Origin of the sequence: Methylibium sp., from assembly GCF_013817345.1 — a bacterium.
Classification (GTDB): Bacteria; Pseudomonadota; Gammaproteobacteria; order Burkholderiales; family Burkholderiaceae_C; genus Methylibium.
Genome location: NZ_JACDCW010000014.1, coordinates 1 through 55,642, shown reverse-complemented (window position 1 = coordinate 55,642; position 55,642 = coordinate 1). Strand labels below are relative to the sequence as shown.

The window sequence follows — 55,642 nt, the reverse complement described above, 5'->3', positions numbered from 1 at the left end:
CGGCCGAGTGGCAGTTCAGGCAATAGTTGACGAACAGGCGGGCACCGTTCTGCAGCGACGCCAGGTCGGTCATCTTCTCGACCGGGAACCGGTCCCAGGCGACGTCGCTGGCAGCGCGCGCCGGGCCGAGCAGCGCGAAGCCGGCGAGCAGCAGGGCGATCAGTTTCTTCATCTCGTGAGGCTCCTGCAGCTCAGTGGGCGGCGAACGTGACGCGGTCGGGCACCGGCTCGAAAGTGCCGAGCTGGCTCCACCACGGCATCAGCAGGAAGAAGCCGAAGTAAAACAGGGTGCCGATCTGCGAGACCAATGTGCCGAGGTCCGTCGGCGGCTGTATGCCGAGATAGCCGAGCACGAAGAAATTGACCACGAAGACGCCGTACAAGGCCTTGTGCCAGCCGGGCCGGTAGCGGATCGAGCGAACCGGGCTGTGATCGAGCCAGGGCAGGAAGAACAGGATCACGACCGCGCCTCCCATGACGACGACGCCCCAGAACTTGGCGTCGAAGGCCATGAGCAAGGCGATCGCCACCACGGTGCCGACGGCCACCGCAATCTTGGCGACCATGCCGAAGCGGCCCTTGACGATGACCAGCACCGCGCCGATCGCCGCCAGCACGGCCAGCACGTTGACCATCGTGCCGGTCGTCGCCCGCAGCATCGAGTAATACGGCGTGAAGTACCAGACCGGGGCGATGTGCGCCGGCGTCTTCAGGGGGTCGGCCGGAATGAAGTTGTTGTATTCGAGGAAGTAGCCGCCGAACTCCGGCGCGAAGAAGATGATCGCGCTGAAGATCATCAGGAACACCGCCACGCCGAGGATGTCGTGAACCGTGTAGTACGGGTGGAAGGGAATGCCGTCGAGCGGCATGCCGGTCTTGTCGTTCTTGGTCGACTTGATCTCGACGCCATCGGGGTTGTTGGAGCCCACCTCGTGCAGCGCGATGATGTGCGCCATCACCAGGCCCAGCAACACCAGCGGCACTGCAATGACGTGGAAGCTGAAGAACCGGTTGAGCGTCGCGTCGCTGACCACGTAATCGCCGCGGATCAGCAGTGCCAGGTCGGGGCCCACGAAGGGAACCGCGGCGAACAGGTTGACGATCACCTGCGCGCCCCAATAACTCATCTGGCCCCAGGGCAGCAGGTAGCCCATGAAGGCCTCGGCCATCAGGCACAGGAAGATCGCGCAGCCGAAGATCCACACCAGCTCGCGCGGCTTGCGGTAGCTGCCGTAGATCAGCCCGCGGAACATGTGCATGTAGACCACGACGAAGAAGGCCGAGGCCCCCGTGGAGTGCATGTAGCGCACCAGCCAGCCCCACGGAACGTCGCGCATGATGTACTCGACCGAGGCGAACGCCAGATTCGCGTCGGGCTTGTAGTGCATCACCAGGAAGATGCCGGTGACTATCTGGATCACCAGCACCAGCATGGCCAGAGAGCCGAAGAAATACCAGAAGTTGAAATTCTTGGGCGCGTAGTACTCCGACAGGTGCTCCTTGTAGAGCCGGCTCGCCGGAAAACGGGCATCGACCCAGGTCAGGAGCTTTTCGCCCATCGGCGCGCCGGCCGGTGCGGTCTTCATTTCAGCCATGTGTGTTCTCGGTGCTGCTCAGGCCGCGTTGGCTTCGCCAATCAGCAGCGTGCTGTCGGACAGGAAGGTGTAAGGCGGGACTTCCAGGTTGTCCGGCGCAGGCTTGTTCTTGTACACGCGCCCGGCCATGTCGAAGGTCGAGCCGTGGCAAGGGCAGAAGAAGCCGCCGGCCCAGTTGTCGGGCAGCGAGGGCTGAGGACCGGCCGAGAGGCGCGCGGTCGGCGAGCAGCCCAGGTGCGAGCAGATGCCGACCACCACCAGATACTCGGGCTTGATCGAGCGCCAGTCGTTGCGCGTGGATTCCATTGGCGTGATCTCTGCCGGATTGCGCTGGGAGTCCGGATCGGCGAGGAGTGGATCCAGTTGCTCGAGCGAGGCGAGTTGCTCCTTCGTGCGGTGGACGATCCACACCGGCTTGCCGCGCCATTCGACGGTCATCATCTCGCCGGGCTTGAGGCCGCTCACGTCGGCCTCGACCGCCGCACCCGCCGCGCGCGCGCGCTCCGAAGGCTGAAAGCTGCTGACGAACGGCACGGCGACGGCGGCACCGCCCGCCACGCCTGCGCAGGTCGAAGCAATCAGCCATGTGCGCTTGCTTCGGTCGACTTGCTGATCACTCATGGAAATCCTCGGGAGAACTTGGTTTCGTAAGCAACCGCAGATTCTAGACGAGGCCCCGAGCGCGACCAAAGCACGCGGCGGCGGATTGCGTGGCGTGCGCGGCTTGACTTGCCCGAAAGCTCGGGAATACTCGCCGCAGAGTAGCGCGCGGCCCGTATTACCGACCCATCCCCCACCGAAAGCCGAGGAAACATGCATGGGCTTCATGACCGAGTTCAAGGAGTTTGCCGTCAAGGGCAACGTCATCGATCTCGCCGTGGGCGTGATCATCGGTGCGGCCTTCGGCAAGATCGTCAATTCGGTTGTGGAAGATCTCATCATGCCGGTGGTCAGCACCATCTTCGGCGGGCTCGACTTCGCGAACTATTTCGTGCCGCTGGCCGGTCAGACGGCTGAAACGCTGGCCGAAGCCAAAAAGGCGGGCGCCGTGTTCGCCTATGGGAGTTTCATCACGGTCGCCCTGAATTTCGCGATCCTGGCCTTCATCATCTTTTCCATGGTCAAGCAGATCAACCGGCTCAAGCGCACGACACCCCCGACGCCCACACCGCCGCCCGTCGCCGCGCCTGAGGACATCTTGCTGCTGAGAGAGATCCGCGACGCCTTGAGGAGATGAGCTGCCGAGCCGGGCGCGGGCTTTCGCTCGCACCCGACCCGATGCGGTGCCCACCGTGACGCAAACGTTCGCCCAGTCCGCCCTGCAAGCCGCCGCCCTGCGCATCGAAGGGGTGGTGGGCTCGGCTGCCGAGCGGCTGGCGGAAACATTGGCGCTTGCAGCCCCACCTTTCGGCAGTTCGCGGCAAGACATCACGCTCTTGCAAGGCGACCTGCAGCGCCGACTGCCGCTTTTCAACCTCGATTTCGCCACCGCCCTGCGCGAACGCATGTCGGACGATGCCGCCCAGCACAGCGACGCGCGCCGCACCATGCCGGCCACCACCAACTGGGAGGCGCTGAGCCTCGTGGGCGACGCCGAGGTCGATGCGCGAGTCAACACCGACCGTCTCAGCATGGAGCTGGCCCACGAATGCGAATGGGAGTTGCGCGAGCTCGACGGTTACGTCGGCGCCTTGCTGCAGAGCGGCCGACAGGCGCCCGAGCACAACCCGCTGCGCACGGAAGTGGTCGCTCGCGCCCTGCTGACGGCGATCCAGGCCGTCAGCGCCGAAGCCGGATCGCGCAAGATACTCACGCGCGAGTTCAGCCGGGTGCTGGCGCCGGCCATGCGCGCCTGTTATGCGGCCATCGTGGCCGATCTGCGCGAGCAAGGCGTGCGCACCACCGGCTTGGCGATGCGCGCCATGCAGGGCCCGGGCTATGACCTGCCGTCGCGCGATGGCGCCGGCCACTCGAGCCGGGGCACCGAGCCCGGCACGGTGCAGGGTTCGGACAACCGCGAGTTTCGAGGCGACGGGCTGTCGGTGCGCTCGCAGCCATCCGGCTCGGGCGCCGCGCCGGGCTCTTATCGGGGGCGTCAAGAAGAGGGGCCCGTGAACGGAGCCCTGGCGCCTCGGCACGGCAGCGACGCGCAGATGCTGGAGATGCTGCGCCGGCTCGCCTTTGCAAGTGGTGGTGCCCCGGACTACGCCTTTCCCGTGTCCGACGCCCCGACGGATGCAAGCGACCACAGCGCTTCCGGTATGCCAGCTGCGACCGGCGTGCACAGCATGTCCGGCGGTGCCAGCGGCGCCGGAAGCCACGCCGGTGCGATCAGCGGGTTGATGCACGTCAACCTGATCCGCCAGCACCGCGAAGAGCTGGTGCGTGCTTCGGGCGGGGCGCTCGACCACATGGTGATCGACGTGGTCAGCGCCATGTTCGATCACCTGTTGTCCGACAGCAAGGTGCCGCCGCAGCTGGCGCGCCAGATCGCACGGCTGCAGATGCCAGTGCTGCGCGCTGCACTGAAGGACATGGGATTCTTCAGCTCGCGCCGCCATCCGGTGCGCCGTTTCGTCAATCGCATCGCTTCGCTGGCCGCTGCGTACGAAGATCTGGACCAGGGTCCGGGCCGCGACTTCATCGAGCGGGTGCGCTCGCTGGTGCAGGAGATCGTCGAAGGCGACTTCGACCAGATGGACCTGTACGAATCCAAGCTGCAAGCCCTCGAGTCCTTGATCCAGGAGCAAAGCCGCCGCGACGTCGGCTCGCATGCGCAGGCCGCTGCCCTGCTCGACGGCCGCGAGACTCAGCTGCGCATCCAGCAGCGCTACATGCTTGCGCTGCGCAGCCATCTCGAGCCGCTGGAACTGCCCGATTACCTGCGCGATTTCCTGTCGCAGGTTTGGAGTCAGGTGCAGGTTCAGGTGTCGGGCGCCACCGGCACGAAGGAGCTGGTGCAGCGCATGAACGGCGCCGCCCAGGAGCTGGTGCTCAGCATTCAGCCCAAGGGCGAGCCGCAGTTGCGCAAGGGCTTCCTGCTCAAGCTGCCGCAGTTGATGAAGGATCTGAACGACGGCCTGACGCTGATCCGCTGGCCCGAGCCGGCGCGCAAGGAGTTCTTCGCCCGGCTGCTTCCGGCCCACGCCAATTCGCTGAAGGCACCGCCGCTGACAGACTTCGAGCAACGCCAACTCAAGTTCAAGCTCGAGCAGATGGCCAAGGTGGTGATTCCGACCGAGCAGGATCTGGGGCCGAGCGCGCTCACGCCGCTGCACGCCTCCGAGCAGCACGCTGCACCGCTGCAGTTTTCCGCCGAGGAGGTCGAGCAGACCGGCCTGATCGAGGAAAGCGCCGTCGATTGGAACGGCGAAGTCGACATCGACCTCGGCGAGACCGATGCCCCCCCGACCACCGGCAGCAGCGCGGTCGACATCGATCTCGAGGCCCAGGCCGAGGCCGAGCAACGCGCTGAAGGGGCTCCGCCGACACACGGGCCGCAACTCATTCATCACGTGCAGACAGGGATCGCCTACCGCATGCTGCTCGAAGGCCGCTGGCAGCGGGTGCGGCTGAGCTGGGTCAGCCCCGGGCGGGCGTTCTTCGTGTTCACCCACGGCAAGGCGCACGAGAAGACGCTGTCGATGACCGCGCGCATGCTGACGCGGATGTGCGACACCGAGCGCTTCCGCAGTTTCGAGCAGGCCGAGCTGATCGAGCGCGCCACCGCCCGTGCGCGCAAGCAGCTCGCCCAGCTCACGGCCGCGAGCCGGCTCGGCTCGCTTGGCAGTCGGCACGGCGGGCTAGGCAGCCGCCAGTAAGAGCTGCAACGGCAACGGCAACGGCAACGGCAACGGCTGCGGCTGCGAGGTCGCGTTCCGGCTCGCAGATGCATTGGCTATCGCCACGACGGCCGCGTCCCTCGCCGCAAGGCGGGCCTCAGCCACTTAAACGGCGCGCCATCTCCCCGGCGGCGATCAGGCTGGCCGGGTCGGCGCGGCCGGTACCGGCCAGATCGAAAGCGGTGCCATGGTCCGGGCTGGTGCGCACGAAAGGCAGTCCCAAGGTCAGGTTCACGCCGCGCTCGACACCCAGGTACTTGACGGGAATCAGGCCCTGATCGTGGTACATCGCGACGACGAGGTCGAACTCGCCCGGATGCTCAGGCGTGTGGCGGGCCCGCATGAAGACCGTGTCGGGCGCGAACGGGCCGCGCGCGTCGATGCCTTCCCGGCACGCCGCCTCGATGGCCGGCGCGATGAAGCGCTGTTCCTCGTCGCCGAACAACCCGCCCTCGCCGGCATGCGGATTGAGCCCGGCCACGGCGATGCGCGGCCGGGGTTGGCCCCAGCGCGCCGCGCTCGCGTGGGCAATGCGCAGTGTTTCGAGCACCCCCTCGACGGTGACTGCCTCGATCGCACGGCGCAGCGAAACGTGGATGCTGACCAGCACCGTTTTCAACTCGTCGTTGGCCAGCATCATGCGCACCGGGCAAGCCGGCCCGCCTTCCGCAGCTTCGGCCTGCAGAAGTTCGGTGTGGCCTGGGTAAGGCTCGCCCGCCGCAGCCAGCGCTTCCTTGTGGATCGGCGCGGTGACGATCGCCGCGACCTCGCCACGGCGCGCGAGCGCAACGGCGGCGCGGATGCAGGCGGCTGCGGCCGCACCGGCGCGGGCGTCGACGCGGCCGTAGGGCAGTTGCGCCAGGCCTCGCGGCAGGCCTGCGAGCGGTAACACCGGCACGCAGCGTGGCGGCAAGCGCAGCGCATCGGCGGGGCACTCGATCTCGATGACGGGAAGGCTCACCCCGTCCGCAACGGCGACCACCGCGGCGGCCCGCCGCAGCACCGCGATGTCGCCGATGACGAAGCCGCCGGGCAGCGCCCCGCGAGCCAGCGCCATCGCGGCGATCTCCGGCCCGATGCCGCAAGCATCGCCCATCGTGAGCGCCAACGGAGTAGCTGTCATGGCGCCCGCGCGCATGCTTCGTGACGGTCGCTGCAGGGGACAAGGCCAGCGCGTCGAAGGTTCGGGCGTGCGTTCATGCCGGGTTGTCGATGTCGATGAACTCGTGCTCGAGATCGAACAGCTGGGCCAGATGAGCGCCGAGCGCCTTGGCGCCGTAGCGCTCGGTCGCGTGGTGGCCGCAGGCGTAGAAAGCCACGCCCGTCTCGCGCGCAATGTGCGCCTGCGGCTCGGAGATCTCGCCGGTCAGGAAGGCATCGGCCCCAGCCGCAATGGCCGCCTCGAAATAGCCTTGCGCTCCGCCGGTGCACCAGGCCACGCGGCGGATCGGGCGCGCGTCGCCCTCCACGACCACGGGCGCGCGCCCGAGGCGGAACTGGATCAATGCCGAGAGCGCCGCGCTGGTGAGCGGCTGCGGCGGGCGGCCGACGAAGCCGAGCTGCTGCTCGCCGAAGCGGCCTTCGGTCGCAAACTTGAGCTTGGCGCCGAGCTGGGCGTTGTTGCCGTGTTCAGGATGCGCGTCGAGCGGCAGGTGGTACGCAAAGAGACTGAGGTCGTGCTGAAGCAGCGTGGCAATGCGCCGCTTCAGCCAGCCGGTCACCCGCCCGTCCTGATTGCGCCAGAAAAGGCCATGGTGAACCAGCACGGCATCGGCCCCGGCGGCCGCCGCCGCCTCGATGAAGGCCAGGCTGGCTGTCACCCCGCTGACCAGTTTCTCGACCTGCGGTTTACCCTCGACCTGCAGACCGTTCGGCCCATAATCCTTGAACCGATCCACTTCGAGCAGCGTGGCAAGGTAGCTGTCGAGCTCATCGCGGGTTGTCACGTCGTCTCCTATGCACAGATCCTGGCTGATTTTCTCTCAAGCGGTCACGGTCGCGCTGGCGGTGCTGTTTGTCGTGACGACACTCAAACCGCAGTGGCTGCAAAGCTCCGCGCCACCGACCTCTCTGACGATGAACATGGCGCCTGCTCTGGAGCCGACGGCGCTGGGCCCGGGCGGCGCCTTCGGCAGCTATGCGGGGGCGGCTAGACGTGCCGCTCCGGCCGTGGTCAGCGTGATCACCAGCAAAGCGCCGGCGATCGGCGGGCCGCAGGCCGCCGATCCCTGGTTTCGCTATTTCTTCGGCGATCCGCAGTCGCCTGCGCAAAGCGGCGTCGGCTCGGGCGTGATCGTCTCGGCCGACGGCTACGTGCTGACCAACAACCATGTAGTCGAGAGCATGGACGACATCGAGGTCGTGCTCTCAGACGGCCGGCGAAGCCGCGCTGAAGTGATCGGCACCGATCCCGAAAGCGATATCGCCGTGCTTCGCATCGAGCTCGACAAGCTGCCGGCGGTCGCATTCGGCGACTCCGACGCGCTGCAGGTCGGCGACGTGGTGCTGGCCATTGGCAACCCGTTCGGCGTGGGCCAGACGGTCACGTCGGGCATCGTCAGTGCCTTGGGCCGCAACCAGCTCGGCATCAACACCTTCGAGAACTTCATCCAGACCGACGCCGCCATCAACCCGGGCAATTCGGGAGGTGCGCTGGTCGACGCCACCGGCAATCTCATGGGCATCAACACCGCCATCTATTCGAGGAGCGGCGGCAATCTGGGCATCGGTTTCGCCATTCCGGTGTCGACGGCCAGGCAGGTGCTCGACAGCTTGGTCCGCGACGGTCAAGTCACGCGGGGCTGGATCGGCGTGGAGCCGCGGGACCTGACGCCCGAGATGGCCGAAACCTTCAACCTCGCGGTGTCGCAGGGCGTGCTGATCACCGGCGTGCTGCAGGGCGGACCGGCGAGCGAGGGCGGCCTGCGCCCCGGCGACGTGGTCACGCAGGTCGCCCGCAAGCCGGTCGCGAACACGGCGCAACTACTCAATGCCGTCGCTTCGCTCGAGCCGCGGTCCCGGGCGCTGCTCGGCGTGCAGCGCGGCAACAGGGCGATCGAAGTGACGGTGACCGTCGCGCAACGGCCCCGCGTAGGACTACCCCGCCAATGATGCGAGGGTAAAACCGCGGCCGATCAGGCTGTGCGGTCTTCGGCTGCCGCCTCGGGCGGCGGTTGCGTGTGTTTGACGAACAAGCCCGCCGTGTGAATGCCGATCTCGTAGAGGATGATCATCGGGATGGCCAGCGCGAGCTGCGAAATCACATCGGGCGGCGTGACGATCGCCGCGATGATGAAGGCGATCACGATGAAGTAACCGCGAAACGCCTTGAGCTTGTCGATCGAAACCATGCCCATGCGCACCAGCAGCACCACCACGACCGGCACCTCGAAGGCCGCGCCGAAGGCGATGAACATGGACAGCACGAAACTCAAGTACGCCTCGATGTCAGGTGCCGCCGTGATGCTTTTCGGCGCAAAGCTCTGAATGAACTTGAAAACCTGGCCAAACACGAAAAAATAACAGAAGGCCACGCCGATCAGGAACAGCAAGGTGCTCGAGACGACCAAAGGCATCACCAGCCTTTTCTCGTGGGTGTACAGGCCCGGCGCGACAAAGGCCCACACCTGGTAGAGCACGACCGGCAGCGCGAGCATGAAGCCGGCCATGAGCGTGATCTTCAGCGGCACCATGAAAGGCGAGATCACGTTGGTGGCGATCAGCGTGGCGCCGGCCGGCAACTGCGCCACCAGCGGGGCGGCGAGCAGATCGTAGAGCGCCGACGGGCCGGGCCACAAGGCGAAGATGCCGAAGCCCACGGCAATGGCGATCGTCGCGCGAATCAGCCGGTCGCGCAGCTCGATGAGGTGGGCGACGAAAGGCTGCTCGCTGCCTTCGAGCTCGTCGCGATTCTCGGGGTCGCTCACGGGACTACAGCACGCGCGGCGGCCGGAAGCGCGCCACTCGCGCCGCACCGGATTGCGCCTTGGCGCGCACACCGTGGCGCTGGCGGTACCACTGCGGCACCGCGGCGCGCTTGACGCGCCAGTTTTTCTTGTTGGGGCGGTAGGCGAGGGGCGGCTCGCTCAGAGCGTCGCCGCCGGTGTACGTGGACGAATCGGTCCCGCCGCTGCCGGAGGACGATTGCAACTCTCCCCACGCCTCGTTCATCTCGCTGCTGGCCTGCTTGACCTCGCTCGAGACACCCTGCTCGACATCGCGAGCGGCATCCTCGAACTGCGTCTTCATCTTCTTCAGTTCTTCGAGCTCGATCGAGCGATTGACCTCGGCCTTCACGTCGGAAACGTAACGCTGCGCCTTGCCCATCAGGTGGCCGACCGTGCGTGCCACGCGCGGCAGCTTCTCCGGACCGATCACGATAAGCGCCACCGCGCCGATGAGCGCGATCTTGTCGAAGCCGAAGTCGATCATGCGAAGGGTGCCAGGATCGCTCAGCGCTTGTGCTTGGCCTCGACGTCCACCGTGTTGGCGTCCGCGTTCTTGTTGGCTGTGACCTGCTGGGTCGGCGCCGATCCATCGTCGTTCGTGGTCGACCCGTCACGCACGCCGTCCTTGAAACCCTTGACCGCCCCACCGAGATCGCTGCCCATGTTCTTGAGCTTCTTGGTGCCGAAGATCAGCACGACGATGACGAGGACGATCAGCCAATGCCAGATGCTGAATGCTCCCATGATGTTTCTCCTGATGACGCGGTGGATGCAGCCAGAGATTCTAGGCCAGTGAGGGTGTCAGACCCGTGTCCGGGGCTTGCGGTTCACTGCGCCGAAAGCGGCAGGAATCACGGGCTCACCCCTTCAGCCAGGGCCGCGGCCCCCCGATGACGTGCATGTGCAGGTGATAGACCTCCTGCAAGCCGTCCTCGCCGGTGTTGATCAGCGTGCGAAAGCCGTTGCTCACGCCCAGTTCACGCATTAATTTCGGTGCGAGCACCAGCATGCGGCCCATCAGCTCCTGATGCTCGGGGCCCACGTCGGAAAGCATTGCGATGTGCCGCTTGGGGATGATCAGCACATGCACCGGGGCCCAGGGGTTGATGTCGTGGAAGGCGAGCAGGTGCTCGTCTTCATAGGCCTTCCTGGACGGAATCTGCCCTTCGATGATCTTGCAGAAGATGCAGTTCGGATCTTGCTGATTCATGGTCAGTCAGGCATCGGCCGGTTGGCATTGAGGTTCATGCCGCCGCGCACGATGCGGTAGAGGAACCATATCGAGATCACACACCAGGCGATCCAGCCCGGCAGCACAAACAGGAGCCACAGCGGAATGGTGATCACGTACAGCGCGCCGGCCCACAGCACTGAGCGGATACGCCACTTGAAGTGCGAGGCCTGCCAGGTGCCGGCAGCGTCGTCTCTTTTCACCACATCGAGGATGAAGGCGATGACGAGCAGGGCGATGCCAGGTTGGAAGCTCGGAATGACCGCCCCAACGGCTACCACCAGGTGCAGCAGATAGCTGATGATGCCGATGTTCTTGAGCGAGCGTTCGCGCTCGGGGTCGATCACGGTGTTCATGCTTCCTTGGCCTCGCGGTGTTGCGCCTTGCGCAGTGCAAACTCTTCCAGCCCCGAAAGGCCTTCGCGTCGTTCCAGTTCCGCCAGCACCTGCGCGGGCGTCAGGCCGAAATGGGCGAGCGCCACCATGGAGTGGAACCACAGGTCGGCAGCTTCGGCCACGATCTTCTTCGGGTCGCCGTCCTTGCCGGCCATCACCAGCTCGGTGGCCTCTTCGCCCACCTTCTTCAGGATCGCGTCGGTACCTTTGTGAAAGAGGCGCGCCACGTAGCTCGCCTCGGGGTCGCCGGTACGGCGCGACTCGATCACCGCGGCGAGGCGGGCGAGCACGTCCTGTGAAGGGGCAGTCGCCGGCCTGGCGGCATCGGAAGGGGCCTTCATTTGTAGATGCGCTCCGGGTCCTCGAGCACCGGCAGCACGGCATGCCAGGCTCCCGCTTCGTAGCGCTGGAAGAAACAACTGTGGCGGCCCGTATGGCAGGCAATGGACGGAGCGCCCGCCGGCCGGCCGAGCTGTTCGACCTCGAGCAGCAGCACGTCGTTGTCGCAGTCCAGGCGTATGTCGATCACTTTCTGCCGATGGCCGGATTCCTCGCCCTTGTGCCACAGGCGCCCGCGCGAGCGGCTCCAGTAGACCGCCTGGCCGAGCTCGGCAGTGCGCTGCAGCGCCTCGCGGTTCATCCAGGCGAACATGAGCACGTCGCCGGTCCGTCTCTCCTGCGCGATGACCGGCAAAAGGCCGTCCTTGTCCCACCTGATTTCGTCGAGCCAGCTCATGCAAACCAGTGTAGCAACGGGGGCGAGGACGGCGGCAGGTGGCCGCAGCGGCACCGTGCCGCGTGCGGCTACTGGCGCACCGGAATGCCGCGCGAGGCGAGCAACGCCTTGGCTTGGCCGACGGTGAACGTACCGTAGTGGAAGATGCTCGCGGCCAGCACCGCGTCGGCGCCGCCGATCGTGATGCCCTCGGCCAGGTGCTCGAGCGCGCCCACGCCGCCCGAGGCGATCACCGGCACCGGCACGGCATCGCTGACCGCGCGGGTGAGGGCCAGGTTGAAGCCGATCTGCGTGCCGTCGCGGTCCATGCTGGTGAGCAGGATCTCGCCACAGCCGTAGTCGGCCATCTGCCGCGCCCAGGCAACCGCATCCAAGCCGGTGTTCCTGCGCCCGCCATGCGTGTACACGTCCCAGCCTTCGCCCCGCTCGGCGGCGTCCGCGGCCGAGCGCTGCCTGGCATCGATGGCGACCACGATGCACTGCGCACCGTACTTGTCCGAAGCGTCGCGGATCACCTGCGGATTGGCGACTGCCGCCGAATTGAAGCTGACCTTGTCGGCGCCGGCGTTGAGCAGCCGGCGAACGTCCTCGACGGTGCGCACGCCTCCGCCCACGGTGAGCGGGATGAAAACCTGCGAAGCCACCGCCTCGATGATGGGCAGGATCAGGTCACGGCCTTCCGAGGTGGCGGTGATGTCGAGAAAGGTCAGCTCATCGGCGCCCTGCTCGTTGTAACGAGCGGCAATCTCCACCGGATCGCCGGCGTCGCGCAGTTCGACGAAGTTGACGCCCTTGACGACCCTGCCGCCGGTCACGTCCAGGCAGGGAATGATTCTCTTGGCCAGCATTTCAGCTTTCGATGGGCCGACCCGAGAAAACCGACTGGCCCCGGGGGGAGGAGCACCGACGGTGCGTGGGGGCCGACATCAGCCGCCGTTCAGTGCATCGGCGCGCGCCTGAGCCGCAGCGAAATCGAGGTCGCCGGTATAGATGGCCCGCCCGCAGATCACGCCTTCGACGCCCTCGCCTTCCACCGCGCACAGCGCCTCGATGTCGCTCAGCCGCGACAGGCCGCCTGAAGCGATCACCGGAATGCTCAGCGCCTGCGCCAGCTTGACGGTGGCGTCGATGTTGATGCCGCTGAGCATGCCGTCGCGGCCGATGTCGGTGTAGATCACGCCCTCGACGCCATAGCCCTCGAACTTCTGCGCCAGATCGATCACCTCGTGGCCGGTGAGCTTGCTCCAGCCGTCGGTCGCCACCTTGCCGTTGCGGGCGTCGAGCCCGACGATGATGTGGCCGCCGAAGGCCGTGCAGGCGTCGCGCAGGAAGCCGGGGCTCTTGACGGCGGCCGTGCCGATGATCACGAAGGACAGGCCGTCGTCAAGGTAGCGCTCGATGGTGTCGAGATCGCGGATGCCGCCGCCGAGCTGCACCGGAATCTCGTCGTCCACCTCGGCCAGGATCGCCTTGATGGCCGCCTCGTTGACCGGCTTGCCGGCGAAGGCGCCGTTCAGATCCACCAGGTGCAGCCGCCGGGCGCCGGCATCGAGCCAGCGGCGGGCCATGGCCGCCGGATCCTCGCTGAAGATGGTGGAGTCGTTCATGTCGCCTTGCTTGAGGCGCACACAGCGACCGTCTTTCAGGTCGATCGCAGGGATCAGCAGCATGGCCGTCGGCGGTGAGATGAAACGGGGGTGGGGGAGGTCAGGGACGCCAGCCGAGGAAGTTGCGGTACAGGGCCAGGCCGTGCGCCGCGCTCTTCTCGGGGTGGAACTGGGTCGCAAAAATGTTATCGCGCGCCACCGCGCTGGTAAAGCGCTCGCCGTACTCGGTTTCACCCACGCTGTGCCCGGCGTGCGCCGGTGCGGCGTAAAAACTGTGAACGAAATAGAACCAGCTAGCGTCTGGCACGCCGACCCACATCGGGTGCCTGCCGCTTTGCAGCACGCGGTTCCAGCCCATCTGTGGGACCTTGTAGCGGCTGCCGTCGGGCTGCAGACGGCCTTCGAGCTTGAAGCGCCTGACGCGGCCGGGGATCAACCCCAGGCCCGGTGTGTCCTGCTCTTCGCTGTGCTCGAGCAGCATCTGCATGCCCACGCACACGCCCATCAGCGGCTTGCTCGCCGCGGCCTCGAGCACGGCACTCAGCAATTCGCCGCCATGCGCTTCGCGCAATTCGCGCATGCAGTCGCGCATGGCGCCCTGGCCGGGCAGCACCACCCGCTCGGCGCGGCGCACTTCGTGCGGCTCGGCGGTGACGATGACTTCGACCTCGGGGCCGGACTTCGACACTTCCCGCGCCGCATGCAGCACGGCCTGCGAAACGGAGCGCAGGTTGCCCATGCCGTAGTCGACGACGGCGACGCTGCGGCTCATCGGGGGAGCTCCCGTCCGTGTGCTGCGCCATTCGCCTCGGGAACGGCCCGGCGGCCCATGGCGTCTGCGGCGCCAGCACGGTTCATTTCAAAGCGTTCCCTTGGTCGAAGGCACCACGCCGGCCATGCGCGGATCACGCTCCAGCGCCATGCGCAGCGCGCGGGCAAAGGCCTTGAACACGGTCTCGCACTGGTGGTGTGCGTTGTCACCGTGCAGGTTGTCGATGTGCAGGGTGACGCCGGCATGGTTGACGAAGCCCTGGAAGAACTCGTAGACCAGTTGCGTGTCGAGCGCCCCCACCATGCCGGCCTTGAACGGCACGCGCATGTGCAGGCCCGGTCGGCCGGAGAAATCGACCACCACGCGGCTGAGCGCTTCGTCGAGCGGTACGTAGGCGTGGCCGTAGCGGCGAATGCCCTTCTTGTCGCCGACCGCCTTGGCAAAGGCCTGGCCCACGGTGATGCCCACGTCTTCGACCGTGTGGTGGCCGTCGATGTGCAGGTCGCCCTGGGCCTCGATGCGCAGGTCGATCAGTCCGTGGCGGGCGATCTGGTCGAGCATGTGGTCGAAGAAGCCGATGCCGGTGGCGAGCTGGGCGGCGCCGCTGCCATCGAGGTCGATGCGCACCAGGATCTTGGTTTCGGTGGTGTCGCGGCGCACTTCGGCGATGCGGTGTTCGTGGGGTGCAGTGTTCATGACAGACAGTCTTTCAGCGCAGCAATCATCCGGTCGTTCTCTTCAGTCAAGCCAACGGTCAGGCGCAGGCAGTTCGCCAGCAGCGGGTGCAGGTTGGATACGTTCTTCACCAGCACGCCGCGGCTTTTCAAGCCTTCGAAAGCCGCTGCTGCATCGGGCACGCGCACCAGCACCATGTTGGCCTCGCTCGGAAAAGGCGTAGCGCCCGGCATCTTGCGCAGCGCGGCCATCAGGCGCTCGCGCTCGGCGCGAAGCAGCGCAGCCTGGCGCGCAAACTGGTCCGCGTGTTCCAGGGCGAACAAGGCCGCCTCGCAGTTGAGCACGCTCACGTTGTAGGGCGGGCGAACCTTTTCGATCTCGGCCACGATCGCTGCCGGCCCGATCAGGTAACCCAAGCGCACGCCGGCGAGACCGAACTTGCTCAGGGTGCGCATGAGCAGCACATGATCGTGGCGCATCAGCCGGTCGAGGTAGCTGCGGCTGGCGAAGGGCTGGTAGGCCTCGTCCATCACCACGAAACCGCCGTGCTCGGCGACCGCCTCCACGATGCGCTCGATCACCGCGTCGTCCCACAGGTTGGCGGTCGGGTTGTTCGGATAGGCCAGGTAGGTGAGCGCCGGTCGGTGCTCGCGCACCGCAGCAAGCATCGCCTCGCCGTCGAGTTCGAAGTCGGCGGTCAGCGGCACGCCGACGAAGTGCAAGCCCTGCAGCTTGGCCGACAACTCGTACATCACAAAGCCGGGCACCGGCGCCAACACGGTGGCCGGGCCGCCGCAGCTCGCTTCGCTGGACGGCACATCGCAGGCCAGGGCGAGCAGGCTGATCAACTCGTCGGAGCCGTTGCCAAGCATCAGCGCGCAGCCCGGCGGCATGCCCGCGTGAAGGGCGAGTGCGGCGCGCAGTTCTTCGATGCGCGTTCCCGGATAGCGGTTTAACGCCACGGCGCCGAGTCGACGGCCGAGTTCGGCCTGAAGCGCATCGCTCAGGCGGTGCGGGTTCTCCATCGCGTCGAGCTTGACGAAGCCCGCCGAAGACTGCACTGCATAGGCGTGCATGCTGCGCACGTCCATGCGGATGCGGGCAGCCAGTCGCGGCGGCAAGTCCATGCGCAGTTTGCTCATCGCGCCGCTCGGCGGGTCATGACCGAAGCCGCATCTCGGCGGCCCGCGCATGCGCCTGCAGGCCCTCGCCGAGGGCCAGCTCGATGGCGATTGCACCGAGCGTCTGAGCGCCCCGCTCGCTCACCTCGATGAGGCTCGAACGCTTCTGGAAGTCGTACACGCCCAGCGGCGATGAAAAACGCGCGGTGCCCGAGGTCGGCAGCACGTGGTTGGGCCCTGCGCAGTAATCCCCGAGCGATTCGCTGGTGTAGGCGCCCAGGAAGATGGCGCCGGCGTGGCGCAGGAGCGGCTCCCAGCGGTGGGGGTCGCTCGAGCTGATTTCCAGATGCTCGGGCGCAATGCGGTTGCTGATCTCGCAGGCCTCTTCCATCGAGCGGGTGTGGATGAGCGCCCCGCGGCCCTCCAGGGAGGCGCGGATGATCGCGGCGCGCGGCATCTCGGGGAGCAGCCGCTCGATCTCGCGCTGTACCTCGGCGATGTAGTCGGCGTCCGGGCACAGCAGGATGCTTTGCGCCAGTTCGTCGTGCTCGGCCTGACTGAACAGGTCCATCGCCACCCAGTCGGCGGGCGTCGAGCCGTCGGCCAGCACCAGGATCTCGCTGGGGCCCGCGATCATGTCGATGCCCACCATGCCGAACACGCGCTTCTTGGCGCTCGCGACGTAGGCGTTGCCGGGGCCGGTGATCTTGTCCACCTTGGGCACAGTCGCGGTGCCGTAGGCCAGCGCGGCCACTGCCTGCGCGCCGCCGATCGTGAAGGCGCGCGAGACGCCGGCAACGTGGGCCGCGGCGAGCACCAAGGCGTTGCGCTCGCCGCCGGGCGTCGGCACCACCATCACGATCTCCGGCACGCCGGCTACGTGCGCCGGCACGGCGTTCATCAGCAGGCTGGACGGATACGCCGCCTTGCCGCCCGGCACGTAAATGCCGACACGATCGAGCGGCGTGACCTTCTGGCCGAGCAGGCTGCCGTCTTCATCGCAATAACTCCAGCTTCGGCCGCAGGCCTCGAGCTGGCGCTCGTGATAGCTGCGGATGCGTGCCGCGGCTTGCTGCAGCGCATGCCGCTGGGCCGGCGTGATGGCCTCGAAGGCGGCGGCGAAATCGGCCTGGCGCAACTCGAGCGCATCCATCGAGGCGGCTTCGAGCGCATCGAAGCGCGCGGTGTATTCGAGCACCGCCGCATCGCCGCGCTCGCGCACGTCGGTCAGGATCGCTGCCACGCGGCTCTCGATCGCATCGTCGGTCTCTGCCGACCAATGCAGCACGCGCTGGAATGCCGGCTCGAAATCGGGCTGAGTGGTGGCGAGGCGGCGTACGGCGACGGTCATGCTTTCTCCCGGCCGCGTTATGCCGGCAAACCCGGCAGCGCAGATTCGAAGGCTTCGATGATGCGGCGGATCGGTTGCTGCTTGAGCTTCAGGGCAGCCTGGTTGACCACCAGCCGCGAAGAGATGTCCATGATCCGCTCCACCTCCACCAGCCGGTTGGCCGCCAGCGTGCTGCCGGTGGAGACCAGATCGACGATCGCGTCGGCCAGGCCGGTCAGCGGAGCCAGCTCCATCGAGCCGTAGAGCTTGATCAGATCGACGTGCACGCCCTTGTCGGCGAAGTGATCGCGTGCCACGCTGACGTACTTGGTGGCGACGCGGATGCGCGAACCCTGCTTCACGGCGGCCGCATAGTCGAAGTCGGCACGCACCGCCACGCTCATGCGGCATTGCGCGATGCGCAGGTCGAGCGGCTGGTACAGGCCCTGGCCGCCGTGTTCGAGCAGCACGTCGAGGCCGGCCACGCCGAGGTCGGCGCCGCCGTGCTGCACATAGGTCGGCACGTCGGTGGCGCGCACGAGCACCACGCGCACGTCGGGCCGCGTGGTCGCGAGGATCAACCGGCGCGAGCTTTCCGAGTCTTCAGCGATCTCGATCCCGGCCGCCTTCAGCAGCGGCAGGCTCTCGTCGAAGATGCGGCCCTTCGACAGCGCGAGGGTGATCAAGGTTTCACCTCCGAAACTGCTCGTACGCTCATCCTTTGGTCCTTTCGATGTCGGCGCCAAGCGCGCGCAGCTTGACTTCCATGCGGTCGTAGCCGCGGTCGAGGTGATAGATGCGGTCCACCTGCGTTTCGCCGCTGGCGACCAGCCCCGCGATCACCAGGCTGGCCGAGGCCCGCAGGTCCGTCGCCATGACCGTGGCGCCGGAGAGCTGCGGCACGCCGGTGACCACCGCCGTGTGGCCATCGACCTCGATCTTCGCGCCCAGGCGCACGAGTTCGTTGACGTGCATGAAGCGGTTCTCGAAGATGGTCTCGGTCACCAGCGCCGTGCCCTCCGCAATGCAGTCGAGCACCATGAATTGCGCCTGCATGTCGGTCGGAAAGGCCGGGTACTCGCTGGTGCGAAACCCGACCGCCTTGAGCCGGCCGGACGAGCGCACGCGAATGCCCTCGGCGCCGCTCTCGACCTCCACGCCGGCCTCGCGCAGCTTCTCGATCACCGCATCGAGGTGATCGGCGCGCGCATCGCGCAGCAGCACTTCACCACCCGCCGCCGCGGCTGCGCACAGGAAGGTACCCGCCTCGATGCGGTCGGGGACGATGCGGTGACCCTCGCCGCCGGCGCTGCGCGGCGCATGCAGCTTCGGCACGCCCTGCACGCGGATGCGGCTACCGCCGTGGCCTTCGATCTGCGCGCCCATCGCGATCAGCATCTCCGCCAGGTCGTGAATCTCGGGTTCCCGCGCCGCGTTTTCCAGCACCGTTTCGCCCTCGGCCAGCGTGGCGGCCATCAGCAGGTTCTCGGTGCCGGTCACGGTCACCATGTCCGTAGTGATACGCGCGCCCTTCAGGCCGTTCGGCGCCTTGGCGATGATGTAGCCGTGTTCCACCCCAATCGAAGCGCCCATGGCCTGCAGGCCCTTGATGTGCTGATCGACCGGCCGCGAGCCGATCGCGCAGCCGCCGGGCAGCGACACGGTCGCCTCGCCGAAACGCGCCAGCAGCGGCCCGAGCACGAGGATGGAGGCACGCATCGTCTTGACCAGATCGTAGGGCGCCTCGGGGCGATTCACGCCTCCGGCGTCGAGCGTCACCACGCCGCCCTCCGTCTCGCTGCGCTCGGCCGTCACGACGCCCATGTTGCGCAGCAGCTTGAGCGTGGTCGCCACGTCTTGAAGCCGCGGCACGTTGGACAGGCGCACAGTCTCATCCGTCAGCAGGGCGGCGCACAACTCCGGCAGTGCGGCGTTCTTGGCGCCCGAGATCGTGACCTCGCCCTTCAAGGGACGGCCGCCGCGAATGATGAGTTTGTCCATGGTGGGTTGCCGCCTCGCCCTGCGCCGGCCCGGACGGTCTCTCGCGTGAAAGCGGAGAACGCCACAAGCCGCGCCGGCGAGGCAGCGGCCTGTGATCAGTGATGGGTTTGGGCGGAGGCGGCCGGGGTGGAGGCACCTGCGGCCGCAAATTCGGCGGGCGTCAGCGTCTTCATCGACAGCGCGTGGATTTGCTGACGCATTCTATCGCCGAGGGCTGCGTAGACCCGCTGGTGACGCTTGACACGGCTGAGGCCATCGAACTCGGCGGCGACGATGGTCGCGGAGAAGTGACGGCCATCGCCCTCCACCTGCAAATGCTCGCAGGCGAGGCCTTGCGCGATGTAGCGCTGCACGTCCTCGGGAGTCGGGTCGGTCATAGTGCTCACATTGTAGGCAGGCGCTGCGGCGCGCGAGCCGCAAACCACTACATTCCAGCCCAAACAAGAGGGAGAGGCTGACATGGATGCGACCGGAGTGGTTCTGCTGGCGATCGTGGCGATCATCGCGCTGTGGGCAATCGCCGTCTACAACCGCCTGGTGCGTCAACGCAACGAGATCGGCAACGCGTTTGCGCAGATCGACGTACAGCTCAAGCGCCGCTACGACCTGATTCCGAATCTGGTCGAGATTGCCCGCAAATACCTGCAGCACGAGCGCGAGACGCTGGAGGCGGTGATCGCGGCGCGCAACACGGCGCGGGCGGCGGCCGGTGAAGTGCGGGCCCAGCCGCTGGACGCTGCCCGGGTCGGCGCGCTGACCGCCGCGGAAGGCGTGCTCGGCGGCGCGCTCTCGCGGCTGATGGCGGTGGTCGAGGCCTATCCCCAACTGAAGGCCGACCAGTCGCTGCGCGATCTGAGCGAGGAACTGGCGCACACCGAGAACCGCGTGGGCTTCGCTCGCCAGGCCTTCAACGACGCGGTGCTCGACTTCAACAACGCCGCCGAGCAGTTCCCGGCCAATGTCGTCGCTCGCCTGTTCCGTTTCCGTTCGGCCGCCATGCTCGAGGCCACCGAAAGCGCGGCCGAGCGAGCCGCGCCCCGTGTGAGCTTCTGACCCCGGCGCGCGTCGCACCATGGCGATGCGCTTTCGGCGCCATCAAGAGGCCGCGCGCGGGCAGACGCGCTGGCTGCTGGTGCTGTTCGCGCTGATCGTGCTGGCGCTGGTGGCGGCCGTGAACGCAGCGCTGGCGATCGCCTATCACCTCAGCTTTCCGCTCGTCCACGCGTATCCGGCGTTCTTCTTCGAAACCAACACCGGCCTGGTGCTGCTTGCCGTGCTGGGCGGCTGCTGGTTCGAGCAGTGGCGGCTGCAGGAAGGCGGCGCCCACGTGGCCCGGCTGGCCGGCGGCGTGCCGGCGCTCGGCCCGCACGGCCGGCCCAACGGTCCGCTGGAAAAGCGCTTGCTCAACGTGGTGCAGGAAATGGCGCTGGCCAGCCGGATGCGCCCACCCGCCGCCTGGGTGCTGCCGCGCGACGACACCATCAACGCCTTCGCCGCCGGGTGGAGCGAGGACGATGCGGTGATCGGCGTCACCCGCGGCGCGCTGGAGCGGCTCACGCGAGAGGAGCTGCAGGGCGTGATCGCCCATGAATGCAGTCACCTCGCGCACGGCGACACACGGCTGAACATGCGGCTGATCGGCATGGTGTGGGGGCTGGAAATGGTGTTCGGCTTCGGCCGCAGTCTGTCCAGCCGCAACGACGACGGGCGGGTTCCGCCTGGGGCGCTGTTCGGCTGGGCGCTGGTTGCCGTGGGCTCGCTCGGCTGGATGGGCGGGCGGCTGCTGCAGGCCGCGGTGTCGCGACAGCGCGAATTCCTGGCCGATGCCTCGGCCGTGCAGTACACGCGCAACCCGGCCGGGCTCGGCGGCGCACTGCGCAAGATCGCCGGGGTCGCGGCCGGCGAGCGCCGCGCCCGCGGTGCCGTGCCGCTGCAGGCTCCGCATGTCGCCGCTCTCGCCCACCTGCTGCTGAGCACCCCCGGCGCCTCGCGGTGGACCTCGCATCCGCCGCTGGCCGAGCGCATCCGGCGGCTCTGTGGGCGAAGCCTGTCACCGCTGCCCGCTCCCGCCCTGCCGGCCTTGAACGAGGCTGACGAGCCGGACTGGCTGCCGGCGTTGAGCACCGGGACGGTCGGGCTCGCGACGAAGACGACGATCACGCCCGAGATGGCGGTGGCCTCGATGGCGACCGCGCGACCGCAAGGGAGAGTCCGGCACGCCGACGTCACCCTCGACCCCGATCTACAGGGCGCCGCCGAGCGCGAGCGCGATGCGATCGATCGCATCGGCCGGTGGGCCGGGCCGGGCGAAAGACGCGCCGCCCTGCTGGCACTGCTCATCGACCGCTCGCCTGCCGAACGCGGCGTTGCGCGCCGCATCGCCTGGCAAGCCGCGACGGCGGAGCTGCCGTGTGCGGCGGCCGTGTGGAGCGACGTGCAAGCGCTGCGCCCCACGGCGCGGAAGAACGCGCTGACCTTGCTGGCGCGAAGCGGCGCCACCGCACCGCGCGTGGAGCGACTCACACTGCGCGCCGCACTCCATGCCTTGGCCGACGGCCCGGCCGAACAACTGCGCGCGCTCGCGATGCGGGAACTGCTCGATGGCCACAAACCGCGCTGGCCGCGTCCCGACCCGCGCAACCGACTCCAGGCATTGGCGCCTGTGATCGCCGAAACGGGAACAGCCCTGGCGCAGGCGCTGGGGCTGAACCTTCGCGACGCAGCCGATTGGCAGGCGACCGTGCTGGGACTGCTGGGCTTGCGCGCCCAGCGGCCTGCGCTTCACAGCGACCCGGCATCGCTGCGCCGCGCCATCGTCCGGCTGCGCCGCCTCGCCCCACTGGAGCGGCCCCGGCTGGCTCGCGCGTGGCTGGATGCAAGCGCGTCCCGGCTTACCCAGGCGGCCACCGCCGTCGGCACCGCCGAAGTGCTGCAACTGGCCTGCCTGCTGCTCGACACACCGCCGCCCCAGTCACTGGCCGACGGCGAGCCCGGTACGCACCCCGACGCGATGGCCTCGCTTCAGGTGCGCAGCTTGTAGCCGCTTGCGAGAAGCCGCAGCGCAACGGCGGCAATCACCGCGAAGCTCGAACCCACCACCGCCAGGCTCACCCACGGCGAAACATCGCTGACGCCGAAGAAGCCGCGCCGGAAGCCATCGATCATGTAGAAGAAGGGATTCAGGTGGCTCACCGCCTGCCAGAAGGGCGGCAGCGAGCCGACGGAGTAGAAAACGCCGGAGAGAAAGGTCATCGGCATCACGACGAAGTTCTGGAAGGCAGCGATCTGATCGAATTTCTCGGCCCACAGGCCGGCGACCAATCCGAGCGATCCCATCAACGCGGCGCCGAGCAGCGCGAATGCCAGCGTCCACCAGGGCGCGACCATGCCGGGGGGTGCGAACCACACCGTTACCAACAGCACGCCGCAACCGACCACGAACCCCCGCACCACCGAAGCGCCCACATAGGCGGCGAACCAGGCCCAGTGGCTGAGCGGTGTGACCAGCACGAACACCAGATTGCCCGTCACCTTGCTTTGGATCAGCGAGGAGCTGCTGTTGGCGAAGGCGTTCTGCAGCACGCTCATCATCACCAAACCGGGGATCAGGAAGCTGCTGTAGCCGACCTCGTCGAAGACTTTCACGTGGTCCTCGAGCACATGGCCGAAGATCAGCAGATAGAGCACCGCGGTGAGCACCGGCGCGGCCACCGTCTGAATGCTGACTTTCCAGAAGCGCAGGATCTCCTTGCGAAAGAGCGTGCCGGCGCCATCCATAACACCGCTCATGCGAGCGTCTCCACGACCGCCCGGGGCGCCGGGCCGAGCATGATCTCGAGGAACACGTCCTCCAGGTCGGCGCGCCCGATCTCCAGGTCTTCGACAGTCACCTGCGCCTTGCGCAGCGCCGCCAACAACGCCTCGACCTCCCCGGCATCGTGCGCGGTCATCTGAACGACGCGGCCCGTGATTCGCGCTTGAGCCGCCAGCGCAGCCGGCAGCACCTGGTCCGTCTTGAAGCGCAGCATCGTGCTCGCGGTACCGGCCAGCAGGTTGGCGGTTCGGTCGAGTGCGACCACGCGGCCCGCCTTGAGCATGGCGATGCGGCCGCACAGTGCTTCGGCTTCTTCGAGGTAATGCGTGGTCAGCAGCACCGTGTGGCCGGCGCGGTTGAGCCGCGCGATGAAGTGCCACAGGGTCTGGCGCAGCTCCACATCGACGCCGGCGGTCGGCTCGTCGAGCACGATCACCGGCGGGCGGTGCACCAGCGCCTGCGCCACCAGCACCCGGCGCTTCATGCCGCCCGAGAGCTGGCGCATGTTGGCGTCGCCCTTGTCGGCCAGACCCAGGTTGGCGAGCAACTCGTCGATCCAGTCGTCATTCTTCTTCACGCCGAAGTAGCCGCTCTGGATGCGAAGGGTCTCGCGCACACTGAAGAAGGGGTCGAACACCAGCTCCTGCGGCACCACGCCAAGCGCCTTGCGTGCGGCGGCGTAGTCGTCGATCACGTCGTGGCCATGCACCCGCACGCGCCCCGAGGTGGCACGGCCGAGCCCGGCCAGAATGCTGATCAGCGTGGTCTTGCCCGCGCCGTTGGGGCCGAGCAGGCCGAAGAACTCGCCCGCTTCGATGTCGAAGCTCACGTCCTGCAGTGCCTGCAGATCGCCGCGCGCGCCGGGGTAGGTCTTGGAGACGGAGTCGAAGCGAACGGCGGGCATGGAGGTCTCGGGCTCGGGCGTCGGATTGTAGGGAGCGCTTGTTGCGGGACGCGCTCGGCCGACGCCCGACAAGGCCCAACGGACTGCAGAACCAGGCCACCGCTTCCCCGGGCAACTGCAACTCCTCATCGTCGTTGGCGCGCAGGAGCTCGGTAACATGGCCGGCGCCGACCTGGTTTTCACGGTCTGCCTGAATGAACCGGAGCCCCTATGCCTGAGCTGAAAGCCGCCTTCGAGCAAGCCGTCGCCGACTCCAAGGCCTTGCCGGAAAAGCCGGACAACATGACGCTGCTCAAGATCTACGCGCTCTACAAGCAGGCCACCGCAGGCGATGTGGACGGCGCACGCCCGGGCTTCGCCGACATGGTTGGGCGCGCCAAGTGGGACGCCTGGAACGAGCAGAAAGGCAAGGACAAGGACGGCGCGATGCAGGACTACATCGATCTGGTCGAGTCCCTGAAAGGCTGAGCCCTCAGGCTTTCTTGGAGGCCTTCTTGTGCGCCTTGTCTGCCGCTTTGGCCGGCGCCTTGTTCGGCGCGACCGCCCTGCCGCGCGGCCCTTCGGCGGCCAGCAGCATGTCGAGGTTTTTTTCGATCTCGGCCTCGATCTTCTGCTGAAAGGCACCGAGCAGCAAACCGAGCTTCGCGTCGATGTCGAAGCTGTCCGCGCTCACCCGCAGCGTGCCGGCCACGCCGCTGCGCGTGAAGTAGACCGTGTCTTCGCGGTCGCCCTCTCCAACTGTGCATTCCATGCCGAACTTCTGTTCGGCCTGCTCGGCCCATTGCCAGGCCACTTCGCGGGCCCGCTTCAGGCCGAGTCGGTGCTTGCGCTGCAGGGAGATGTCGGGCATCGCGGGAGTGTTTTCTGTCAGGACGGCGGCGCCGGATCGAGTGCGGCGAGTGTCGCGCGACGCTCCTCCTTGGGCAAGGCGGCCAGGCGCTCGACCTCGGCGTAGAAGCGCGGGAAGTCGCGGCCCTCGGCCTCGAACAGCGCCTCGAACGCGGGCACCAGCGCGTTGTAGGCGGCCTGCACGCCGAGGCTCGCGTTGTTGGCGTTGGCGAACCAGGCGTCGTAACCGCGGTAGCCCTCCCACGGACCGTCCTTGAGTCGCTGGTGTTCGGCACGCATTCGCGCCATCACGTCGGCCTTGGCGCGCCGCTTCTCCGCATCGCTTGCGGCACTCTCGTAGACCGCCTCCAGCTGCTTGCGCGTGGCGAGCGCCAGCGCCTTGAAGTCGTGGCGGCGGGCGTCGTAGCGCCGGTATTCATCGCGCGCCGCCTCGTCGGCCTGCTCTTGCAGCCAGCGCGCGCCGCCAAGACGCTCGACTGCCGTCGCGAAGCTTTCGTTGAACTCGGTGTCGTTCTTGGCATAGGAGACCTGATGCGCCAGTTCGTGAAAGATCAGCCGCGCCAGTTCGCCTTCGGGGTAGCGGATGAAGGTGCTGAGCAGCGGGTCGGCGAAGTAGTCGAAGGGCAGCTTGCCGAGTGTGGAATACGCCGGCACGCCGTACACGCCGGCCTCCAGGCCCGCGGCGCGCAGCTCGTCCGCAAGCGCCGTGGCGCCCGCGCGCTCGAAGTAACCGCGGTAGCCGACGCAGCCGACGACCGGAAAGCACCAAGTCTTCAGCGTCAGCGACAGCTCCGGCGCCGCCACCACGTTCCACACCACCGCCGGGCGGTCGAGCGCGGCGTAGCGCCGGTAGCTGGCGTTGTCGGGCAGCGCCAGTTCGCGCACGGCGAAATCGCGGATGCGCTGACTGAGGAGCAGGCGCTCGCGCAACTCGGCTGGCGTGCCGGCATCGGACAGCCAGTCGGCAACCGGCCGCGCCGCGTTCATCACGCCCAGGTGACCCTGGACCGATTGCGACAGGTAACCCACGGAACTGCAGCCACCGAGCACGACGAGCGCGGCACCGGCGATCGACACTGCGCCCAGGAACGCCCATGTGCGGCACGAGAGGGGCGGCCGCTTCACGCGCAAGCCATCTCGACCGGCCCTTCGGGGCCGCTTGTCGCCCGGGCGTCAACAGTGCAACTCATCACGAAATCATGTCACACGCATGGCCTGCCGATGCGCCGCAGCGTCAAACCGCAATGTCTGCCTTGGACTGCCGCATCACCGCAGCTATTCTCGAAAGACATGAACACGCCGGCCGGTCGCGTTGCGCGCGGGCCCCGGCTTCACCCGCCAAGGACACCCGCATGAACCGTCGCGACCTGATCAAGCAGATCGGTGCCTGCTCCGCCGTTGTGGCGCTGCCTGCGCTGGCGCAGGAAAAGAAGCTCGTCCTCGGCCAGTCGGCCGCCTTCACCGGGCCCGCCGCGCAGCTCGGCCTGCAGATGAACAAGGGGGCGAAGATCTTCTTCGACCAGGTCAACGCCAACGGCGGCGTCAACGGCCAGGACATCGAACTCAGGACGCTGGACGACGGCTACGAGCCCGACCGCTGCAAGGCCAACACCGAGCGCTTCATCAAGGACGAGGTGTTCGCGCTGTTCGGCTATGTCGGCACGCCCACTTCCCTGGCCGCGCTGCCGCTGGTCAACGAGGCGAAGATTCCCTTCTTCGGGCCGTTCACCGGCGCCGAGGCGCTGCGCGATCCGTTCTCGCGTTACGTGTTCCACCTGCGCGGCTCCTACTACGACGAGACCGCCCTGATCGTCAAGCAGCTCACCACGCTGGGCCTGAACAAGATCGCGGTTTTTTATCAGAACGACGCCTACGGCAAGGCCGGCCTGGAAGGCGTCAACCGGGCGCTCAAGGCACTCAAGCTCGAGCCGGTGGCCACCGGCACGGTTGAGCGCAACACGGTCGAAGTGAGCAAGGCGGTGAGCGACATCGTCGCCAAGCAGCCCAACGCCGTGGTGCAGATCGGCGCCTACAAGAGCTGCGCGGCCTTCATCCGCGAGGCGCGCAAGGCAGGCTACGGCGGCACCTTCTTCAACGTGAGCTTTGTGGGCACGCAGGCGCTGGCCGACGAGCTGGGCCGCGAGGGCAACGGCATCATGGTCAGCCAGGTGATGCCCTTCCCGTTCAGCACCACCACGCCCATCTCGCGCGAGTATCTGGAAGCCGTCAAGAAGGCCGGCGGCGACGCCACCGCCAACTACTCCAGCATCGAGGGTTACCTGGCGGCCAAGGTGATGACCGAAGGCCTCAAGCGCGCCGGCAAGGCGCCGGCGCGCGATCAGCTGATCGCCGGGCTCGAGTCGATCAGCAATGCCAACTTTGGCGGCTTCAGCGTCAACTTCGGCCCGCGCAGCCATGTGGCATCCCGCTTCGTGGATCTGTCGATGATCACTGCGGACGGCAAGGTCCGCCGCTGAGCTGCGAGACCGGGCAGGCGCCAGCCTGAACGCGGCGCCCCAGCCGGCCACCGAGCCAAAACCCCGGTTCAGAGCGCGCAAAAACCCGGCGTTACCATGCCTTCGATCGGGCCTTCGGCCCGCGCCGGAGACGCCGATGCAGTTGATCGAATCCATCCTGGCCGCAAGCAGCGAGGTCGCGGCGATCCGCCGTGATCTGCACGCGCACCCGGAGCTCTGCTTCGAGGAGCAGCGCACCTCCGACGTGATCGCCCGGGCGCTGGCCGACTGGGGCATTCCGGTGCACCGGGGCCTGGGCAAGACGGGCGTGGTGGGCATCGTGAAGAACGGAACGTCGCAGCGCACGGTCGGCATGCGCGCCGACATGGACGCCCTGCCGGTGACCGAGCACAACCGCTTCGCGCACGCCAGCAAGCACCCCGGCAAGATGCATGCGTGCGGCCATGACGGCCACACCGCGATGCTGCTCGCGGCGGCCAAGCACTTCGCACAGCACCGCAACTTCGATGGCACCGTCTACCTGATCTTCCAGCCGGCCGAGGAAGGCGGCGGCGGCGCGCGCGAGATGATCAAGGACGGCCTGTTCGACAGATTCCCGATGGAGGCGATCTTCGGCGCGCACAACTGGCCCGGGCTGGCAGTCGGCCAGTTCGCCGTCAAGGCAGGCCCGGTGTTCGCGAGCAGCAATGAGTTCAAGATCACCATCCGTGGCAAGGGCTCGCATGCCGCCATGCCGCACCTCGGCCTCGACCCGGTGCCGGTCGCCTGCCAGATGGTGCAGGCCTTCCAGACCATCATCACGCGCAACAAGCGGCCGATCGACACCGGCGTGATCTCGGTGACGATGATCCACACGGGCGAGGCTACCAACGTGGTGCCCGACGCCTGTGTCCTTGAAGGCACGGTGCGCAGCTTCACCACCGAAGTGCTGGATCTGATCGAGCGGCGCATGAAAACCGTGGCCGAGGCGACCTGCGCCGCTTTCGAGGCGACCTGCGAGTTCCACTTCGAGCGCAACTATCCGCCGACGATCAACCACGAGGCCGAAACCCGTTTCGCGCAGGACGTGATGGCCGACGTGGTCGGGCCCGAGAACGTGCTCGAGTTCGAGCCGACCATGGGCGCCGAGGACTTCAGCTATTTCCTGCAGGCCAGGCCGGGGTCCTATTTCGTCATCGGCAACGGCGACGGCGCGCACCGCGAGGGCGGCCACGGCATGGGGCCGTGCATGCTGCACAACCCGAGCTACGACTTCAACGACGACCTGATCCCCCTGGGCGCCACCTTGTGGGTCCGACTGGCCGAGCGCTGGCTCGCGACCGAACGCCCCTGAGCCTCGGTACCCCGACAAGCCGCTGACCTCTAATTTGAGGTTCAGCATGGTGATTGACTCGCAAGCCTAGCGATGCAAGATCGCATCGAGTCGGCTGGGAGCCGGCCGCAGCGAGCGGAGGCCGATGATGCGAACCAATCACGACAAGCGCGTGGCGCAAACCGGTGCCGCTTCCCGGATGCGTATCGCGCTCGCCGGCGCTGCGGCCTGACATTGAGCGCCTGCGTGGCGACGATGCCGACCCTCGGCGGCGGCGAAAAAAGCGCCGTGAGCGGCTGCGAACACCGGCGGCATGGGCGCGGCGATCAGGGCCTTACCCGCAGTCTGGGCGTGCTCGGCAGCCTCGCGGGCAACGTGAAGCAGAACGAGGCCGCGACCACGCTGGTGATGATCGACAACCGCTCGGGCGTTCAACTCGCAGCGGCCGAAGGCAGCGCCGGCGGCTTCGATTTCGGCGCCTGGAGCAGCATGTACGGCTGGGCCGGGTCCGGGGCGGGTAGCGCGTACACGAAGACGCCCGAGGGCAAGCTCATCGTTGCCGCGTTCGTCGACAGCTACAACCAGCTCGTCAAGGCTGTGCGCAATTACAAGGCGCAGACCGTCAAGGGCGGTCTGGGCACCGGTGGCACGCTTGGCGTGCAAGGCGGCTCCACAGGCGCTTCGCGCGAAGTCGATTCGGCGGCATCGCCGCGGAAGAAGTAGTCTGGCGCCGCGAGCCGCGGTCGGCTGGGCTTCTCCGGCCGACGCCTCCCGCTAGCGAAGCCGTCAACGGCGCAGTCTTGCGAGCAGCCCCGCGGTCGAAGCATCGAGCCCTGCGTCGTCGCCGCTCTCGAAGCGCGGCAGCAGTGCATTGCACAAGGCCTTGCCGAGTTCGACGCCCCACTGGTCGAAGCTGTTGATGCCCCACACGGCGCCGCTCGTGAACACGCGGTGCTCGTAGAGCGCGATCAGCGCACCCAGGCCCGCGGGATCGAGCCGCTCGAGCAGCAGCGTCGTGCTCGGCCGATTGCCGGGAAAGCTGCGGTGACGGGCGATCACTTCGGGCGCGAGCGTCTGCGAGGCGGTCGGCGCCTTCGAGCCGAGTGCCTGCTCGAAGCTCTGGCCCTGCATGAGCGCCTGCGACTGTGCCAAGCAGTTGGCGAGCAGCTTGACGTGCTGAGCGTCGAGCACGGCTCGCACGGTCGGCGGCACATCGAGCAGGGCATGGCTGGTCTCGCGCACGGCGATGAACTCGACCGGGATCACGTCGGTGCCCTGGTGCAGCATCTGGAAATAGGCGTGCTGCCCGTTGGTGCCGGGCTCGCCCCAGACCACCGGGCTGCTCGCATGGACCAGCGGCTCGCCGTCGATGTCCACGCACTTGCCGTTGCTCTCCATCTCCAGCTGCTGCAGATAGGCCGGCAGGCGCGCCAGCCCCTGGTGATAGGGCGCCACGCTGCGGCTGGAAAAGCCGTGGAAGTTGCGGTTCCACACATCCAGCAGGCCCAGCAGCACCGGCAGGTTGCGGTGCAGGGGCGCCTCGGCGAAATGGCGATCCATCGCGTGCGCGCCGGCCAGCAGCGCGCGAAAGTGCACGGAGCCCAGCGCGATGGCGATCGGCAAGCCGATCGCGCTCCACAGCGAGTAGCGCCCTCCCACCCAGTCCCAGAAACCGAAGGTGGTCTCGATGCCGAAGGCCGCCGCCGCGCTGACGTTGGTGGTGGTCGCGACGAAATGCCGCCGCAACGCCGCCACTCCGCTCTCGCCCATTCGCTCGAGGAACCAGGTCTTGGCCGTCTGCGCGTTGGCCAGCGTTTCCTGGGTGGTGAAGGTCTTGGAGGCGACGACGAAGAGCGTGCGCTCCGGCTCCAACGTGGTCAGCAGCCGCGCCAGATCGTGGCCATCGACGTTGGCGACGAAATGCAGGCGCAAGCCCGGTTGGCAGTAAGCGGCGAGCGCCGGCACCGCCATCTGCGGACCGAGGTCGGAGCCCCCAATGCCGATGTTGACCACGTCGCGGATCGCGCTGCGGGCCGGGTCGCGCACCTCGTCGGCGTAAGCCAGCATGGCGTCCAGCGTCTCGTGCACCTCGTCGCTGAACGGCGCCTTGCCCCGCGGAGCGCGCAGCGCCGTGTGCAGGACGGCACGGCCTTCGGTGGCGTTGATCGGCGCGCCGGCGAACATCGCGTCGCGGTGCGCCTCCACACCGGTTTCTCGCGCGAGTTGCAGCAGCAGTGCCAGCGCGGTGTCGTCGAGCCGGTTCTTCGACAGATCGGCAAAGACGTGCGGCGCCTCCAGACTGAAACGCTCGAAGCGCTGCGCGTCAGCGGCAAAGGCGTCGCGCAGATCGAAACGGCGGCCGTGCGCCTCGAAGTGCGATTGCAACGCAGCCCACGCCGCGGTGCGGTCACCGCGCGGAGGCGCGGCCGGTCCTGAAGAGCCGGCGGCGTGAATCACAGCGCTTTCACCATTGCGTCGAGCCGGGCCGAATCGGCACCGAAGGCGCGGATGCCCTCGCTGAGCTTCTCGGTCGCCATGGCGTCCTCGTTGAGCGCATGGCGAAAGCTCGGCTCGTTGTAGCTCAGCGCCTTGGCGTCGCAGCCGCGCGCCTGGTCCGGGTCGAGCGCACGCTCGACCGGGGCATGGCTGGCCTGCAGCGCCGCCAGCAGTTCGGGGCTGATGGTCAGCAAATCGCAGCCGGCCAGCGCGAGGATCTGCCCGACATTTCGAAAGCTCGCACCCATGACCTCCGTCTCGATGCCGAACTTCTTGAAGTAACGCCAGATCTGCGCCACCGAACGAACGCCCGGGTCGTTGACCCCGGCGTTGGCCGCCTCGTTCCACGCGTCGCCGGCTGCCTTCTTGTGCCAGTCGTAGATGCGGCCGACGAAGGGCGAAACCAGTTGCACGCCCGCCTCGCCGCAGGCCACGGCCTGGCAGAAGGAAAAAACCAGCGTGAGGTTGCAGCGAATGCCATGGTGTTCGAGCGCCTTGGCGGCCTGAATGCCTTCCCAGGTGGCGGCCACCTTGATCAGCACGCGTTCGCTGGCCACGCCTTCGGAGGCGTACAGCGCCATGATGCGCTGCGCACGCGCGATGGTCGCGGCGGCGTCGAAGCTGAGCCGGGCATCCACCTCGGTGGAAACGCGGCCGGGAACGATGCCGAGAATTTCGCAACCGAATCGCACCAGCACTCGGTCCACCACGGCGTCGAGCGGCTGGCCGCGATGCGCCGCAACCGTCTGGGCCAGCAGCGGTGCGTAAGCAGGCTGGTCGATGGCCCGCACGATCAGCGAGGGGTTGGTCGTGGCGTCGCGCGGCGCGAAGGCGGCCAGCTGCCGGAAATCACCGGTGTCGCAGGCGACTGCGGTGTAGGCCTTGAGCTGGTCGAGTTGGCTGGGCATGAAGCACGTGGACAGTTGCGCCGCGGGGCATGCTGGCATGGTAAACCGCAGGCCGAAGTGCGCACGGTGCGGCGCGTGACCCTGCTAACCACGCCCGGCTTTTCGCCCTGAGCCTTTGCACACCCGGATGGCGGCTGCCGCGGAAAAGCGCCGCCGATAATCTGCGCCGATGCACTTGGTCATCCCCTTCGCCTGCGCGCTGTCCGACCCCGGGCGCCAGGCACTCGGCGCGCTGACGCTGCCTCATCTCGCCTCGCTCCTCGCGCTCCTCACTCCGGGCGAGCGCGACACCGGCGACGAATACCAGCTCTCTCCACCGCATGAACGCGTGCTCGCCCGCGCGCTCGGCTGGGCCGGGGCCGACGGCGCCCTCCCGTGGGCCGCGCAGGCCGCGGCAGCCGACGGGCTCGACACGGGCGAACTGGCGTGGGGCCTTCTCAGCCCCGTGCACTGGCAGGTCGGCCGCGATCACCTCACCATGGGCGACCCGGAGGCCCTCGAGCTGGACGCCGCCGAGTCGCGCGCCTTCTTCGAAGCCGTGCGCGGCCAGTTCGAAAGCCTCGGCTGGCTGGCCGCCTGGGGCGCGCCGACGCGCTGGTACGTGGCGCACGAATCGCTCACCGCCCTGCCCACCGCCTCGCTCGACCGCGTGATCGGCCGCAACCCCGACCTGTGGATGCCGGAGCATCCGGCCGCGCGGCTCGTCAAGCGGCTGCAGAACGAGGTGCAGATGCTGCTCTACACCCACCCGCTCAACGACGAGCGCGAGGCGCGCGGCCTGGCCACGCTCAACACCGTGTGGCTGAGCGGCTGCGGCCTGCGCCAGCCCGCGCACCATGCCGCACCCACGGTGCTCGATTCGCTGCGTGCGCCGGCCCTCGCGGAGGACTGGGCGGCCTGGACCGCAGCGTGGCGCGCGCTCGACGGCGGCCCGCTGCGCGAGGCGCTGGCGGCAGCGCAGCGCGGCGAGCCGCTCACGCTCACCGTGTGCGGGGAGCGCCATGCGCAGAGCTTCGCGCGCGAGCCGCGCAGCCTGCTCGCCGCATTGCGCGGTCGCTGGCAGCGCAAGGAGCCGGCGGCGATGCTGGCCGAACTCTGATACCCGGCCCACACGCTCATGCAACTCATCGTCCGCGACGTCCCCCCCCGCACCGCCTGGTCGCTCGAACAGGCCGGCGTGCACCCGCTGCTGGCACGTCTGTATGCCGCGCGCGGCATCCGCAGCTTCGACGAACTCGATGCCTCGCTCGCGCGGCTGATCCCGCCCGGCGAACTGCGCGGCGCCGCCGAGGCCGCGTATCTGCTCGCCGACGCGCTGGCCGCACGCAGCCGCATCGTGGTGGTGGCCGACTACGACTGCGACGGCGCAACGGCCTGCGCCGTCGCGCTGCGCGGCCTGGCCCTGCTCGGCGCCGCGCCCGGCACGCTGGCCTATGTGGTGCCCGACCGCAAGGTGCACGGCTACGGGCTCACGCCGGCCATCGTCGATCTCGCGTTCGAGGCGTTCGCCAACGGGGCCGCCCCGAACCTGCTGGTCACCGTGGACAACGGCATCGCCAGCTTCGAAGGCGTGGCGCATGCCAAGGCGCGCGGCTTGACGGTGCTGGTCACCGACCATCACCTGCCCGCGCTCGTGTCGGGCCCGCAAGGCGATGCGATCGCGTTGCCGGCGGCCGACGTGATCGTCAACCCGAACCAGCCGGGCTGCGGTTTCGCGAGCAAGTCGCTGGCGGGCGTGGGCGTGATGTTCTACGTGCTGCTCGCCACGCGCGCCGAGTTGCGTGCTCGTGGCGCCTACGGCGACGGTGCAAGCGAGGGATCGACTCCGATGCCCGGCGAGGCGACATCGGCCCGGTCGGCAGACCCCGGCGACGCGAGCGGCAAACCGCCTTGCGCGTCCGCCGGCGCGGCGCAACCGAACGGCGCCCCCGCTCAGCCCCGGCTCGACACGCTGCTCGACCTCGTTGCGCTCGGCACCGTGGCCGACGTGGTCAAGCTCGACGCCAACAACCGCCGTCTCGTCGCGCAGGGCCTCAAGCGCATCCGCGCCGGCCGCATGCAGCCGGGCGTGGCAGCGCTTTTTGCCGCGGCCGGCCGCGAGCCGGCGCGCGCCAGCGGCTTCGACTTCGGCTTCGCGCTCGGCCCGCGCCTGAACGCCGCCGGCCGCATGGAGAACATGACGCTGGGCATCGAATGCCTGCTCACCGACGACGTGGCCCGCGCGGGCGAACTGGCGCAACAGCTCGACGCCATCAACCGCGAGCGTCGCGAGGTCGAGACCGGCATGCGTGAGCAGGCCGAGGCGATGGTGGAAGCGCTGCTGCCCGAAGACGGCATGGCGCCGCCGGCACTGGCGATCTACGACGCCGAGTTCCACGAAGGCGTGGTCGGCATCGTCGCCTCACGGCTGAAGGACCGGCTGCACCGGCCCGCCTTCGTGTTCGCGCGCGGGCAGGACGGGCTGCTCAAGGGGTCGGGCCGCTCGATCGCCGGATTTCATCTGCGCGACGCGCTCGATCTGGTAAGCAAGCGGCACCCCGGCGTGCTGCGCAAGTTTGGCGGCCATGCCATGGCGGCGGGCGCGACGGTGGCTGCGGAAGACTTCGCCATCTTCGAGCAGGCGCTGGCCAAGGTCGCGCAGGATTGGCTCTCGCCCGCCACGCTGGCCCGGCGCCTGGCCACCGACGGCCCGCTCGACGCGCAGTGGTTTGCGGCGGAGACGGTGCACGCAATGGACCGCGAGGTCTGGGGCCAAGCCTTTGAGGCGCCGGTGTTCTGCGACGAGGTGGAGGTGGTGTCGCAGCGGCTCGTCGGCGAAAAACACCTCAAGCTCACGCTTCGCCATCAGGGTCAGCTCCGCGAGGCCATCTGGTTCGGCCATGCCGAGCCGGTCGGGGAGCGGGTGCGGCTGGCGTACCGGCTGTGCGTTGACAGTTACCAGGGGCGCGAGCGGGTGCAGATGGTGGTGGAGGCGATGGGCGACTGACGGTTGCCTGCCCGAACATTACGCAGCCCGACGCCGCACAGGCGTTTGGCATCGCCCCTACAGTGGCCTGATGCACTCCACCCGCCTGCTCCCTCGCCTCGCCGCCACGCTCGCGCTCGCCACCGCCTTCGCCGCCTTCGCGCAGCCCGCCGCGCCGCCGCTGCGCACGACCGTCCTCGCCGAGGGCCTCGACAACCCATGGTCCTTGGCCTTCCTGCCGGACTTCGAAAAGACGGGCCGCATGCTCGTCACGGAAAAGCCGGGAACGATGCGCATCGTCGGCACCGACGGCAAGCTGTCCGCGCCGCTAAAGGGCGTGCCGCCCGTCGTGGCGCGCGGTCAGGGCGGCCTGCTCGATGTCACCCTGCACCCCGACTTCAAAGACAACCAGCTCGTCTACTGGAGCTTCAGCGAAGCCGCGCCCAGCGGCTCAGGCAACAGCACGGCGGTCGCGCGCGGCCGGCTCGACGCGGCGGCCGGCGCCTTGCGCGACGTGAAGGTGGTGTTCCGCCAGGTACCCAAGGTGGCGAGCAACATGCACTTCGGCTCGCGCCTGGTGTTCGATCGCGACGGGCGGCTCTTCATCACGCTCGGCGACCGCGGCAGCCGCCGCAACGACGCGCAAACGCTTGACAACCACCACGGCAAGATCGTGCGCATCACCGACGACGGCGGCGTGCCCCCCGACAACCCCTTCGTCGGGACGGCCGGGGCGCTACCAGAGATATGGAGCTACGGGCACCGCAACGTGCAGGGCGCAGCGCTGCATCCGGCGACCAGCGCGCTGTGGGCCGACGAGCACGGCCCGCAAGGCGGCGACGAGCTCAACATCCCGCAGAAAGGCCAAAACCACGGCTGGCCGGTCATCACCTACGGCCGCGAATACGGCACCGGCACGAAGATCGGCGAAGGCACGGCGCGAGAGGGCATCGTCGCACCGATCACTCGCTGGGTGCCTTCGATCGCACCGAGCGGCCTGGCCTTCGTGACCAGCGATCGGCATGCGGCATGGAAAGGCCAGGCGCTGGTCGGCTCGCTCAAGTTCGGCCAGCTCGTGCGGCTCGAACTCGACGGCGACAAGGTCGCGCGCGAGCACCGCCACGACGCCGGTGCGCGCGTGCGCGATGTGCGCCAAGGCCCCGACGGGCACTTGTATCTGCTGACCGACGACGGCGAATTGCTGCGCATCGAGCCCGGAAGCTGAGGCACACCTGCGCCCGTCTGCCGCCCCTGTGCCCTGTAGCTGTGTGCCTGTGTGCCCCTGTGCCTGTGCGAACGCAATACGCACGGCCCTGCTGCCCGAGCGCCCTTGGGGTCCTCTCTAGAATCGGCGAGTGACTGCCACAACCGTTCTCAACGCCGATCTTCATTGCCATTCGCTGGTGTCCGACGGCACGCTTGCTCCCGAGGCCTTGGCCGCGCGCGCCAAGGTCAATGGCGTGGAGTTGTGGGCGCTGACCGACCACGACGAGATCGCCGGCCAGCAGCGCGCCCGCGACGCCGCGCTCGCTCTCGGGCTGCCATGGCTGAGCGGCGTGGAGGTGTCCGTGAGCTTCGCCGGCACCACGGTGCACATCGTCGGCCTCGGCTTCGACGTCGATGACCCGGAGTTCGTGGCTGGCCTCGCCGCCACGCGTGGCGGGCGCGAGCAGCGCGCACGCGACATTGCCGCGGGGTTGGCGCGAGTGGGCATCGAGGGTGCCTACGAAGGCGCCCTGTGCTACGTAAGCAACCCCGAGCTGATCTCTCGCACGCACTTCGCTCGCTTCCTGGTCGAAACGGGCCACTGCCACGACACGCACGAAGTGTTCCGCAAGTTCCTCACCGAGGGCAAGCCGGGCTTCGTGGCTCATCGCTGGGCCAGCCTGGGCGACGCGGTGCGCTGGATCACGGCAGCCGGCGGCGCCGCGGTCATTGCCCACCCCGGCCGCTACAAGTTCACTCCCACCGAGGAGTACGCGCTGTTCACCGAGTTCATCGCGCATGGCGGCCGCGCGGTGGAAGTCGTGACGGGCAGCCACACGCCGGCCGAGTACGCCAAGTACGCCGACATGGCGATCGAGTTCGACCTGCTTGCCTCGCGCGGCAGCGACTTCCACGACCCCGACGAAAGCCGCACCGATCTCGGCGCCCTGCCCTGGCTGCCGGGCAAGCTCGCGCCGGTGTGGGAAGCGATCGAGGCGCGGGTACAGCGCGCCTGAGGCAGTTCCGGGCGAGGTATCGCTGCGGACGGGCACTCGTTTCCAGCGACTGCGTTGACGCGCGACCCGGCCGACAATCGGCCATGGCCCAGTACTTCGAGGTCCACCCCGAGAACCCGCAGCCGCGCCTGCTCAAGCAGGCTGCGCAGATCCTGCACGGCGGCGGCATCGCGGCGATTCCCACCGACTCCAGCTATGCGCTGGTCTGCCATCTGGACGACAAGACGGCAGCCGAGAAGATGCGGCGCATCCGTGGGGTCGACGACAAGCACCACCTCACCCTGCTGTGCCGCGACCTGAGCGAGCTGGCCGGCTACGCACGGGTGGACAACCGGCAGTACCGGCTGCTCAAGCTGGCCACGCCGGGGCCCTTCACCTTCATCTTGGGAGCGACCAAGGAAGTGCCGCGGCGCGTGTCGCACCCGTCGCGCCGCACCATCGGCCTGCGCGTGCCGGACCATGCGGTGACACAGGCGCTGCTCGAGGCTTTCGGCGAGCCGCTGCTCGCCACCACCTTCATCCCGCCCGGCGAAACCGAGCCGCTGAACGATCCCCAGCAGATCCGCGAGCGCTTCGAGAAGCAGTTGCACGCCATCGTCGATGCGGGCGCATGCACCATGCAGCCGACGACGGTGGTCGACCTGAGCGGCGAAGCAGCGGTGCTGGTGCGGCTGGGCCGCGGGGCGCCGGCCGCGCTGGGGTTGTGAAGGCGACTGACGTATCAAAACGCGGCCCGGCGCGGCGCAGGCCAAGGAGACGGCAATGAGCGAATCCCACCCGCCTCGTCCGGCCAGCGGCCCGGTATTGCACCGGCACCTGCATCACACACCTTCGGTGGCGGTATCCGCGCAGGGCGTGTTCATCACCGATGCAGCCGGCCGGCGCTACCTCGACGCTTCCGGCGGCGCTGCCGTGTCGTGCCTCGGCCATGCCCATCCCGACGTACTGGCCGCAATGCACGCGCAGATCGACCGCATCGCCTATGCCCACACCAGCTTCTTCACGACCGAGGCGGCCGAGCAGCTTGCCGGGCAGCTGGTCGGCACCGCGCCGGCCGGGATCAGCCACGCGTACTTCGTGAGCGGCGGCTCGGAGGCGGTGGAGGCGGCGCTGAAGATGGCGCGCCAGTATTTCGTCGAGATCGGCCAGCCCGAGCGCACGCAGTTCATCGCCCGCCGCCAGAGCTACCACGGCAACACGCTCGGCGCGCTGGCCGTCGGCGGCAACGCCTGGCGGCGCGCGCCCTTCGCGCCCCTCCTCGTGCCGGCCACGCACGTGTCGCCCTGCTATCCCTACCGCGAGCAGCGCGAGGACGAAAGCCCCGAGGCCTACGGGCTGCGGCTCGCGCGCGAACTCGACGACACGATCCGGTCCCTGAGCCCGCAGCGCGTGATCGCGTTCGTGGCGGAGACGGTCGGCGGCGCCACCGCCGGCGTGCTGACGCCCGTGCCGGGCTACTTCAAGGCGGTGCGCGAAGTGTGCGACCGCCACGGCGTGCTGCTGATCCTGGACGAGGTGATGTGCGGCATGGGCCGCACCGGCACCCTGCACGCTTGCGAAGCCGAAGGCGTGGCGCCCGACCTGATGACCATCGCCAAGGGCCTGGGCGGCGGCTACCAGCCCATCGGCGCCGTGCTGGTGCAGCGGCGCATCGTCGAGGCGATGTCGGCCGGCAGCGGCTTCTTCCAGCATGGCCATACCTACCTCGGCCATCCGGTGGCCTGCGCCGCCGCCCTGGCGGTGCAGCAGGTGATCGAACGCGACGGCCTGCTCGAGCGGGTGCGGCAACAGGGCGCGGCGCTGGAGCAGCGCCTGCGCGAGCGGCTCGGCGATCACCCGCACGTGGGCGACATCCGTGGCCGGGGCCTGTTCTGGGGCGTGGAGCTGGTGCGCGACCGGGCGAGCAAGCGGGCTTTCGAGCCGGCCCGGCGCTTGCATGCACGCATCAAGACCGCCGCCATGGCGCGCGGGCTGCTGGTTTATCCGATGGGCGGCACGGTCGATGGTCAACAGGGTGAACATGTATTGCTGGCACCGCCTTTCATCGTGGACGATGCGCACCTCGACTTCATTGCCGAGCAGTTGCACGGCGCGATCGACGATGCGATTGCCTCACTGCCTGCTCTTGACTGAAACTTCTCGAGGCGGCGCCACTCGCGCCGCCTCGTCCTGCCGACTCTTTACCCCTGGAGCCATTCCATGATCAAAGCCAGACTCGCCTTCGTCTTCGCCGCCGGCCTCGCCGCCACCCTGGGCAGCCTGCCCGCCGCCGCGCAGCAGAAGTTCGTCACCGTCGGTACCGGCGGTGTGACCGGCGTCTACTACGCGGCCGGCGGCGCCATCTGCCGGCTGGTCAACAAGGACCGCGCCAAGCACAACATCCGCTGCTCGGTCGAATCGACCGGCGGCTCGGTGTTCAACATCAACACCATCAAGGGCGGCGAGCTCGACATCGGCTTCGCGCAGTCCGACGTGCAATACAACGCCACCAAGGGCGAAGGCCAGTTCAAGGACGCGGGCGCCTGGGCCGGCCAGCGCGCCATGTTCTCGGTCCACCCGGAGCCCTTCACGGTGGTGGCGGGCAAGGGATCCGGCATCAAGAACTTCGCCGATTTCAAGGGCAAGCGCTTCAACGTCGGCAACCCCGGCTCGGGCACGCGCGCCTCGCTGGAGGAGATGATCGCCGCAATGGGCATGAAGCTCAGCGACTTCTCGCTCGCCTCGGAACTCAAGGCCGACGAACACGGCCCCGCCCTGTGCGACAGCAAGATCGACGGTTTCTTCTACGCCGTGGGCCACCCGTCGGCCAACATCCAGGACCCGACCACCACCTGCGGCGCGCAACTGGTCTCGCTGACCGGATCGGCGGTCGACAAGCTCGTGGCCGACAAGCCCTTCTACGCCAAGGCCACCATCCCCGGCGGCCTGTACCCCAACAACCCCCAGGCAACCGACACCTACGGTGTCCTCGCCACCGTGGTGACCTCGGACAAGGCGCCGGCCGAGACGGTCTATCAGGTGGTGCGCGCGGTGTTCGAGAACTTCGACGAGTTCAAGAAACTGCACCCGGCGCTGGCCAACCTGAAGCCCGAGAACATGATCAAAGACGGCCTGTCGGCACCGCTGCATGAGGGTGCGGTGAAGTACTACAAGGAAAAGGGCTGGATGAAGTAAGACAAAGCCGTTACTTCCTCTCCCGTCGAGAACGGCGGGAGAAGGACTGAACGCATTGCTCCCTCTCCCTCTGGGAGAGGGTTGGGGTGAGGGCCAGCGCGGCCTCTCGAACATCGCGACGCTGCGAAAGACGGGCCGGCCCTCACCCTAACCCTCTCCCAGAAGGAGAGGGAACAAAGACCTGGCCCTGCCTCAAGGAAGAGGCAATAACGATCAACGCGGACGGAGCGCCATGGCCACCGACATCGAGAAGGCGCCCGAGGCGCTGCAGGATCTCGTTGCTTCCACCGACACCGGCGCGCGCAAGTGCGATGGCCCGGCCCGCCATGTGATCTTCGCGCTGGCGCTGTCATGGGCGCTGTTCCAGTTGTGGTACGCGTCGCCCCTGCCTTTCACCTTCGGCATCGGCATCCTCAACGACACCGAGGCGCGCTCGCTGCACCTGGCCTTCGCGCTCGGCCTGGCCTTCCTGGCCTGGCCCGCCTTCAAGCGCTCGCCGCGCGACCGGGTGCCGGTCACCGACGTGGTGCTGGCCCTGGCCGGCGCCTTCGCCGGCGGCTACTTCCTGCTGTTCTACGGCGAACTCGCCACACGGCCCGGCCTGCCCACCACCATGGACATCGTGGTGGCCAGCGTCGGCCTGGTGCTGCTGCTAGAAGCCACGCGCCGCGCGGTCGGCTGGCCGATGTCGGTGCTGGCGGCGCTGTTCATCTTCTACAGCATGGCCGGGCCGCTCATGCCCGACCTGCTATCGCACCGCGGCGCCTCGCTCAGCCGGCTGCTCTCGCACATGTGGCTGACCACCGAGGGCGTCTACGGCATCGCGCTGGGCGTGTCGGCCGGCACCATCTTCGTGTACGTGCTGTTCGGCACCCTGCTCGACCGCGCCGGCGGCGGCAACTACATGATGCAGGTGAGCTTCGCGATGCTCGGCCATTTGCGCGGCGGGCCGGCCAAGGTGGCCGTGATCTCCTCGGCGCTCAACGGCATGATCTCGGGCTCCTCGGTCTCCAACGTGGTTTCGGGCGGCATCTTCACCATCCCGCTCATGAAGAAGGCCGGCTACGGCGGCGTGAAGGCCGGCGCGATCGAGACCATGTCGTCGGTCAACGGCCAGATCATGCCGCCGGTCATGGGCGCGGCCGCCTTCCTGATGGTCGAGTACGTCGGCATTTCCTACAGCGAGGTCGTCAAGCACGCGCTGCTGCCGGCCGTGCTGGCCTACATCGGCTTGCTCTACATCGTGCACCTCGAGGCGCTCAAGCTCGGCATGCAGCCGATCATCGAGCGCGCGCCGCGCTCCTGGCGCGATTCGATGCTGCGCTTCGGGCTCGGCCTGTCGGGCAGCGCAATCGTGATCGCGCTGCTGTACTACCTGTTCACCGGCCTGGACGCCTGGCTCGGCGCCGCGGCGCCGTGGGCCACCGGTGCGGCGGTGCTGGCGCTGTACTTCGTGTCCGTGCAGCAGGCCGCGCGCAGCCCCGACCTGCCGGACGACATCGACATCGACAACCCGCGCGCCCTCGACACCTGGCCCACGGTGCGCGCCGGCCTGCACTACCTCATGCCGATCGGCACCCTCATCTGGTGTCTGATGGTCGAGCAGATGTCGCCCTCGCTGGCCGCCTTCTGGGCCATCACGGTGCTGATCGCCCTCATGCTCACGCAACGCCCGCTGATCGAGCTCCTGCGCGGGCGATCTGCGGCCGGCCATTGGCTGTCCGGCGTGCGTGCCGTGATCGACGGCCTGGAAGGCGGTTCGCGCAACATGATCGGCATCGGCGTGGCCACGGCCACCGCCGGCATCATCGTCGGCGGCATCACGCTTACCGGCCTGGGCCTGCGCATGACGGAGTTCGTCGAGTTCGTGTCGCAAGGCGACGTGATCGTCATGCTGCTGTTCGTCGCCTTCGTCTGCCTGGTGCTCGGCCTGGGCGTGCCGACCACCGCAAACTACGTGCTGGTGGCCACGCTGATGGCGCCGGTCGTGGTCGAGCTGGGCGCGCGCTCAGGCCTGGTCATTCCGCTCATTGCCGTGCACCTGTTCGTCTTCTATTACGGAATCATGGGCGACATCACGCCCCCGGTGGGGTTGGCGACCTTCGCGGCCTCCGCCATCTCGGGGGAGGACGCCATTGCCACCGGCGTGCAGGGCGCGGTCTATGCGCTGCGCACCGTCATCCTGCCCTTCATCTGGATCTTCAATCCGCAGCTTCTGCTGATCGACGTGCACGGCGGCTTCGAGCTGATGCGCGTGGTGCTCGCCTGCACCGTGGCCATGCTGCTGTTCACGGCCGTCACGATGAACTGGTTCCGCGTGAAGAGCCACTGGTGGGAAACGGCCTTGCTCGTCGTCGCAGTGGTGCTGCTGTTCAGGCCCGACTACTTCATGGACCGGCTTACGCCGGCGCACCGTCTGCTGCCGGCCGCGCAGGTGTACGCGGTCGTCGACACCCTGCCGCCGGGTGCGCGCCTGGCGCTGATCATCGAAGGCACGACGATCGAGGGCGACGACATCACCAAGACGGTGGCCGTCAACCTGGGCGCCGGGGCGTCCGCTCGGCAGCGTCTCACCGATGCCGGGCTGCAGCTCTTGCCGCTGGGCGACCAGCTTCAGGTTGGCGCCGTGAAGTTCGGCTCGCGCGCAAGCAAGTCCGGCTTCCAGCAGGGCTGGGACGTTTCGGCCGTACAGCAGCCGACCGACCGACCCAGCCCGCACTGGTTCTATCTGCCGGCACTGGCGCTTGCAGCGCTGGTGTGGTGGGCACAAGGCCGGCGACTGCCAGCACCACGGCTGGCACCGGCGTGAGCCCTTTGCGGGTCGGCCTGGGCGAAATCACGACCCACCGAAACGGCAGTAGCGCCAGGAAGAATCCATGACACCGACCGCACCCCGTGTAGCCCTGATCCACGCACTGGGGCATTCGCTGGCGCCTGTGAATGCCGCCTTCGAGCGTGATTGGCCGCAATGCGTGCGCATGAACCTGCTCGACGACAGCCTCTCGGCCGACCTGGCCCGCGGCGGCAACGGGCTCGATGCGCGCATGCACGAGCGCTTCGAGCAGCTGGCCGCCTATGCGATCGGCTGCGGCGCACAGGGCCTCCTGTTCACCTGCTCGGCTTTCGGGCCGTGCATCGAGGCGGTGGCGCGGCGCTGGCCGCACGTGCCGGTGCTCAAGCCCAACGAGGCGATGGTGGCCGAGGCGCTGCGCCGCCTCGTGCCCGGCCAGCGACTCGGTCTGATCGCCAGCTTCGCGCCGACCCTGGAGTCGATGCCGGCGGAATTCGGCGCCGGGGTCGAGCTGCGCACCCGCCTCGTCGAAGACGCGATGGCGGCTCTGAACGCCGGCGACTTTGCGGCGCATGACGCGGCGGTGCGCGCGGCAGCGCTTTCGCTTCAGGCCGAGGGCTGCGCCGTGATCGCCTTCGCGCAGTTCAGCATGGCGCGGGCCGCTCCGGCTGCGCGTCAGGCACTCGGCGCGGGCGGCCCTGCGGTGCTCACCACGGTGGACAGCGCCGTCGCGGCACTGCGCGAGCGACTCGCGACGTCGCCAATGTGACTCGCGAGGGCGCCATGCCCTCCGGTCCGCATTGAGCCGCGAGGCAAGGCCTGTTCATGCCGTGCGGCCGGCCGTACCCCATGGGCCGCAGAAGCCCTGTCTCTATCGCAGCGCCTCGGCCACCCGCGCCGGGTTGAAGCCGACCTGCCGCTCGCCCCGCACCATCAACAGCGGCGTGCCGAAGCCCTGCAGTGCGGCGAAGCGGGCGGCGCAGTCCGCGTCGCGCTCGATGAAGCATTCGCGGAACGGTACGCGGTGCTCGCTGAACCAGGCGCGCGCCCAGTTGCAGTAGGCACAGGACACCGAGGAGAGCATCTCGATGTCGCCGGCCCGCGCCGACTCGGCCACCTCGGCGCCCAGCCGCCGCGCCTGCCACTCCCCCCAGCCGGCGTTGACCAGCGCCGTGCCAGCGACGAGCGCCACGAGGCCGATCAACGAGCGTGCGGAAGTGCGCATTCGATTCACTTTCTGCCCCGCAAGACGGGTGGGGCCATCGTGCGAGCCGATCGGGACGATATGGTTCCTCGGGGCCCCCTTTTCACACCGCCGCAGTCACCACCAGCTCGACCTTCCACTCCGGCTTGGCGAGCGCCGCCTGCACCGTGGCTCGCGGCGGCGCCGCGCCGGCCGGCAGCCACTTCTCGTACACCTCGTTGAGGGCTGGGAAGTCGCTCAGGTCGGCGATGAAGATCTGCACACGGAGCAGCTTGCCCTTGTCGCTGCCGGCACGCTCGAGCAGTGCGTCGATCGAGTCGAGCACCTGCGCGGTCTGCCCGCGAATGTCCTGGCTGCCGTCGGCGGCGACCTGTCCGGCCAGATAGACGGTGCCGTTGTGCACCGCCATCTCGGACAAGCGGGTGCCGACATCGAAGCGTTCAATCGTCATGAGCGTCCTTTGGCAGAAGTGTGGCCGGCGGCTTTGGTTTTCTCGCCGAACTTGCGTTCGGTGCCGGCCAGCAGTTTTTGAATGTTGGCGCTGTGCCGCCAGATCAGCAACACGCTCATCACCACGATGACCGCGGCCAGCGGGCCCGGCCGCCAGATGAGCAACTGATAGAAAGGCGCGAACGCTGCGGCGACGATCGACGCCAGCGACACGTAGCGAAAGAAGAACAGGATGATCGCGAAACTGGCCAGCGTGGCCAGCGCGAGAAACGGGTTGAAGGCCAGCAGCACCCCTGCCGCCGTGGCCACCCCCTTGCCGCCCTTGAAGCCGAAGAACACCGGCCACAAGTGGCCAACGAAGGCCGCGAGGCCAACCAGCGCCACCGTGCCCTGCCCCAGGCCATAGCCTGCGCCGAACTGCTGCACGGCCCACACCGGCACCGCGCCCTTGGCGGCGTCCAGCACGAGCGTCAGGATGGCGGCGGCCTTCTTGCCCGAACGCAGCACGTTGGTGGCCCCGGGGTTGCCCGAGCCGTAGCTGCGCGGGTCCGGCAGACCGAAGCTGCGGCTCACGATCACGCCGAACGACAGCGAGCCGATCAGGTAGGCGGCCAGAACGGCGAGCGCGGAATACAGGGAAGGCATTCGGCTATTTTGCCCGGCGGCAGGCTTGCTCCCTTTCCCTCTGGGAGAGGGTTGGGGTGAGGGCCGGCCCGGGCTGGCCGAGCGACATCACTGCGCGCAATGCACTGATCGTGCATTCACGAGCGCCAGTGCGGCACGCGGCTCGACGCCGACCAGAAAGCCGCGGCGCCCACCGTTGATGTAGATCAGCTGCAGCTCCATCACGCTCGCTTCCACGAACACCGGTATGGCCTTCTTCGTGCCGAACGGCGAAGTGCCGCCGACGAGATAGCCGCTGTGGCGCTGCGCCGCCTCGGGCTCGCAAGGCGCCACGCGCTTGCAGTCGATCTCGCGCGCCAGCGCCTTCAGGCCGACCTGCCGGTCGCCGTGCATCAGCACGATCAGCGGGCGGGCGTTCTCGTCCTGCATCACGAGCGTCTTGACGACGGCATGCTCGTCGACGCCAAGCTGGCGCGCCGACTCGGCCGTCCCGCCACGCTCCACGTAGTCGTAGGAATGCTCGGTGAAGGAGAGCTTCGCATGCTTGAGAAAGACGGTCGCGGGCGTCCCCGCACGGCCGTCGACCTCAGTTCTCATACCGGCGCGGAAACAGCACCCGGAACGTCGTCCCCGCCGTCGGCGTCGTCTCGAGCTCGATGGTCGCGTCGAGCAGTTCGCACAGCCGCTTGACGATGGACAGACCGACGCCCTCGCCGGCTTGCTGGTGAACGGGGCGGTCGTCTCGCGCAAGCTCGCGGCCAGCGTCTTGCGCGCTGCCGTGCCGGTCGCCGTCTGCGTCGTCGTCCAGCAGCTTCGCTTCCGCCGTTGCCTGCTCCATCGCACCCGCCAGCGGCGCGCCCGGCCCGGCGTGGAAACCGGGGCCTGTGTCTTCTATGGTCAGCACCCAGCGGCGCCCGTCGTCCGCGGCGCTCTCGCCCCAGCGCACGGAGACGCCCCCCGTCACGGTGTACTTCAGCGCGTTCAACATGAGGTTCTGGGCCACGCGCCTGACTTTCACCGCGTCGCCCTCCACCACCCAGGGCTGCGGCCCATCACCGTTCAGGGCCAGGCCGCGCTCGGTGGCGAGCGGCTGGTGGTCTTCGCACAGTTCGCGCAGCAGCGCCGCGGCGTCGAAGGGCTGGACCTGCCGATGTTCCTGTCCGGCCTGCAGCCGCGCGAAGTCGAGCACGTCGTCGAGCAAGGCATGCAGCGAGGAGACGTTTCGTGTCAACAGGCGCAGGAACTTGTCGCGAAGCGGGCTCTCGAGATCCCCGCGGCGGAGCACCGTGGTTGCGTTCGACACCACGCCGAGGTTGCCGCGCAGGTCGTGCGCGGCCTGGCGCCACAGCTCGCCGCGCTGCAGCTCGAGATCACGCACCTGTTCCAGCGCGCGCTCCAGATCCTTCACGTGCCCCGTGGCCTCGACCTGCTGCAGCGCGAAGTACTCGGCCGTGCTTTCGCTCACGCCGTCGTTGAACAGCTCGGCCAGTCGGCGGCGGGCTGCGAACACGACTTCCCGCGGCAACTCGGGACGAGCCCGCTCGAACCCCGCCAGCTCATCGACCAGGCACAAGTGCAGACGCCCCAGCTCGCACGTCACCTCCCGCAGGTCGTAGCCCTGGTGCCAGCGGTGCAGACCGTGCGCTGCGGCGTCCTCCACCTGGTCCGCCCTGGACGCGGCGCGCTCCTCGCCCGGTCGGGCGCGCAGAGCCTGCTCGAAAGAATCGAGAAGGCCGGGGATGTGGTCGTGCAGTTGAGACAGGGGCAGTGCCGCACCCGTCTTCAGCGCGGGATCGCCACGCACTGCTGTGCGCCACGCGCGCAGGATCGTTTCACGCCGATCGGCCAGGTGCTGCGCCAGCGCAGCGAGCCCTTCGTGCAGGGGATCGAGGCGGTCCATCGTGTCTCCAGGAGTCGGCAAGCCCGTCCAAGGGAAGGCGGGGCTTCGTGGGGGGTGTGCATTCTCCCGTGCCGGGGCTGCCGGCGGCAAAGCCCACAGTCGTTGTCGGGCAAGTTGCCGCCACGCGGTGGCTCTACCCCTGCCCCGCCGCCGCGCGCGCCCGGACTTCCTCCTGCAGCCGCAGCACGCGCCGCTGCAGCTTGCCGGTGGTGGTCATCGGCAGGGCGTCGATGAACTCGATTTCCTTGGGGTATTCATAGGGGGCGAGCCGGCCGCGCACGTGTTGCTGCAGCGCTTCGACGAGCGCGGCGTCGCCCTGCACGCCGCTCGCGAGCACCACGTAGGCCTTGACCAGTGCGCCGCGCTCGGCATCGGGCTTGGGCACAACGGCGGCGTTGGCCACGGCCGGGTGCTTGACCAGGCAGTTCTCGATCTCGCTCGGGCCGATGCGGTAGCCGGCCACCTTGAACACGTCGTCGCTGCGGCCCAGGTACCAGAGGTAGCCGTCGGCGTCCATGCTGGCGGTGTCGCCCGTGCGGCACCAGGAATCGTCGGCGTCGCCAGTGAACTTGGCGCGGGTGGCGGCATCGTTGTTCCAGTAGCCGAGAAAGAAGATCGGGTCGCGCTCGCCGTGCACGTCGCGCCGGTGCAGGGCCACGTCGCCCGGCGTGCCGCGCGGCACTTCCTCGCCGGCGTCGTCGATCACCGCGATGCGGTGGCCGGGATAGGCGCGACCCATGCTGCCGGCGCGCGCCGGCCAGCCGGGCTGGCCCTCGCCGCTCGCGCCGTTCTCGACGGTGAGGCCGCCGGCGCAGTTGCCGACGATGTAGTTGATCTCGGTCTGGCCGAACATCTCGTTGACGGTGAGGCCGAGCGCCTGCCGGACCCAGGCGAACACCGCGTCGCCCACCGCCTCGCCGGCGCTCATGAGGGCGCGCAACTGCAGGGCATATCGCTCGCGCGGGGCCGGCGCGGCTTTCATCATGGCCTTGAGCGCGGTCGGGAACAGGAAGCTGTGGGTGACCCCGTGGCGCTGCATCAGCTCGAAGGCGCGCAGCGGGTCGAAGCGGCCTTGCGTGCCGACGACGGTGCGGCCGAAGTAGAGCGTGGGCAGCAGCGCGTCCATCAGCCCGCCCGTCCATGCCCAGTCGGCCGGCGACCAGAACACGCTTTGCGTGTCCTGGCCTTGGCCGCCGGGCCCTTGGCCCTGCAATGGGCCCGCCCCCTTCCCGCTCCCCCTCGCGGGGGAGAGCCAATTCAAGCCCGGCCACAGCTCGCGCCACGCACCGTCGAAACCGTTCTGGCTGCAGACGAAGCCGGGCAGATTGCCGAGCAGCGCTCTTTGCGGAAGGAGCGCGCCCTTCGGCGGGCCGGTGGTGCCGCTGGTGTAGATGAGGATGGCGCCATCGCCGGCCTGCGTGGTCACGGCGGCATGGACCGGGGACTCGCGCTGCAGCGCGGCCTGCCAGCCGACTTCACCCGGCTCCGCCGCGGCTCCTGGATCGCCGCCGACCACCAGCACCGCCACCAGTTGCGGGCAGGCCGGCCGCGCCGCTCGAAGATTCGCGAGCGCGCCCGCATCGACGATCGCGAGCCGTGCGGCGCTGTCGTGCAGCCGGTACTCCAGCGCCTCGGGTCCGAACAACATCGACAGCGGCATGGCCACCGCGCCGACCTGCTGGATCGCAATGTGCGCTATCGCCGTCTCGGGCCGCTGCGGCAGCACCAGCGCGACGCGATCGCCGCGCTGCAGGCCCGCGCGTTCGAGGGCGTGCGCAAGACGGTTGGCCTCGGCCTGCAGTTCGGCATAGCTGACACGTGCGATACGGCCGTCCTCGGCCTCGTGGACGATGGCAGTGCGCTCGCGCGTGGCGGCGTCGCGCGCCCAGCGGCCGCAGCAGGCCTCGGCCAGATTGAACAACGGCGGCACCTGCCAGCGAAACCTGCGGTGCAGGTCTTCATGGTGATCGGCGGCGGTTGCGGCGGCGGTGGTTTCGGTCATGGCTGTACTCGATCGAATCGAACGAATGTGCATGCTAGGCTCGCCGCCGGTCCGAAGACAGCCCGCCATGCACGTCGATCTACAACTGCCGCTCGACCCCGCCACGGCGCAGGAACGACTGCGAACGCAAGGCTTTTGCGTGATGAACCCGGCAGCGATGACGCGGCTCACCCGGCAACCGCTCGAAGCCTTCGACGCGCTCGAACGCTACTGGCAGCACCTGCCGCCCGACCAGTACCTCAAGGACGGCGGGCGCTACCGCTTCCGCCGCCACGGCTGCTTCGTCCAGACCCTGGAGACGGCGGCGCTGCAGCCGACGGAGCACCGCGCCCACTGGCAACCGACCACCTACAACGCCCTGCACGGCGGCATGGAGCGCTGGTTCGAGCCGCTCGACGCGCAACTGCCCAGCGAGCCGGCCTGGGGCGCCCTGCTGCTCGGCCTGGGCGCCGTGTTCGCGAAGGTGCGCGCGCCGTCCGGCGGGCGCTGGTACATCGAGGCACACACCTTCCGCATCGACACCTCCGATGGCCTGGGCCGGCCCACCCCCGAAGGTGCCCACCGCGACGGCGTCGATTTCGTCGCCGTGGTGTTCGCCGGCCGGCGCGGCGTGCTCGGTGGCGAGACGCGCGTCTTCGAGGCGCAAGGCCCGCAGGGCGTGCGCTTCACGCTCGAAGAACCCTGGACCGCACTGCTGCTCGACGACCCCCGCGTGGTCCACGAGAGCACACCCATCCAGCCGCTCGATCCCCTCACCAAGGGCTGGCGCGACACGCTCGTGCTGACTTATCGGTCCGGGGGCTTTCAGGCGCCGGTCTGAGCCCCGAGGGCCGCAGGCGACAGCTTCGCAACGCCGTCTCGAAACGCCGCCGCGTCTTCGGACAGCGCCTCTTCCCATGAGCCGCCGCCCTGCAACAGCCGCTGATCCGGTAGGTGCAGCGGCTCGGCCTGTCGGCACGGGTCGACCGCCACATGCAGGCAGGCAAAGCCGTAGGCGGCACCCATGCGGGCGATGCACTCGTCGTTGCCCGACCCGCGGGCGTTGCTCTTGAACAAGGACGCCTTCTGGCTGCCGAGCCAAGTCACAGGCTCCGAGGTAGCGCCCACGCGAACGATCGGCGTTCCCTGCATCCGTACCATCCAGTTGAGCCAGATATCGTCCGCATCAGGGCTCAAGCACAAGAACCGCGCGTCGTCAGTCGCGTCGGAATGCAAGCAGCCGGGGGGGTAGAGCACCCCGCCGATGCCGGTGAAGAAGAGCGGCGCATCCGGCCCGGTGCGCTCGGTCTGCTTGGGCCAGACGTGGTAGCGCCGCGGCCGTCCCGCCTCATCGAACTGCACGAGGTGAGCCCGCTGGCAGATGACGGCCGAAGGGTGGGCACGGTGGCCCGCCAGCAACGAGGCCAGCCAGTCGCGCGGATAGCAGACATCGTCATCGGCTGTCACCCAAACGGCAGCCGGATCGCTCATCAGGGCAGGTATCGCTTTCTTGTACACCCGCCAGTCGTCGTCGCACAAGGCGATGCGCAAACCGCGGGCTTGCAGGCATGTGACCGAGCGCGGCAGCAGGGCGGCATGCGGTGCATACAACCACAGCACGACCTCGTCCGCCCGCGTCGACTGGTTCAACAAGGTCTTCAGTGTGAGCGCGAGGGTCGGAAAGCGCGGCGGGTACGACGTCAGCGTGACGCACACGCGCATGGCGATATCGCTCGCCGCTTGCGGGCGTCTCCACGGCAGGCACCACTCTATGCGCGTACGAGCGGGCGCCAGCAGGCGCCGAAGGCCCTGGCTGATCGAAGCCAGCTTGTGTCGCCACGGTTTGCTCAAAGAGCGCTTCAGTTTCCGCCAGAACTTTTGTGGCAAGCGACTCTCCCCTACCCGAGACGGAGACGATTGTCACCCGTGGCTGAAAGCGCGCACGGGCAGCCGTTCTCGCTCCCACGGACGAATCGTGCCGCCAGTGGTCCGATGCCAAGCGTGGACAATCCCCGAACCGCCTCGACTCACCGCATGACCGCCCCGCCTCGCACCCATCTCTACCGCCGGCTGCTGCGCCGCGTTCGCCCGTACTGGCGCACCTTCGCGCTGGGTGTAGTGGCGATGGTGGTCTATGCCGCCACGGAGACGGCGCTGCCGGCGCTGCTCAAGGAACTGCTCGACGGCAGCTTCGTCGAGAAGGACCCGAGCGCCATCCACCTGATGCCGGTTCTCATCGTGCTGCTGTTTCTGGTGCGCGGCCTGGCCGATTTCGGCCACAGCGTGGCGCTCGCCAGCGTCGCGCAGAAGGTGCTGGCCGATCTGCGCACCGACCTGTTCGGCAAGCTGCTCACGCTGCCGACCCACCACTTCGACACCCACACCGGCGCCTCGCTGGTCTCCAAGCTCACCTACAACACCTCGCAGGTCACGCCGATCATCACCACCGCGCTCGTCACGGTGGTGCGCGACAGCCTCACGGTGCTGGGGCTGCTGGGCTACATGCTCTATCAGAACTGGCGGCTCTCGCTGGTGTTCTTCACCGTGCTGCCGCTGATCGCCTGGGTGATCCGCGCGGCGAGCCGGCGGCTGCGCGGCCTGTCGCGCGAACAGCAGAAGACGCAGGCCTCGATGGTGCACGTGATCAACGAAGCGATCCGGGCGCACCGCGAGATCAAGGTGTTCGGAGGCGCAAGCTACGAGGCCGGGCGTTTCTTCAAGGTCGTGCACCAGTTGCGCCGCTACGCCATGAAGGTGACCGCCACTGCCGCGGCCAACGGGCCGGTGGTGCAGGGCATCGCGGTGCTGGCGCTGGCCGCCATCATCTATTACGCCGCGCTGCAGTCGCGCCAGAACCAGCTCACCGTGGGCGGCTTCGTGTCCTTCTTCGGCGCGATGGCGCTGCTGCTGGCGCCGCTCAAGCGCCTGTCCAACGTCAACGAAGTGCTGCAGCGCGGCCTGGCCGCGGCCGACAGCGTGTTCGAGCTGCTCGATGCGACGGTCGAGCCCGACACCGGCACGCGGCGCATCGAGCGGGCTCAGGGCGCCGTGCGCTTCGAGGACGTGAGCCTGCGCTATCCGCAGGCCGAGCGCGACGCGCTGCACGGCGTGAACCTCGACATCCGGCCTGGTGAAACGCTCGCCCTCGTGGGCGCTTCGGGCAGCGGCAAGACCTCGCTGATGGCGCTGATCCCGCGCTTTTACGTGCCCGACGGCGGCCGCGTGCTGCTCGACGGCATCGACGTGCGCGAGCTCCGTCTCGCCGACCTGCGCGCGAACATCGCGCTGGTGACGCAGCACACCGTGCTGTTCAACGACACCATCGCCGCCAATATCGCCTACGGCGCCGAGCGGGAGGTGAGCGACGCGCAGATCGCCGATGCCGCCGAGGCGGCGCACGCCATGGAGTTCATCCGCGATCTGCCGCAGGGCCTGCACACCCAGGTCGGCGAGAACGGTGCGCGCCTTTCCGGCGGTCAGCGTCAGCGCCTGGCCATCGCCCGCGCGCTGCTCAAGGACGCGCCGATCCTGCTGCTCGACGAGGCCACCTCGGCGCTCGACACCGCAAGCGAGCGAGCGGTGCAGGCGGCCATCGAAAACCTCAAGCGAGGCCGCACCACGATCATGATCGCGCACCGCCTCTCGACCATCGTCAACGCCGAGCGCATCGTCGTCATGGACCAGGGCCGCATCGCAGAGGTCGGCAGTCACGCCGAACTGGTCGAGCGCGGCGGCATCTACAGCCGCCTGCACCGGCTGCAGTTCGCCGAGGCTGACGCGCCGGCCGCCGCCGGTTGAGCGCACGCACCGCGAGATGCAGCGCATCCTGGTGATCCGCCTGTCGGCGCTGGGCGACGTGGTGATGGCTTCGGGCCTGATCCCTGCGCTGCGCGCGCTGTGGCCGCAGGCGCACATCGCCTGGCTGGTCGAGCCGGCGGCGGCACCGCTGCTCAGCCACAACCCCCGGCTCGACGAGGTGATCGTCTGGCCGCGCGGCGAATGGCAGCGGCTGTGGCGAGAGCGGCGATTCATCGAACTGTGGCGGCACTTTTCCGCGCTGCGCGCCACGCTGCGCGAGCGGCGCTTCGACCTTGTGCTCGACGCCCAGGGACTGCTCAAGAGCGGCCTGTGGTCGTGGCTGAGCGGCGCGCCGCGGCGGCTCTCGCTGATCGGCCGCGAGAGCAGCCACCGCCTCGCCACCGAGCGCGTCGTGCCGCCGGCCCAGGTCGGCATGCGACTGATCGGGGCGGAGTACCGGCACCTCGCGAAGCACCTCGGCGCGCCGGCCGAGGCGTTTCGGCTCGACCTCGCCGTGGGCGACGAGGCGCGGCGCAAGGTCCGCGACAAACTCGCCGGTGCCGAGCTGCGGGCGGCCGCCCGCGAACACAGCGCCCTGGCGGCCTTGCGGGCGGCCTCGTCCGAGCCGGGCCCTGCGGCGTCACCGGCCGCGGCCTCGCCCGCCCGCTACGTCGTGCTCTGCCCCTTCACCACCCGCCCTCAGAAACACTGGTTCGAAGACCGCTGGCAGGCACTGGCGCAGCGCTTTCTGGAAAGCGGCCTGCGGCCGGTCCTCCTGGGCGGCCCGAGCGACCGCGAGGCCGCGGAGCGTATCGCCGCTGGCGTGCCGGGCCTCGTCAACCTGGCCGGCGTGCTGCCGCTCGATGAAAGCGTCGCCGCCATCGGCGACGCCGCCGTGCTGATCGGCGTGGACACCGGCCTCACGCACATGGCGGTGGCGCTCGGCGTGCCGAGCGTCGCCCTGTTCGGCTCGACCCGGCCCTACCTCGACACCGGCTCGGCACGCAGCGTCGTGCTCTACGAGCACCTGCCCTGCGCGCCCTGCCGCCGCCACCCGACCTGCGGCGGCCGCTTCGACTGCATGCGCGCCTTCGAAGCCGAACGCGTGTTCGACGACGCCCTGCGCGTGCTGGCCGGCACGGTGAGCATCCGGCTGACACCGCTGTGAAGACGCTGCACGTCGAGGCCGGCATGCACCTGTACGGCGGTGCCTTGCAGGTGGTCTTTCTGCTCCAGGGGCTCAGGGCGCGTGGCGAGGAAGCGGTGCTCGTCTGCCCCCGCGGCAGCGCCATCGCGGCGGCGGCCCGGCAGCATGCGGCGCGCGTGCACGAGATCGACATGAAAGGCGACCTCGATATCGGCCTGGTGAGCCGGCTGCGCCGCCTGATCCGCGCCGAGCGGCCCGACATCGTGCACCTGCACAGCCGCCGCGGCAGCGACCTTTGGGGCGGACTCGCCGCGCGGCGCGAAGCTGTGCCCGCAGTGCTGAGCCGGCGCGTCGATAACCCGGAGCCGCGCTGGTGGGTATCGCGCAAGTACCGGCTCTATGCGCGCGTGATCGCCATCTCCAACGGCATCCGCGAAGTGCTGCTGGCCGAGGGCGTGCCGCCCGAGCGCGTGGTGTGCGTACACAGCGCGGTCGATACGAAACGGTATCGGCCGGGCCGCGCCGGCAGGGCCTGGTTGCGCACGGAATTCGGGCTGGCCGGCGACGAACTCACGCTCGCCATGGCCGCGCAGTTCATTGCCCGCAAGGGCCATCGCACGCTGCTCGCAGCGCTGCCTTCGGTGCTGACGGCGCACCCGCACACGCGGGTATTGCTGTTCGGCCAGGGGCCCGAGCTGGAGCCGGTCCGCCGCCTCGTGAACCAGGCAGGGCTTGCCGAGCGCGTGGTGTTTGCCGGCTTTCGCAGCGATCTCGAGCGCGTGCTGCCCTGCGTCGATGTGATGGTGCACCCCGCCGAGATGGAGGGCCTGGGCGTGGCACTCCTGCAGGCTGCGGCCTGCGGGCTGCCGATCGTCGCCGGGCGCGCCGGCGGCATTCCCGAGATCGTTCGGCCGGGTCTCAACGGCGAGTTGATCGAGCCGGGCGATGCTGCGGCGCTGGCGACTCACCTCGTGCGGCTGCTCGGCGACGAGGCACTGCGCGAGCGCTACGGCGCCGCCGGGCGGGAGCTGGCGCTGCGCGAGTTTTCGCTCGACGCCATGGTGGACGGCAACCGCGAGGTTTACCGTGCAGTGCTCGCGGCTCGTGCGCCGCGCTGAGCACGGCACTCGCTCACCCGCGGAACTCCCGGCGTCCCGCTCCTCCCGACAGGCTCCCTCATGCGCCCGACGGGCCCCGCAAGCCAGCAAAGCCGAAGCCATCCCATGCACATCGCCTTCTTCGCAGAACAGCTCTACTACCTGCCGCAGTTCTCGCCCGTGATCCGCTGCCTGCTGGCGCGCGGCCACCGCGTCACCACGCTGCTGAGGCTCGACGCGGCCCTGCGCGACATGCCCTTGCCTGCCTTCGAAACGC

General features: G+C 68.5%; 56 protein-coding genes (1 of these 56 cut by a window edge). 22 read left to right on the top strand and 34 right to left on the bottom strand.

Annotated elements, in window-relative coordinates:
- The 3 genes in view from H0W40_RS04545 to petA are tightly spaced (at most 19 nt apart) and all read right to left on the bottom strand, a layout consistent with a single transcriptional unit that may run on beyond the window.
- Positions 1-172 carry the start of a cytochrome c1 gene (locus H0W40_RS04545; protein ID WP_292443693.1) on the bottom strand. 596 nt of this gene lie to the left of the window's left edge, so 172 of the gene's 768 nt are visible here — the first part of the coding sequence; the start codon lies at positions 170-172; its stop codon lies beyond the left edge, outside the window.
- Positions 173-191: 19 nt separating this feature from the next.
- Positions 192-1,595, bottom strand: a complete 1,404-nt coding sequence (locus H0W40_RS04540) for a cytochrome bc complex cytochrome b subunit (RefSeq protein ID WP_292443692.1) — start codon at positions 1,593-1,595, stop codon at positions 192-194.
- An 18-nt stretch (positions 1,596-1,613) separates the two neighbouring features.
- The gene (petA, locus tag H0W40_RS04535) at positions 1,614-2,216 is read right to left on the bottom strand and encodes a ubiquinol-cytochrome c reductase iron-sulfur subunit (protein ID WP_292443690.1); all 603 of its coding nucleotides are present in this window, start codon (positions 2,214-2,216) and stop codon (positions 1,614-1,616) included.
- Between the two features lie 196 nt (positions 2,217-2,412).
- Between petA and mscL the strand changes: the two genes are divergently transcribed.
- Together mscL and H0W40_RS04525 are read left to right on the top strand one after the other, a co-directional pair.
- On the top strand, positions 2,413-2,832 hold the full coding sequence (gene mscL, locus H0W40_RS04530) for a large conductance mechanosensitive channel protein MscL (RefSeq protein WP_292443699.1): 420 nt from the start codon (positions 2,413-2,415) through the stop codon (positions 2,830-2,832).
- 55 nt (positions 2,833-2,887) lie between these two features.
- Positions 2,888-5,416 (top strand): DUF1631 family protein, encoded by a 2,529-nt coding sequence (locus tag H0W40_RS04525; RefSeq protein ID WP_292443689.1) that lies wholly within the window; start codon positions 2,888-2,890, stop codon positions 5,414-5,416.
- Between the two features lie 118 nt (positions 5,417-5,534).
- On the opposite strand, the gene pdxA is transcribed toward H0W40_RS04525, so the two are convergent.
- Positions 5,535-6,560 (bottom strand): 4-hydroxythreonine-4-phosphate dehydrogenase PdxA, encoded by a 1,026-nt coding sequence (pdxA, locus tag H0W40_RS04520; RefSeq protein ID WP_292443688.1) that lies wholly within the window; start codon positions 6,558-6,560, stop codon positions 5,535-5,537.
- Between the two features lie 73 nt (positions 6,561-6,633).
- Positions 6,634-7,383, bottom strand: a complete 750-nt coding sequence (locus H0W40_RS04515) for a Nif3-like dinuclear metal center hexameric protein (protein WP_292443686.1) — start codon at positions 7,381-7,383, stop codon at positions 6,634-6,636.
- Positions 7,384-7,393: 10 nt separating this feature from the next.
- Between H0W40_RS04515 and H0W40_RS04510 the strand changes: the two genes are divergently transcribed.
- On the top strand, positions 7,394-8,548 hold the full coding sequence (locus tag H0W40_RS04510; RefSeq protein ID WP_292443684.1) for a trypsin-like peptidase domain-containing protein: 1,155 nt from the start codon (positions 7,394-7,396) through the stop codon (positions 8,546-8,548).
- A 23-nt stretch (positions 8,549-8,571) separates the two neighbouring features.
- On the opposite strand, the gene tatC is transcribed toward H0W40_RS04510, so the two are convergent.
- From tatC to H0W40_RS04430, 16 genes are all read right to left on the bottom strand, one after another.
- Positions 8,572-9,363 carry a twin-arginine translocase subunit TatC gene (gene tatC, locus H0W40_RS04505; protein WP_292443682.1) on the bottom strand — a complete coding sequence of 264 codons (792 nt, stop codon included), beginning with the start codon at positions 9,361-9,363 and terminating at the stop codon, positions 8,572-8,574.
- 4 nt (positions 9,364-9,367) lie between these two features.
- Entirely contained in the window at positions 9,368-9,868 is a 501-nt protein-coding gene (gene tatB / locus H0W40_RS04500) for a Sec-independent protein translocase protein TatB (RefSeq protein ID WP_292443680.1), read from the bottom strand.
- A 20-nt stretch (positions 9,869-9,888) separates the two neighbouring features.
- A complete protein-coding gene (gene tatA / locus H0W40_RS04495; protein WP_292443678.1) occupies positions 9,889-10,128 on the bottom strand; it encodes a Sec-independent protein translocase subunit TatA in 240 nt (79 codons plus the stop codon).
- 115 nt (positions 10,129-10,243) lie between these two features.
- Entirely contained in the window at positions 10,244-10,594 is a 351-nt protein-coding gene (locus H0W40_RS04490; RefSeq protein WP_292443677.1) for a histidine triad nucleotide-binding protein, read from the bottom strand.
- Between the two features lie 2 nt (positions 10,595-10,596).
- Entirely contained in the window at positions 10,597-10,971 is a 375-nt protein-coding gene (locus H0W40_RS04485) for a hypothetical protein (protein ID WP_292443675.1), read from the bottom strand.
- On the bottom strand, positions 10,968-11,351 hold the full coding sequence (locus H0W40_RS04480) for a phosphoribosyl-ATP diphosphatase (RefSeq protein WP_292443673.1): 384 nt from the start codon (positions 11,349-11,351) through the stop codon (positions 10,968-10,970). Before H0W40_RS04480 ends, H0W40_RS04485 begins: the two co-directional genes overlap by 4 nt.
- Positions 11,348-11,746 carry a phosphoribosyl-AMP cyclohydrolase gene (gene hisI, locus H0W40_RS04475; RefSeq protein WP_292443671.1) on the bottom strand — a complete coding sequence of 133 codons (399 nt, stop codon included), beginning with the start codon at positions 11,744-11,746 and terminating at the stop codon, positions 11,348-11,350. The genes H0W40_RS04480 and hisI overlap by 4 nt, the downstream gene beginning before the upstream one ends.
- 68 nt (positions 11,747-11,814) lie before the next feature.
- Complete coding sequence (gene hisF / locus H0W40_RS04470; RefSeq protein WP_292443669.1) at positions 11,815-12,594, bottom strand: imidazole glycerol phosphate synthase subunit HisF; 780 nt, start codon at positions 12,592-12,594, stop codon at positions 11,815-11,817.
- Positions 12,595-12,672: 78 nt separating this feature from the next.
- A complete protein-coding gene (gene hisA, locus H0W40_RS04465; protein ID WP_292443668.1) occupies positions 12,673-13,416 on the bottom strand; it encodes a 1-(5-phosphoribosyl)-5-[(5-phosphoribosylamino)methylideneamino]imidazole-4-carboxamide isomerase in 744 nt (247 codons plus the stop codon).
- 37 nt (positions 13,417-13,453) lie between these two features.
- Positions 13,454-14,125 (bottom strand): imidazole glycerol phosphate synthase subunit HisH, encoded by a 672-nt coding sequence (hisH, locus tag H0W40_RS04460; protein ID WP_292443666.1) that lies wholly within the window; start codon positions 14,123-14,125, stop codon positions 13,454-13,456.
- Between the two features lie 87 nt (positions 14,126-14,212).
- Entirely contained in the window at positions 14,213-14,821 is a 609-nt protein-coding gene (gene hisB / locus H0W40_RS04455) for an imidazoleglycerol-phosphate dehydratase HisB (RefSeq protein WP_292443665.1), read from the bottom strand.
- Entirely contained in the window at positions 14,818-15,942 is a 1,125-nt protein-coding gene (gene hisC / locus H0W40_RS04450) for a histidinol-phosphate transaminase (protein WP_292443664.1), read from the bottom strand. The genes hisB and hisC overlap by 4 nt, the downstream gene beginning before the upstream one ends.
- A 16-nt stretch (positions 15,943-15,958) precedes the next feature.
- Positions 15,959-17,272, bottom strand: coding sequence for a histidinol dehydrogenase (gene hisD, locus H0W40_RS04445; protein WP_292443662.1), 1,314 nt, complete (start codon positions 17,270-17,272; stop codon positions 15,959-15,961).
- Positions 17,273-17,289: 17 nt separating this feature from the next.
- A complete protein-coding gene (gene hisG / locus H0W40_RS04440; protein ID WP_292443660.1) occupies positions 17,290-17,937 on the bottom strand; it encodes an ATP phosphoribosyltransferase in 648 nt (215 codons plus the stop codon).
- A gap of 28 nt (positions 17,938-17,965) precedes the next feature.
- A complete protein-coding gene (gene murA, locus H0W40_RS04435; protein WP_292443659.1) occupies positions 17,966-19,252 on the bottom strand; it encodes a UDP-N-acetylglucosamine 1-carboxyvinyltransferase in 1,287 nt (428 codons plus the stop codon).
- 95 nt (positions 19,253-19,347) lie between these two features.
- A complete protein-coding gene (locus H0W40_RS04430; protein ID WP_292443658.1) occupies positions 19,348-19,629 on the bottom strand; it encodes a BolA family protein in 282 nt (93 codons plus the stop codon).
- A gap of 82 nt (positions 19,630-19,711) precedes the next feature.
- On the opposite strand from H0W40_RS04430, the gene H0W40_RS04425 reads away from it, so the two are divergent.
- Together H0W40_RS04425 and H0W40_RS04420 are read left to right on the top strand one after the other, a co-directional pair.
- A complete protein-coding gene (locus H0W40_RS04425; RefSeq protein ID WP_292443657.1) occupies positions 19,712-20,305 on the top strand; it encodes a LemA family protein in 594 nt (197 codons plus the stop codon).
- Positions 20,306-20,324: 19 nt separating this feature from the next.
- A complete protein-coding gene (locus H0W40_RS04420) occupies positions 20,325-22,292 on the top strand; it encodes a M48 family metalloprotease (RefSeq protein WP_292443656.1) in 1,968 nt (655 codons plus the stop codon).
- Here the strand turns inward: H0W40_RS04420 and H0W40_RS04415 are convergent.
- Together H0W40_RS04415 and H0W40_RS04410 are read right to left on the bottom strand one after the other, a co-directional pair.
- Positions 22,274-23,029: an ABC transporter permease gene (locus H0W40_RS04415; RefSeq protein WP_292443697.1), complete on the bottom strand. Its 756-nt coding sequence runs from the start codon at positions 23,027-23,029 to the stop codon at positions 22,274-22,276. The two genes, H0W40_RS04420 and H0W40_RS04415, sit on opposite strands and share 19 nt — an antisense overlap.
- An 8-nt stretch (positions 23,030-23,037) precedes the next feature.
- Positions 23,038-23,970, bottom strand: a complete 933-nt coding sequence (locus H0W40_RS04410; protein WP_292443655.1) for an ABC transporter ATP-binding protein — start codon at positions 23,968-23,970, stop codon at positions 23,038-23,040.
- 210 nt (positions 23,971-24,180) lie between these two features.
- Between H0W40_RS04410 and H0W40_RS04405 the strand changes: the two genes are divergently transcribed.
- Positions 24,181-24,438: an acyl-CoA-binding protein gene (locus tag H0W40_RS04405; RefSeq protein WP_292443653.1), complete on the top strand. Its 258-nt coding sequence runs from the start codon at positions 24,181-24,183 to the stop codon at positions 24,436-24,438.
- Positions 24,439-24,442: 4 nt separating this feature from the next.
- On the opposite strand, the gene H0W40_RS04400 is transcribed toward H0W40_RS04405, so the two are convergent.
- On the bottom strand, positions 24,443-24,820 hold the full coding sequence (locus H0W40_RS04400) for a polyhydroxyalkanoic acid system family protein (RefSeq protein ID WP_292443652.1): 378 nt from the start codon (positions 24,818-24,820) through the stop codon (positions 24,443-24,445).
- Positions 24,821-24,837: 17 nt separating this feature from the next.
- Complete coding sequence (locus H0W40_RS04395) at positions 24,838-25,944, bottom strand: aminopeptidase (RefSeq protein WP_292443650.1); 1,107 nt, start codon at positions 25,942-25,944, stop codon at positions 24,838-24,840.
- Positions 25,945-26,171: 227 nt separating this feature from the next.
- Here H0W40_RS04395 and H0W40_RS04390 point away from each other — a divergent pair, with 227 nt between their 5' ends.
- The 3 genes from H0W40_RS04390 to H0W40_RS04380 all read left to right on the top strand — a co-directional run bounded on the left by H0W40_RS04390 (position 26,172) and on the right by H0W40_RS04380 (position 29,331).
- A complete protein-coding gene (locus tag H0W40_RS04390; protein ID WP_292443648.1) occupies positions 26,172-27,296 on the top strand; it encodes an ABC transporter substrate-binding protein in 1,125 nt (374 codons plus the stop codon).
- A 136-nt stretch (positions 27,297-27,432) separates the two neighbouring features.
- Positions 27,433-28,629, top strand: a complete 1,197-nt coding sequence (locus H0W40_RS04385) for a M20 aminoacylase family protein (RefSeq protein ID WP_292443646.1) — start codon at positions 27,433-27,435, stop codon at positions 28,627-28,629.
- Between the two features lie 234 nt (positions 28,630-28,863).
- Positions 28,864-29,331 carry a hypothetical protein gene (locus H0W40_RS04380; protein ID WP_292443695.1) on the top strand — a complete coding sequence of 156 codons (468 nt, stop codon included), beginning with the start codon at positions 28,864-28,866 and terminating at the stop codon, positions 29,329-29,331.
- A gap of 63 nt (positions 29,332-29,394) precedes the next feature.
- On the opposite strand, the gene pgi is transcribed toward H0W40_RS04380, so the two are convergent.
- Complete coding sequence (pgi, locus tag H0W40_RS04375; RefSeq protein WP_292443644.1) at positions 29,395-31,065, bottom strand: glucose-6-phosphate isomerase; 1,671 nt, start codon at positions 31,063-31,065, stop codon at positions 29,395-29,397.
- A complete protein-coding gene (tal, locus tag H0W40_RS04370; RefSeq protein WP_292443643.1) occupies positions 31,062-32,012 on the bottom strand; it encodes a transaldolase in 951 nt (316 codons plus the stop codon). The genes pgi and tal overlap by 4 nt, the downstream gene beginning before the upstream one ends.
- Positions 32,013-32,181: 169 nt before the next feature.
- Between tal and H0W40_RS04365 the strand changes: the two genes are divergently transcribed.
- From H0W40_RS04365 to H0W40_RS04325, 9 genes are all read left to right on the top strand, one after another.
- Complete coding sequence (locus H0W40_RS04365) at positions 32,182-33,111, top strand: hypothetical protein (protein WP_292443641.1); 930 nt, start codon at positions 32,182-32,184, stop codon at positions 33,109-33,111.
- 18 nt (positions 33,112-33,129) lie between these two features.
- Positions 33,130-34,998: a single-stranded-DNA-specific exonuclease RecJ gene (gene recJ / locus H0W40_RS04360; RefSeq protein WP_292443639.1), complete on the top strand. Its 1,869-nt coding sequence runs from the start codon at positions 33,130-33,132 to the stop codon at positions 34,996-34,998.
- Between the two features lie 70 nt (positions 34,999-35,068).
- Positions 35,069-36,202: a PQQ-dependent sugar dehydrogenase gene (locus H0W40_RS04355; RefSeq protein WP_292443637.1), complete on the top strand. Its 1,134-nt coding sequence runs from the start codon at positions 35,069-35,071 to the stop codon at positions 36,200-36,202.
- A 130-nt stretch (positions 36,203-36,332) separates the two neighbouring features.
- The gene (locus tag H0W40_RS04350; RefSeq protein WP_292443634.1) at positions 36,333-37,199 is read left to right on the top strand and encodes a 3',5'-nucleoside bisphosphate phosphatase; all 867 of its coding nucleotides are present in this window, start codon (positions 36,333-36,335) and stop codon (positions 37,197-37,199) included.
- A gap of 83 nt (positions 37,200-37,282) precedes the next feature.
- A complete protein-coding gene (locus H0W40_RS04345) occupies positions 37,283-37,906 on the top strand; it encodes an L-threonylcarbamoyladenylate synthase (protein WP_292443631.1) in 624 nt (207 codons plus the stop codon).
- Between the two features lie 55 nt (positions 37,907-37,961).
- Positions 37,962-39,332, top strand: a complete 1,371-nt coding sequence (locus H0W40_RS04340) for an aspartate aminotransferase family protein (RefSeq protein WP_292443629.1) — start codon at positions 37,962-37,964, stop codon at positions 39,330-39,332.
- 66 nt (positions 39,333-39,398) lie between these two features.
- Positions 39,399-40,373, top strand: a complete 975-nt coding sequence (locus H0W40_RS04335) for a TAXI family TRAP transporter solute-binding subunit (RefSeq protein WP_292443627.1) — start codon at positions 39,399-39,401, stop codon at positions 40,371-40,373.
- 232 nt (positions 40,374-40,605) lie between these two features.
- Positions 40,606-43,182, top strand: coding sequence for a TRAP transporter permease (locus H0W40_RS04330; protein WP_292443624.1), 2,577 nt, complete (start codon positions 40,606-40,608; stop codon positions 43,180-43,182).
- Positions 43,183-43,249: 67 nt separating this feature from the next.
- Positions 43,250-43,933, top strand: a complete 684-nt coding sequence (locus tag H0W40_RS04325) for an aspartate/glutamate racemase family protein (RefSeq protein ID WP_292443622.1) — start codon at positions 43,250-43,252, stop codon at positions 43,931-43,933.
- A 102-nt stretch (positions 43,934-44,035) separates the two neighbouring features.
- Here H0W40_RS04325 and H0W40_RS04320 read toward each other — a convergent pair whose 3' ends face one another.
- From H0W40_RS04320 to H0W40_RS04295, 6 genes are all read right to left on the bottom strand, one after another.
- A complete protein-coding gene (locus H0W40_RS04320) occupies positions 44,036-44,389 on the bottom strand; it encodes a glutaredoxin family protein (protein ID WP_292443619.1) in 354 nt (117 codons plus the stop codon).
- Positions 44,390-44,471: 82 nt separating this feature from the next.
- Complete coding sequence (locus H0W40_RS04315) at positions 44,472-44,819, bottom strand: RidA family protein (protein ID WP_292443616.1); 348 nt, start codon at positions 44,817-44,819, stop codon at positions 44,472-44,474.
- Entirely contained in the window at positions 44,816-45,463 is a 648-nt protein-coding gene (gene plsY, locus H0W40_RS04310) for a glycerol-3-phosphate 1-O-acyltransferase PlsY (RefSeq protein WP_292443614.1), read from the bottom strand. Before plsY ends, H0W40_RS04315 begins: the two co-directional genes overlap by 4 nt.
- 87 nt (positions 45,464-45,550) lie before the next feature.
- The gene (gene ybaK / locus H0W40_RS04305) at positions 45,551-46,039 is read right to left on the bottom strand and encodes a Cys-tRNA(Pro) deacylase (protein WP_292443612.1); all 489 of its coding nucleotides are present in this window, start codon (positions 46,037-46,039) and stop codon (positions 45,551-45,553) included.
- Positions 46,029-47,342 (bottom strand): sensor histidine kinase, encoded by a 1,314-nt coding sequence (locus tag H0W40_RS04300; RefSeq protein ID WP_292443609.1) that lies wholly within the window; start codon positions 47,340-47,342, stop codon positions 46,029-46,031. The genes ybaK and H0W40_RS04300 overlap by 11 nt, the downstream gene beginning before the upstream one ends.
- A 133-nt stretch (positions 47,343-47,475) precedes the next feature.
- Positions 47,476-49,344 carry an acyl-CoA synthetase gene (locus H0W40_RS04295; protein WP_292443606.1) on the bottom strand — a complete coding sequence of 623 codons (1,869 nt, stop codon included), beginning with the start codon at positions 49,342-49,344 and terminating at the stop codon, positions 47,476-47,478.
- A 67-nt stretch (positions 49,345-49,411) separates the two neighbouring features.
- Between H0W40_RS04295 and H0W40_RS04290 the strand changes: the two genes are divergently transcribed.
- Positions 49,412-50,164: a 2OG-Fe dioxygenase family protein gene (locus H0W40_RS04290; RefSeq protein ID WP_292443604.1), complete on the top strand. Its 753-nt coding sequence runs from the start codon at positions 49,412-49,414 to the stop codon at positions 50,162-50,164.
- Here the strand turns inward: H0W40_RS04290 and H0W40_RS04285 are convergent.
- The gene (locus H0W40_RS04285) at positions 50,149-51,174 is read right to left on the bottom strand and encodes a hypothetical protein (RefSeq protein WP_292443601.1); all 1,026 of its coding nucleotides are present in this window, start codon (positions 51,172-51,174) and stop codon (positions 50,149-50,151) included. The two genes, H0W40_RS04290 and H0W40_RS04285, sit on opposite strands and share 16 nt — an antisense overlap.
- Positions 51,175-51,357: 183 nt before the next feature.
- Between H0W40_RS04285 and msbA the strand changes: the two genes are divergently transcribed.
- From msbA to H0W40_RS04270, 3 genes are read left to right on the top strand one after another with little or no spacing between them, the layout of a single operon-like run.
- Positions 51,358-53,121, top strand: a complete 1,764-nt coding sequence (gene msbA / locus H0W40_RS04280; RefSeq protein WP_292443598.1) for a lipid A export permease/ATP-binding protein MsbA — start codon at positions 51,358-51,360, stop codon at positions 53,119-53,121.
- Positions 53,122-53,137: 16 nt separating this feature from the next.
- On the top strand, positions 53,138-54,289 hold the full coding sequence (locus H0W40_RS04275) for a glycosyltransferase family 9 protein (protein WP_292443596.1): 1,152 nt from the start codon (positions 53,138-53,140) through the stop codon (positions 54,287-54,289).
- Positions 54,286-55,386 (top strand): glycosyltransferase, encoded by a 1,101-nt coding sequence (locus tag H0W40_RS04270; RefSeq protein WP_292443593.1) that lies wholly within the window; start codon positions 54,286-54,288, stop codon positions 55,384-55,386. The genes H0W40_RS04275 and H0W40_RS04270 overlap by 4 nt, the downstream gene beginning before the upstream one ends.
- Positions 55,387-55,642 lie beyond the last annotated feature (256 nt).

Coding starts and splice junctions, on each gene's coding strand:
- H0W40_RS04315 (WP_292443616.1), bottom strand. CDS start 44,819: ATGACGATTGAACGCTTCGATGTCGGCACCCGCTTGTCCGAGATGGCG.
- petA (WP_292443690.1), bottom strand. CDS start 2,216: ATGAGTGATCAGCAAGTCGACCGAAGCAAGCGCACATGGCTGATTGCT.
- plsY (WP_292443614.1), bottom strand. CDS start 45,463: ATGCCTTCCCTGTATTCCGCGCTCGCCGTTCTGGCCGCCTACCTGATC.
- H0W40_RS04365 (WP_292443641.1), top strand. CDS start 32,182: ATGCACTTGGTCATCCCCTTCGCCTGCGCGCTGTCCGACCCCGGGCGC.
- murA (WP_292443659.1), bottom strand. CDS start 19,252: ATGGACAAACTCATCATTCGCGGCGGCCGTCCCTTGAAGGGCGAGGTC.
- H0W40_RS04355 (WP_292443637.1), top strand. CDS start 35,069: ATGCACTCCACCCGCCTGCTCCCTCGCCTCGCCGCCACGCTCGCGCTC.
- H0W40_RS04400 (WP_292443652.1), bottom strand. CDS start 24,820: ATGCCCGACATCTCCCTGCAGCGCAAGCACCGACTCGGCCTGAAGCGG.
- ybaK (WP_292443612.1), bottom strand. CDS start 46,039: ATGAGAACTGAGGTCGACGGCCGTGCGGGGACGCCCGCGACCGTCTTT.
- H0W40_RS04425 (WP_292443657.1), top strand. CDS start 19,712: ATGGATGCGACCGGAGTGGTTCTGCTGGCGATCGTGGCGATCATCGCG.
- hisF (WP_292443669.1), bottom strand. CDS start 12,594: ATGCTGGCCAAGAGAATCATTCCCTGCCTGGACGTGACCGGCGGCAGG.
- H0W40_RS04405 (WP_292443653.1), top strand. CDS start 24,181: ATGCCTGAGCTGAAAGCCGCCTTCGAGCAAGCCGTCGCCGACTCCAAG.
- H0W40_RS04325 (WP_292443622.1), top strand. CDS start 43,250: ATGACACCGACCGCACCCCGTGTAGCCCTGATCCACGCACTGGGGCAT.
- H0W40_RS04330 (WP_292443624.1), top strand. CDS start 40,606: ATGGCCACCGACATCGAGAAGGCGCCCGAGGCGCTGCAGGATCTCGTT.
- tal (WP_292443643.1), bottom strand. CDS start 32,012: ATGCCCAGCCAACTCGACCAGCTCAAGGCCTACACCGCAGTCGCCTGC.
- H0W40_RS04540 (WP_292443692.1), bottom strand. CDS start 1,595: ATGGCTGAAATGAAGACCGCACCGGCCGGCGCGCCGATGGGCGAAAAG.
- H0W40_RS04340 (WP_292443629.1), top strand. CDS start 37,962: ATGAGCGAATCCCACCCGCCTCGTCCGGCCAGCGGCCCGGTATTGCAC.
- H0W40_RS04430 (WP_292443658.1), bottom strand. CDS start 19,629: ATGACCGACCCGACTCCCGAGGACGTGCAGCGCTACATCGCGCAAGGC.
- hisI (WP_292443671.1), bottom strand. CDS start 11,746: ATGAGCTGGCTCGACGAAATCAGGTGGGACAAGGACGGCCTTTTGCCG.
- H0W40_RS04300 (WP_292443609.1), bottom strand. CDS start 47,342: ATGGACCGCCTCGATCCCCTGCACGAAGGGCTCGCTGCGCTGGCGCAG.
- hisA (WP_292443668.1), bottom strand. CDS start 13,416: ATGCTGCTGATCCCTGCGATCGACCTGAAAGACGGTCGCTGTGTGCGC.
- hisC (WP_292443664.1), bottom strand. CDS start 15,942: ATGAGCAAACTGCGCATGGACTTGCCGCCGCGACTGGCTGCCCGCATC.
- H0W40_RS04390 (WP_292443648.1), top strand. CDS start 26,172: ATGAACCGTCGCGACCTGATCAAGCAGATCGGTGCCTGCTCCGCCGTT.
- recJ (WP_292443639.1), top strand. CDS start 33,130: ATGCAACTCATCGTCCGCGACGTCCCCCCCCGCACCGCCTGGTCGCTC.
- pdxA (WP_292443688.1), bottom strand. CDS start 6,560: ATGACAGCTACTCCGTTGGCGCTCACGATGGGCGATGCTTGCGGCATC.
- H0W40_RS04320 (WP_292443619.1), bottom strand. CDS start 44,389: ATGCGCACTTCCGCACGCTCGTTGATCGGCCTCGTGGCGCTCGTCGCT.
- H0W40_RS04335 (WP_292443627.1), top strand. CDS start 39,399: ATGATCAAAGCCAGACTCGCCTTCGTCTTCGCCGCCGGCCTCGCCGCC.
- msbA (WP_292443598.1), top strand. CDS start 51,358: ATGACCGCCCCGCCTCGCACCCATCTCTACCGCCGGCTGCTGCGCCGC.
- H0W40_RS04485 (WP_292443675.1), bottom strand. CDS start 10,971: ATGAACACCGTGATCGACCCCGAGCGCGAACGCTCGCTCAAGAACATC.
- hisH (WP_292443666.1), bottom strand. CDS start 14,125: ATGAGCCGCAGCGTCGCCGTCGTCGACTACGGCATGGGCAACCTGCGC.
- hisB (WP_292443665.1), bottom strand. CDS start 14,821: ATGAACACTGCACCCCACGAACACCGCATCGCCGAAGTGCGCCGCGAC.
- tatB (WP_292443680.1), bottom strand. CDS start 9,868: ATGATCGACTTCGGCTTCGACAAGATCGCGCTCATCGGCGCGGTGGCG.
- H0W40_RS04410 (WP_292443655.1), bottom strand. CDS start 23,970: ATGCCCGCCGTTCGCTTCGACTCCGTCTCCAAGACCTACCCCGGCGCG.
- tatA (WP_292443678.1), bottom strand. CDS start 10,128: ATGGGAGCATTCAGCATCTGGCATTGGCTGATCGTCCTCGTCATCGTC.
- H0W40_RS04295 (WP_292443606.1), bottom strand. CDS start 49,344: ATGACCGAAACCACCGCCGCCGCAACCGCCGCCGATCACCATGAAGAC.
- H0W40_RS04275 (WP_292443596.1), top strand. CDS start 53,138: ATGCAGCGCATCCTGGTGATCCGCCTGTCGGCGCTGGGCGACGTGGTG.
- H0W40_RS04480 (WP_292443673.1), bottom strand. CDS start 11,351: ATGAAGGCCCCTTCCGATGCCGCCAGGCCGGCGACTGCCCCTTCACAG.
- H0W40_RS04490 (WP_292443677.1), bottom strand. CDS start 10,594: ATGAATCAGCAAGATCCGAACTGCATCTTCTGCAAGATCATCGAAGGG.
- H0W40_RS04385 (WP_292443646.1), top strand. CDS start 27,433: ATGCAGTTGATCGAATCCATCCTGGCCGCAAGCAGCGAGGTCGCGGCG.
- H0W40_RS04420 (WP_292443656.1), top strand. CDS start 20,325: ATGGCGATGCGCTTTCGGCGCCATCAAGAGGCCGCGCGCGGGCAGACG.
- H0W40_RS04380 (WP_292443695.1), top strand. CDS start 28,864: ATGCCGACCCTCGGCGGCGGCGAAAAAAGCGCCGTGAGCGGCTGCGAA.
- H0W40_RS04345 (WP_292443631.1), top strand. CDS start 37,283: ATGGCCCAGTACTTCGAGGTCCACCCCGAGAACCCGCAGCCGCGCCTG.
- H0W40_RS04510 (WP_292443684.1), top strand. CDS start 7,394: ATGCACAGATCCTGGCTGATTTTCTCTCAAGCGGTCACGGTCGCGCTG.
- mscL (WP_292443699.1), top strand. CDS start 2,413: ATGGGCTTCATGACCGAGTTCAAGGAGTTTGCCGTCAAGGGCAACGTC.
- hisD (WP_292443662.1), bottom strand. CDS start 17,272: ATGACCGTCGCCGTACGCCGCCTCGCCACCACTCAGCCCGATTTCGAG.
- H0W40_RS04415 (WP_292443697.1), bottom strand. CDS start 23,029: ATGGATGGCGCCGGCACGCTCTTTCGCAAGGAGATCCTGCGCTTCTGG.
- H0W40_RS04290 (WP_292443604.1), top strand. CDS start 49,412: ATGCACGTCGATCTACAACTGCCGCTCGACCCCGCCACGGCGCAGGAA.